Annotated in this window: 45 protein-coding genes and 1 pseudogene (1 of these 46 running past the window's edge); 23 read left to right on the forward strand and 23 right to left on the reverse strand. The window is 68.1% G+C overall.

Annotated elements, in window-relative coordinates:
* Positions 1 to 78 precede the first annotated feature (78 nt).
* Positions 79 to 906, reverse strand: a complete 828-nt coding sequence (locus AC1DXX_RS24720) for a creatininase family protein (protein WP_478136856.1) — start codon at positions 904 to 906, stop codon at positions 79 to 81.
* A gap of 177 nt (positions 907 to 1,083) precedes the next feature.
* Here AC1DXX_RS24720 and AC1DXX_RS24725 point away from each other — a divergent pair, with 177 nt between their 5' ends.
* Complete coding sequence (locus tag AC1DXX_RS24725) at positions 1,084 to 1,881, forward strand: SDR family oxidoreductase (RefSeq protein WP_478136857.1); 798 nt, start codon at positions 1,084 to 1,086, stop codon at positions 1,879 to 1,881.
* On the opposite strand, the gene AC1DXX_RS24730 is transcribed toward AC1DXX_RS24725, so the two are convergent.
* The gene (locus AC1DXX_RS24730) at positions 1,878 to 2,783 is read right to left on the reverse strand and encodes a LysR family transcriptional regulator (RefSeq protein ID WP_478136858.1); all 906 of its coding nucleotides are present in this window, start codon (positions 2,781 to 2,783) and stop codon (positions 1,878 to 1,880) included. The two genes, AC1DXX_RS24725 and AC1DXX_RS24730, sit on opposite strands and share 4 nt — an antisense overlap.
* Positions 2,784 to 2,869: 86 nt before the next feature.
* On the opposite strand from AC1DXX_RS24730, the gene AC1DXX_RS24735 reads away from it, so the two are divergent.
* Together AC1DXX_RS24735 and AC1DXX_RS24740 are read left to right on the forward strand one after the other, a co-directional pair.
* The gene (locus AC1DXX_RS24735; protein WP_478136859.1) at positions 2,870 to 3,880 is read left to right on the forward strand and encodes a zinc-binding alcohol dehydrogenase family protein; all 1,011 of its coding nucleotides are present in this window, start codon (positions 2,870 to 2,872) and stop codon (positions 3,878 to 3,880) included.
* Positions 3,881 to 4,250: 370 nt separating this feature from the next.
* Entirely contained in the window at positions 4,251 to 4,814 is a 564-nt protein-coding gene (locus AC1DXX_RS24740) for a GNAT family N-acetyltransferase (protein WP_478136860.1), read from the forward strand.
* A 16-nt stretch (positions 4,815 to 4,830) separates the two neighbouring features.
* Here the strand turns inward: AC1DXX_RS24740 and AC1DXX_RS24745 are convergent, their stop codons facing one another.
* Positions 4,831 to 6,219: a PQQ-dependent sugar dehydrogenase gene (locus tag AC1DXX_RS24745; RefSeq protein WP_478136861.1), complete on the reverse strand. Its 1,389-nt coding sequence runs from the start codon at positions 6,217 to 6,219 to the stop codon at positions 4,831 to 4,833.
* A gap of 131 nt (positions 6,220 to 6,350) precedes the next feature.
* On the opposite strand from AC1DXX_RS24745, the gene AC1DXX_RS24750 reads away from it, so the two are divergent.
* From AC1DXX_RS24750 to tcuC, 4 genes are all read left to right on the forward strand, one after another.
* The gene (locus tag AC1DXX_RS24750) at positions 6,351 to 7,109 is read left to right on the forward strand and encodes an alanyl-tRNA editing protein (protein ID WP_478136862.1); all 759 of its coding nucleotides are present in this window, start codon (positions 6,351 to 6,353) and stop codon (positions 7,107 to 7,109) included.
* 45 nt (positions 7,110 to 7,154) lie between these two features.
* Positions 7,155 to 9,380 carry a protein-disulfide reductase DsbD family protein gene (locus tag AC1DXX_RS24755; protein ID WP_478136902.1) on the forward strand — a complete coding sequence of 742 codons (2,226 nt, stop codon included), beginning with the start codon at positions 7,155 to 7,157 and terminating at the stop codon, positions 9,378 to 9,380.
* Positions 9,381 to 9,474: 94 nt separating this feature from the next.
* Complete coding sequence (locus AC1DXX_RS24760; protein ID WP_478136863.1) at positions 9,475 to 10,167, forward strand: redoxin domain-containing protein; 693 nt, start codon at positions 9,475 to 9,477, stop codon at positions 10,165 to 10,167.
* Positions 10,168 to 10,279: 112 nt separating this feature from the next.
* The gene (tcuC, locus tag AC1DXX_RS24765) at positions 10,280 to 11,638 is read left to right on the forward strand and encodes a tricarballylate/proton symporter TcuC (protein ID WP_478136864.1); all 1,359 of its coding nucleotides are present in this window, start codon (positions 10,280 to 10,282) and stop codon (positions 11,636 to 11,638) included.
* 86 nt (positions 11,639 to 11,724) lie between these two features.
* Here tcuC and AC1DXX_RS24770 read toward each other — a convergent pair whose 3' ends face one another.
* The gene (locus tag AC1DXX_RS24770) at positions 11,725 to 12,444 is read right to left on the reverse strand and encodes an SDR family oxidoreductase (protein WP_478136865.1); all 720 of its coding nucleotides are present in this window, start codon (positions 12,442 to 12,444) and stop codon (positions 11,725 to 11,727) included.
* A 73-nt stretch (positions 12,445 to 12,517) separates the two neighbouring features.
* Here AC1DXX_RS24770 and AC1DXX_RS24775 point away from each other — a divergent pair, with 73 nt between their 5' ends.
* From AC1DXX_RS24775 to AC1DXX_RS24790, 4 genes are all read left to right on the forward strand, one after another.
* Positions 12,518 to 13,453 (forward strand): LysR family transcriptional regulator, encoded by a 936-nt coding sequence (locus AC1DXX_RS24775; RefSeq protein WP_478136866.1) that lies wholly within the window; start codon positions 12,518 to 12,520, stop codon positions 13,451 to 13,453.
* Positions 13,454 to 13,485: 32 nt separating this feature from the next.
* Entirely contained in the window at positions 13,486 to 14,595 is a 1,110-nt protein-coding gene (gene hemE / locus AC1DXX_RS24780) for a uroporphyrinogen decarboxylase (protein ID WP_478136867.1), read from the forward strand.
* A gap of 461 nt (positions 14,596 to 15,056) precedes the next feature.
* A complete protein-coding gene (locus AC1DXX_RS24785) occupies positions 15,057 to 17,156 on the forward strand; it encodes a primosomal protein N' (RefSeq protein WP_478136868.1) in 2,100 nt (699 codons plus the stop codon).
* 50 nt (positions 17,157 to 17,206) lie between these two features.
* Entirely contained in the window at positions 17,207 to 18,118 is a 912-nt protein-coding gene (locus AC1DXX_RS24790; protein ID WP_478136869.1) for a hypothetical protein, read from the forward strand.
* Here the strand turns inward: AC1DXX_RS24790 and AC1DXX_RS24795 are convergent.
* Positions 18,112 to 18,321, reverse strand: a complete 210-nt coding sequence (locus AC1DXX_RS24795; protein WP_478136870.1) for a hypothetical protein — start codon at positions 18,319 to 18,321, stop codon at positions 18,112 to 18,114. The genes AC1DXX_RS24790 and AC1DXX_RS24795 overlap by 7 nt on opposite strands.
* Before the next feature lie 297 nt (positions 18,322 to 18,618).
* Between AC1DXX_RS24795 and AC1DXX_RS24800 the strand changes: the two genes are divergently transcribed.
* Positions 18,619 to 19,242, forward strand: coding sequence for a hypothetical protein (locus tag AC1DXX_RS24800; protein WP_478136871.1), 624 nt, complete (start codon positions 18,619 to 18,621; stop codon positions 19,240 to 19,242).
* A gap of 15 nt (positions 19,243 to 19,257) precedes the next feature.
* Here AC1DXX_RS24800 and AC1DXX_RS24805 read toward each other — a convergent pair whose 3' ends face one another.
* Positions 19,258 to 20,280: an AEC family transporter gene (locus AC1DXX_RS24805; protein WP_478136872.1), complete on the reverse strand. Its 1,023-nt coding sequence runs from the start codon at positions 20,278 to 20,280 to the stop codon at positions 19,258 to 19,260.
* Positions 20,281 to 20,402: 122 nt separating this feature from the next.
* On the opposite strand from AC1DXX_RS24805, the gene AC1DXX_RS24810 reads away from it, so the two are divergent.
* From AC1DXX_RS24810 to nadE, 4 genes are all read left to right on the forward strand, one after another.
* On the forward strand, positions 20,403 to 22,514 hold the full coding sequence (locus AC1DXX_RS24810) for an ATP-dependent helicase (protein WP_478136873.1): 2,112 nt from the start codon (positions 20,403 to 20,405) through the stop codon (positions 22,512 to 22,514).
* A complete protein-coding gene (locus tag AC1DXX_RS24815) occupies positions 22,511 to 22,963 on the forward strand; it encodes a hypothetical protein (protein ID WP_478136874.1) in 453 nt (150 codons plus the stop codon). Before AC1DXX_RS24810 ends, AC1DXX_RS24815 begins: the two co-directional genes overlap by 4 nt.
* Positions 22,960 to 24,120, forward strand: coding sequence for a phospholipase A (locus tag AC1DXX_RS24820; protein WP_478136875.1), 1,161 nt, complete (start codon positions 22,960 to 22,962; stop codon positions 24,118 to 24,120). The genes AC1DXX_RS24815 and AC1DXX_RS24820 overlap by 4 nt, the downstream gene beginning before the upstream one ends.
* 125 nt (positions 24,121 to 24,245) lie before the next feature.
* Positions 24,246 to 25,100, forward strand: coding sequence for an ammonia-dependent NAD(+) synthetase (nadE, locus tag AC1DXX_RS24825; RefSeq protein WP_478136876.1), 855 nt, complete (start codon positions 24,246 to 24,248; stop codon positions 25,098 to 25,100).
* Positions 25,101 to 25,430: 330 nt separating this feature from the next.
* Here the strand turns inward: nadE and AC1DXX_RS24830 are convergent, their stop codons facing one another.
* From AC1DXX_RS24830 to AC1DXX_RS24900, 15 genes and pseudogenes are all read right to left on the reverse strand, one after another.
* The gene (locus AC1DXX_RS24830) at positions 25,431 to 26,792 is read right to left on the reverse strand and encodes a sigma-54-dependent transcriptional regulator (protein WP_478136877.1); all 1,362 of its coding nucleotides are present in this window, start codon (positions 26,790 to 26,792) and stop codon (positions 25,431 to 25,433) included.
* Positions 26,789 to 28,630, reverse strand: a complete 1,842-nt coding sequence (locus AC1DXX_RS24835) for a sensor histidine kinase (protein WP_478136878.1) — start codon at positions 28,628 to 28,630, stop codon at positions 26,789 to 26,791. The genes AC1DXX_RS24830 and AC1DXX_RS24835 overlap by 4 nt, the downstream gene beginning before the upstream one ends.
* A gap of 172 nt (positions 28,631 to 28,802) precedes the next feature.
* Complete coding sequence (locus AC1DXX_RS24840; protein ID WP_478136879.1) at positions 28,803 to 29,456, reverse strand: DUF6781 family protein; 654 nt, start codon at positions 29,454 to 29,456, stop codon at positions 28,803 to 28,805.
* 10 nt (positions 29,457 to 29,466) lie between these two features.
* The gene (gene phbB, locus AC1DXX_RS24845; protein WP_478136880.1) at positions 29,467 to 30,216 is read right to left on the reverse strand and encodes an acetoacetyl-CoA reductase; all 750 of its coding nucleotides are present in this window, start codon (positions 30,214 to 30,216) and stop codon (positions 29,467 to 29,469) included.
* Positions 30,217 to 30,258: 42 nt separating this feature from the next.
* Positions 30,259 to 31,443, reverse strand: coding sequence for an acetyl-CoA C-acetyltransferase (locus tag AC1DXX_RS24850; protein ID WP_478136881.1), 1,185 nt, complete (start codon positions 31,441 to 31,443; stop codon positions 30,259 to 30,261).
* 46 nt (positions 31,444 to 31,489) lie between these two features.
* Entirely contained in the window at positions 31,490 to 32,959 is a 1,470-nt protein-coding gene (locus AC1DXX_RS24855; RefSeq protein ID WP_478136882.1) for a PHA/PHB synthase family protein, read from the reverse strand.
* A gap of 11 nt (positions 32,960 to 32,970) precedes the next feature.
* Positions 32,971 to 34,305, reverse strand: a complete 1,335-nt coding sequence (locus AC1DXX_RS24860) for an NAD(P)/FAD-dependent oxidoreductase (RefSeq protein ID WP_478136883.1) — start codon at positions 34,303 to 34,305, stop codon at positions 32,971 to 32,973.
* A 33-nt stretch (positions 34,306 to 34,338) separates the two neighbouring features.
* Complete coding sequence (locus AC1DXX_RS24865) at positions 34,339 to 35,685, reverse strand: dicarboxylate/amino acid:cation symporter (protein WP_478136884.1); 1,347 nt, start codon at positions 35,683 to 35,685, stop codon at positions 34,339 to 34,341.
* A gap of 19 nt (positions 35,686 to 35,704) precedes the next feature.
* A complete protein-coding gene (gene lipA / locus AC1DXX_RS24870; protein ID WP_478136885.1) occupies positions 35,705 to 36,652 on the reverse strand; it encodes a lipoyl synthase in 948 nt (315 codons plus the stop codon).
* A gap of 13 nt (positions 36,653 to 36,665) precedes the next feature.
* Positions 36,666 to 38,951 carry an NADP-dependent malic enzyme gene (locus AC1DXX_RS24875; protein ID WP_478136886.1) on the reverse strand — a complete coding sequence of 762 codons (2,286 nt, stop codon included), beginning with the start codon at positions 38,949 to 38,951 and terminating at the stop codon, positions 36,666 to 36,668.
* Between the two features lie 18 nt (positions 38,952 to 38,969).
* Positions 38,970 to 39,764, reverse strand: coding sequence for an alpha/beta fold hydrolase (locus tag AC1DXX_RS24880; RefSeq protein ID WP_478136887.1), 795 nt, complete (start codon positions 39,762 to 39,764; stop codon positions 38,970 to 38,972).
* A gap of 9 nt (positions 39,765 to 39,773) precedes the next feature.
* A pseudogene (lpdA, locus tag AC1DXX_RS24885) lies at positions 39,774 to 41,449 on the reverse strand (dihydrolipoyl dehydrogenase).
* A gap of 13 nt (positions 41,450 to 41,462) precedes the next feature.
* The gene (aceF, locus tag AC1DXX_RS24890) at positions 41,463 to 43,073 is read right to left on the reverse strand and encodes a dihydrolipoyllysine-residue acetyltransferase (protein WP_478136888.1); all 1,611 of its coding nucleotides are present in this window, start codon (positions 43,071 to 43,073) and stop codon (positions 41,463 to 41,465) included.
* A 13-nt stretch (positions 43,074 to 43,086) separates the two neighbouring features.
* Complete coding sequence (gene aceE / locus AC1DXX_RS24895; RefSeq protein ID WP_478136889.1) at positions 43,087 to 45,759, reverse strand: pyruvate dehydrogenase (acetyl-transferring), homodimeric type; 2,673 nt, start codon at positions 45,757 to 45,759, stop codon at positions 43,087 to 43,089.
* A gap of 462 nt (positions 45,760 to 46,221) precedes the next feature.
* Positions 46,222 to 46,428: a hypothetical protein gene (locus AC1DXX_RS24900; RefSeq protein WP_478136890.1), complete on the reverse strand. Its 207-nt coding sequence runs from the start codon at positions 46,426 to 46,428 to the stop codon at positions 46,222 to 46,224.
* A gap of 327 nt (positions 46,429 to 46,755) precedes the next feature.
* Between AC1DXX_RS24900 and AC1DXX_RS24905 the strand changes: the two genes are divergently transcribed.
* Together AC1DXX_RS24905 and AC1DXX_RS24910 are read left to right on the forward strand one after the other, a co-directional pair.
* Positions 46,756 to 47,109, forward strand: a complete 354-nt coding sequence (locus tag AC1DXX_RS24905) for a DUF4148 domain-containing protein (RefSeq protein WP_478136891.1) — start codon at positions 46,756 to 46,758, stop codon at positions 47,107 to 47,109.
* A gap of 106 nt (positions 47,110 to 47,215) precedes the next feature.
* The gene (locus AC1DXX_RS24910) at positions 47,216 to 48,619 is read left to right on the forward strand and encodes an MATE family efflux transporter (protein WP_478136892.1); all 1,404 of its coding nucleotides are present in this window, start codon (positions 47,216 to 47,218) and stop codon (positions 48,617 to 48,619) included.
* Between the two features lie 112 nt (positions 48,620 to 48,731).
* On the opposite strand, the gene AC1DXX_RS24915 is transcribed toward AC1DXX_RS24910, so the two are convergent.
* Entirely contained in the window at positions 48,732 to 50,195 is a 1,464-nt protein-coding gene (locus AC1DXX_RS24915) for an efflux transporter outer membrane subunit (protein WP_478136893.1), read from the reverse strand.
* Between the two features lie 107 nt (positions 50,196 to 50,302).
* Here AC1DXX_RS24915 and AC1DXX_RS24920 point away from each other — a divergent pair, with 107 nt between their 5' ends.
* The 5 genes from AC1DXX_RS24920 (at position 50,303) to AC1DXX_RS24940 (ending at position 57,022) form a co-directional block, all read left to right on the forward strand.
* Entirely contained in the window at positions 50,303 to 50,920 is a 618-nt protein-coding gene (locus tag AC1DXX_RS24920) for a TetR/AcrR family transcriptional regulator (RefSeq protein ID WP_478136894.1), read from the forward strand.
* A gap of 85 nt (positions 50,921 to 51,005) precedes the next feature.
* Entirely contained in the window at positions 51,006 to 52,121 is a 1,116-nt protein-coding gene (locus AC1DXX_RS24925; RefSeq protein ID WP_478136895.1) for an efflux RND transporter periplasmic adaptor subunit, read from the forward strand.
* Positions 52,118 to 55,195 (forward strand): efflux RND transporter permease subunit, encoded by a 3,078-nt coding sequence (locus AC1DXX_RS24930; protein WP_478136896.1) that lies wholly within the window; start codon positions 52,118 to 52,120, stop codon positions 55,193 to 55,195. The genes AC1DXX_RS24925 and AC1DXX_RS24930 overlap by 4 nt, the downstream gene beginning before the upstream one ends.
* Positions 55,196 to 55,235: 40 nt before the next feature.
* A complete protein-coding gene (locus AC1DXX_RS24935; protein WP_478136903.1) occupies positions 55,236 to 56,042 on the forward strand; it encodes an oxidoreductase in 807 nt (268 codons plus the stop codon).
* 65 nt (positions 56,043 to 56,107) lie between these two features.
* Positions 56,108 to 57,022 (forward strand): LysR family transcriptional regulator, encoded by a 915-nt coding sequence (locus AC1DXX_RS24940; protein WP_478136904.1) that lies wholly within the window; start codon positions 56,108 to 56,110, stop codon positions 57,020 to 57,022.
* Positions 57,023 to 57,117: 95 nt separating this feature from the next.
* Here the strand turns inward: AC1DXX_RS24940 and AC1DXX_RS24945 are convergent, their stop codons facing one another.
* Positions 57,118 to 57,671, reverse strand: partial view of a cytochrome c biogenesis protein DipZ gene (locus AC1DXX_RS24945; protein WP_478136897.1) — the 3' end only. The gene runs 1,243 nt beyond the window's last position; only the last 554 of its 1,797 coding nucleotides appear in the window; the start codon falls outside the window, past its right edge; it ends in the stop codon at positions 57,118 to 57,120.

Genomic DNA, 57,671 nt, shown 5'->3' on the forward strand with positions numbered 1-57,671 from the left:
GCCTTAGGCCGCGCCGGGGGACATTCGCGGAGCAGAGCACACCGTCGGCGTGATCGTGCCCCGAACGCTGAAACCGAGCTACGGCAACGGCCCCGTATTGGCCGTGCTCAACGGCAACTCCGACACCTCCCCCAGCAGCAGCGCCAGTTGCCGCGCAGCCGCGTCGATCACCGGCTGCCCCTTCGCCGCCGTGGCCGCGGCCGCATTGCCGGCTGCCCCCTGCGCGTTGTAGTCCTCCATCGCCCAGCCGAGCTTGGCGCTCTTGCCGTTGCCGAGGATCGCGCAGTCGGCCGCGCGCTGCTCCGAGGTCGAGCGAAAGTCCTGCGCCTCGCCCATGCGCACCAGTTGCGGCGTGAGCGCCAGCATCATCGAAGTCTCGATCTCCCCGGCGTGCACGCCGAAGCGGTGCTCCTGCGCACTGAACTGCGCACCGGCGTCGCCCAGCGGCAGGTTGAACCAGCTCACGCTGTAGACGATGAGCCCGTGCGCCGCACGCAGCTCGCGCGCCACGATGTCCATCGCGCCCACATGACCGCCATGCGCATTGAAAAGCACCAGCTTCTTCACGCCCGCACGCGCGACGCCCGCACCGATCTCGTTCCACAGGCGGATCAGGGTCTCGGCCGACAGCGTGAGCGTGCCCGCGAAACGTGCGTGCTCGGGGCTCAGCCCGATCTGCTGGGTCGGCAGGAACAGCACCGGCAGATCGGCCGGCAGCAGCGGCAGCGACGCGGCCACGATGCCATCCGCCAGCACCGTGTCGACGCCCAGCGGCAGATGCGGCCCATGCTGCTCGGTGGCGCCCAGTGGCAGCACCGCGACGGTAGCCGCCGCATCGAGCGCCGCGAAATCGCGCGTGGTGAGCTGGGACCAGAAGCGGGGCAAGGGGACCGGAAGTGCGTTCATTCCACGATCTTAGGCTGGCGCGCGGCGGTTCCCAAGTTGCAGCCTCGATGCTGGAGATGGCGCCACTGCGCCACGCCAGCGCCCCGCGCCGACACAGCCGCGTCCGTGCAGGGGTTTCGCGGCGGTGCTTCAATCGCTGCCGGCCAAGCGCTCCTCAACCCCTCCAAGGACTCTTTCATGGATCTCCAGCTTCAGGACCAGCACGTTCTCATCACCGGCGGCAGCAAGGGCATCGGCCTGGCCTGCGCGCTGGGCTTCCTGCGCGAAGGCGCGCGCGTGAGCCTCGTCTCGCGCGATCTGCAGAATCTGGCGCAGGGCCGCGAGACGCTGATCGAGGCTTTCGCGCAGGCCGAGGGCCGGGTCTCGGTGCACGCCGCCGACCTCAAGGACCCGGCCGGTGCCGTGGCCGCGCTCGATGCGGCCGAGAAGGCCTTCGGCCCGGTCGACGTGCTCGTCAACTCGGCCGGCGCCGCGCGCCGCACCCCGCCCGACGAGCTGGCCCCCACCGCCTGGCACGACGCGATGGACGCCAAGTACTTCACTTACATCCACATGATCGATCCGGTGGTGAAGCGCATGGGCCAGCGCGGCCGCGGCGCGATCGTCAACGTGATCGGCCAGGGCGGCAAGGTGGCGAGCCCGGTGCACATGGCCGGCGGCGCGGCGAACGCGGCGCTGATGCTGGTGAGCGCGGGCATGGCCGCGGCCTATGCGCCGAAGGGCGTGCGCGTGAATGCGGTGAACCCCGGCCTCACGCTGACCGAGCGGCTGCAGGAAGGCATGAAGGCCGATGCGAAGCTGCAAGGCATCGACACCGATGAAGCACTGAAGCGCGCCACCGCACGCCTGCCGCTGGGCCGCATCGCGACGCCGGAGGAAATCGCCAACGCGGTCGTGTTCCTGGCCTCTCCGAAAGCGAGCTACGTCACGGGCGCGATCGTGGCAATGGACGGCGCGGTCACGCCGATGATCTAGCCGGCCGTCAGCGCCTCGAACTTCAGCGCCAGGAAATCCACCAGTGCCCGCACGCGCGCGGGCACGAAGCGCCCGCTCGGCAGCAGCGCGTGCAACGGATAGGGCTCGGTGTCCCAGTCGGCCAGCAGGTGCACCAGCCGGCCCGCGCTGATGTCGTTGCGCACATCGAGCGCTGACTTCAGCGTGATGCCGTGGCCGGCCACCGCCCACTCGCGCGCGAGCGAGGCATCGTCCACGCTGCGGTTGCCGTTCACCCGCACTTCCGTCCACTGCCCGTTCTGCGCGAAGCGCCAGATGCGGTGGCGGCGTCCGGCGCGGTTGAAGGTCAGGCAGTTGTGGTGCACGAGGTCTTGCGGCGTCTTCGGCGCGGGATGGCGGCGCAGGTAGTCGGGCGATGCGGTCAGGAGCGGATTCGTCAGGGCAAAAGGCCGCGCGACCAGCCGGGAATCGGCCAGCGCGCCGTAGCGCAATGCAACGTCGACCTCGTCGCGCATCACGTCCAGCGGGCGGTCGCCGACCGACAGCGACAGTTGCACGCCGGTGTGCAGCGCAAGGAATTCGTCGAACCACGGCAGCAGCGTGCTGCGCGTCAGGTCCGAGGGCGCGGCCACCCGCAGCGTGCCGACCAGCTCGCCCCGGTCGGCCGTGACCAGCGACTCGCCCTCGTCCAGCAGCTCGAAGGCGCGCACAGCGTAGTCGAGCAGCGTCTGGCCCTGCGGCGTGAGGCGCATCGCGCGCGTGGAGCGCTCGAACAGGCGGGCGCCGAGCTGCGTCTCCAGCCGCTTGAGCGTGGCGCTGGCGGCTGCCGGCGTGATGCCCAGCGCATGGGCCGCCGCCGTGAGCGTGCCGCCACGCGCCGTCTGCACCAGCACCTGCAAGTCCGATATATTTTCAATTTTCATTTGAAAGTGTTGCTGCTCGAGGCCATCTTATCAAATATCCGTTGCAATCCTACAGTTCAGGCATCGTTTCAGAAAGGTCCCCTCCCATGAAAGCCATCGGCTACTACCAGCCCCTCCCGATCGACAACGCCGAATCGCTGCAGGACATCGAACTGCCCGCACCCGCGGCCGGCCCGCGCGACCTGCTGGTGCGGGTGAAGGCGGTGTCGGTCAACCCGGTCGACACCAAGATCCGCAAGAACGCCGCCCCCGAGGCCGGCCAGGCCAAGGTGCTGGGCTGGGACGCCGTCGGTACGGTCGAGGCCATCGGCAGCGGCGTGCAGAACTTCAAGGTGGGCGACCGCGTGTACTACGCCGGCTCGATCATCCGCCCCGGTGCCAATTCGGAGCTGCACGCGGTGGACGAGCGCATCGCCGCCATCGCGCCGAAGAGCCTCGACGACGCACAGGCCGCCGCATTGCCGCTGACCACCATCACCGCCTACGAGTTGCTGTTCGACCGCCTCCAGGTGCCGAAGGGCGGCGGCGCGGGCCAGACCCTGCTGATCACCGGCGGCGCCGGCGGCGTGGGCTCGATCCTGATCCAGCTCGCGCGCCAGCTCACGCAGCTGCGGGTGATCGCCACCGCCTCGCGCGCCGAAACGCGCGCCTGGTGCCTGGCCCTCGGCGCGCACGCCGTGATCGACCACTCGAAGCCGCTCGCGGCCGAACTCAAGGCGGCCGGCATCGGCGAGGTCGACATGGTTGCCAGCCTCACGCAGACCGAGCAGCACTACGCGCAGATCATCGAAAGCCTCAAGCCCCAGGGCCAGCTCGCGGTGATCGACGACATGAAGGTGCTCGACGCGATGCCGCTCAAGACCAAGTGCATCTCGCTGCACTGGGAAATGATGTTCGCGCGCTCGCGCTTCGAGACGCCCGACATCGCCGAGCAAGGCGCGCTGCTCGCTGAAGTCGCGGCGCTGGTCGATGCCGGCCGCATCCGCACGACGGCCAATGCGAGCTTCGGGACGATCAACGCCGCGAACCTGAAGAAGGCGCATGCGCTGATCGAAAGCGGCAAGGCGCAGGGCAAGGTGGTGCTGGCGGGGTTCTGAGAGCCTGTTCTGCGCGGCGTGGTGCGCGGGCCATTCGGGGTGCGTGCACAGGCCACCGGGTGCTCCCCTCCGCGAATGTCCCCCGCTTCGCTCCTCCTTTATTTCGCTGCGGGGAGCACCCGGTGCCCTGCGCACGAGGGCACGCTGTGGGTTTGCGGCCGATCAACCAGTGCTCTGAGCGATCACGCCGATGGTGTGCTCTGCGCGGCGAAATAAAGGAGGAGGCCTGCGGCCCTAGGCCGCGCCGGGGGACATTCGCTTCGCTGCGCACACCGTCGGCGTGAGCGCGCCCTGAACAGCAGCGCCTCGGACACTGCACCCCAACGTGGCCTAGATAGATCCCAGACAGGCTTTGAGCACAATCGGTCGCATGACCGACAACAGGCCCGTCCTCATCGAATTCGAAACCCCGCGCCTTCGGCTGCGTCAATGGCGCGAGAGCGATCTCGCGCCCTTCGCCGCGATGGCGGCCAATCCGCAGGTCATGGAGTTCCTCCTGCCCCTGCCCACGCGCGCCGACAGCGATGCGATGGCCGAGCGCATCAAGGGGCGCATCGCCGAGAACGGCTGGGGCCTCTGGGCCGTCGAGCACAAGGCCTCGGGCGAGTTCACCGGCTTCACGGGCCTCAACGTACCTTTGGCCACGCTGCCCTTTTCGCCGTGCGTCGAGATCGGCTGGCGCTTCGCGCGCCAATGGTGGGGCCAGGGGCTCGCGACCGAAGCCGCGCGCGGTGCCCTGCAGGTCGGATTCGAACGACTTGGGCTGGCCGAGATCGTGGCGTTCACCGCGGTCGGCAACCTGCGCTCGGCGGCGGTGATGGAACGCCTCGGCATGCATGAAGACATGGCCGGCGCTTTCGACCACCCGGCCGTGCCCGAAGGCCACGCGCTGCGCCGGCACCGGCTCTTCCGGATCGGCCGCCCGCAACGCTGAAAGCGATTCGTCCCGCTTACTGCGGCTTCGCGCGCGACACGCGCCACACCGCATTGCCCACGTCATCGGCCACCAGCAGCGCCCCGCTCCTGTCGAGCGCCACGCCCACCGGCCGGCCCTGCGCCTTCTCGTCCGCCGTGAGGAAACCGGTCAGTATGTCGACCGGCGGCCCGCTCGGCTTGCCGCCGATGAAGGGCACGAACACCACCTTGTAGCCCGACTTGGGCTTGCGGTTCCACGAGCCGTGCTCGCCGATGAAGACGCCGCTCGCGAACTCGGGCGGCATGCCGCGGGCGTGCGAGAAGACCATGCCGAGCGGCGCGACGTGCGCGCCCAGCGCGTAGTCGGGCGCGATGGCCCTGGCCGCCATCTCGGGGTTCTGCGGCGTCACGCGCGCATCGACGATGCCGCCGTAGTAGCTCCAGGGCCAGCCGTAGAAGGCACCGTCCTTCACCGAGGTGAGGTAGTCGGGCACGAGGTCGCTGCCGATCTCGTCGCGCTCGTTGACCACGGTCCACAGCACGTTGGTGTCGGGGTCCCAGCCCATGCCGTTGGGGTTGCGCAGGCCGCTCGCGAACAGGCGCTTCTCGCCCGTCTTCGCATCGACCTCCCAGATCGCGGCGCGGCCTTCCTCGGCCGCGAGGCCGTTCTCGCCGATGTTGCTGTTGGAGCCGACCGTGACGTAGAGCTTGCTGCCGTCGGCATTGGCGATCACGTTCTTGGTCCAGTGATGGTTGATGCCCGCAGGCAGCGGCGTGACCACCGTGGGATTGACCTTCACCGAGGTCTGGCCTTCGGTGTAGGGCACCTTCACGAGCGCGTCGGCGTTCGCGATGAAGAGCTCGTTGCCCACCAGCGCCATGCCGTAGGGCGACATCAGGCTGGTCATGAAGACCTGCTTCACCTCGGCCACGCCGTCGCCGTCGGCGTCGCGCAGCAGGGTGATGCGGTTGGCGCTGGGCACGCCGGCGCCCGCACGGCCCATGACCTTGCCCATGACCCAGTTGCGGACCTTCGCCACCACGCCGCTGCCGCCGTCGCTGCTGCCGCCGGGCTTGGGCGGCTTGTTGCTCTCGGCCACCAGCACGTCGCCGTTGGGCAGGGTGTAGACCCAGCGCGGATGTTCGAGGCCGCGCGCCAGCGCCGTCACGCGCAGGCCTTCGGCGGGGGTGGGCGTGGAGGCGTCGGTCCAGCCGATGGCGGGCGCCACGTTGACGGTGGGAATCAGGGTCTTGTGGGGCTCGGCCAGTTGCGGGCGGGGGCCGGTCGTGAGCTCGGGGGCCAGCTTCGCAGCCTCGCCGCAGCCGGCCACGAGCAGGGCGGCAGCGATGGCCAGGCCGGAAAAGGCTGCCATTTGCCATGCGGAAGCGCCGATGCGGGTGGGTACTTGCTGCGGTGCTTTCATGCGGAGTCCTTGCGCGGCGGGGCGCCGCATACCGGCCGGATCATCCACAGCGGGCCAGGCCGGGGTTGTCGGCCGTGGGCGCTTTCTGGCGTGGGCGCACCTCAATCGCGCATCGCCGCTACCATCGCCGCATGACCGACGACCTGTTCCGCGCCGACGCCTACCTGCGCGCCTGCGAAGCCCGCATCCTGCGCATCGACGACACCGGCATCGTGCTGGACCGCACCGTGTTCTATCCGCTGGGCGGCGGACAGGCTGGAGACGCCGGCGTGCTGGCGCTGGCCGACGGCCGCGAAGTCGTCATTGCCGACACCCGCAAGGCGAAGAACGAAGAGGGCCAGCCCACCCACGAGTTCGTCCATGTGCCGGCCCCCGGGCAGGCCGACCTGCTGGCCGCGCTGAACCCCGGCGACACCGTCACCGCCCGCCTCGACTGGGAGCGCCGCCACCGGCTGATGCGCTTCCACACCGCCTCCCACCTGCTGTGCCACCTCGTGCCGGTGCCGGTGAATGGCTGCTCGATCACGCCCGACTACGCGCGCATCGACTTCCACATGACCGACCCGCTCGACAAGGAAGCGCTCACCGCCGGCCTCGCCCGCCTGGTGGAAGCCGCCCACCCGCTGACCGTGGGCGCCATCACCGACGAAGAGCTCGACGCCAACCCGGCGCTCGTCAAGAGCATGAGCGTGCAGCCGCCGCGCGGCACGGGCACGGTGCGCACCATCCGCATCGGCGCGGAAGGCGAATCGCAGATCGACTTCCAGCCCTGCGGCGGCACGCATGTTGCAAACACCTCCGAAATCGGGGCCGTGGTCGTCACCAAGATCGAGAAGAAAAGCGCCAACAGCCGGCGCGTGGTGCTGGGCTGGGCCGCCGCCGCGGCCTGAAGAACGGCCGGAACTTCGCCCCGCCCCATGGCTCCGACTGACGGCATGATCTTTTCGCGCACCTTTTTCGCTACGCTTCTGATAGCAACCGCCGCAGCCAGCATGCCGGCTGCGGCTCAATTGGCACCTAAAACCGGGACGGTGGTCACCACGCCCCATGTGCGCGCCGAACTGGTCGCCCACGCGCCCGATGGCGTCACACCCGGCGCCCCGGTCTGGGTCGGGCTGCAGATCACCCACCAGCCCGAGTGGCACACCTACTGGAAGAACGCCGGCGATTCGGGCCTGCCCACCGAGATGACCTGGACGCTGCCGGCCGGCGTCTCGACCGGCGAGATCGCCTGGCCGGTGCCCCGGAAGATCCCGGTCGGCAATCTCGCCAACTACGGCTACGAGAACACCGTGCTGCTGCCGGTGCCGCTCGAGGTGTCGACGCTCTACAAGCCGCCGATGGCGCTCGCGGGCGGCACGCCCGCGATGGACATCAAGCTCAAGGCCTCCTGGCTGGTCTGCCGCAAGGAGTGCATCCCCGAAGAGGGCGAATTCACCCTCGCACTGCCGCTGCAGGGCTCGACCGCGCTGCACAAGGCCGACTTCGACACGGCGCAGGCCGCCCAGCCGCAGCCGCTGGCGAAACCGGGCGCCATCGAGGTTCGTGGCAACAACCTGCAAGTGCGGCTCGAGGGCCTGCCGGCCGCCGTGCAAGGCAAGACGCTGGCCTTCTTCCCCGAAACCCCCGAGGTGATCCGCACCGCGGCCGTTGCCGGCAAGGACTGGACCCAGGCYTGGCAAGGCAACACCTGGACCGCCACGATGCCGCTGGCCGACCAGCGCAGCGCCAGCCCCACGGTGATGCCGGTGGTGGTGGCGCTGGCCGAAGCCGACCGCCAGCCGGGCCAGCCGGTGGCATGGCGCGCGGAAGCGCCGGTCGCGGGCACCTGGCCCGCCGCCGCCACGGCGGCGCGTGCCGAGGTGTCGCCCGCGCTGCAGGCCGCGCTCGCCGCCAACGCAGCGAATGCGGCGAATGCCGCCGCATCGGCGTCGCCCACGGACCTGCCGCCCCAACCCGCCGGCACCTTCGTCGTCGCGTTGCTGACCGCCCTGCTCGGCGGCCTGCTGCTGAACCTCATGCCCTGCGTGTTCCCGATCCTCGCCATCAAGGTGCTGGGCTTCGCGCGGCAGGCGGGCAACGCCAGTGCGCACCGCAAGGCGGGCCTCGCCTACACCGGCGGCGTGATGCTGTCCTTCCTCGCGCTGGGCGGCGGCATGCTCGCGCTGCGCGCGGCCGGCGCCCAGCTCGGCTGGGGCTTCCAGCTGCAGTCGCCGGGCGTGGTGGCGGCACTGGCGGCGCTCTTCACGCTGATCGGCCTCAACCTGGTGGGCGTGTTCGAGTTCGGCCGCGCGGCACCCTCGTCGGTCTGCAGCGCGCAGGCCAAGCATCCGCTGGCCAACGACTTCCTCTCGGGCGTGCTCGCCGTGGTGATCGCCTCGCCCTGCACCGCGCCGTTCATGGGCGTGTCGCTGGGTTTCGCCATCGGCCTGCCGGCCACCCAGGCGCTGCTGCTGTTCGCGGCGCTGGGCCTCGGGCTGGCGCTGCCCTACCTCGTGGCCGGTTTCGTGCCCGCCATCGCGCACCTGCTGCCCAAGCCGGGCCCCTGGATGGGCACGCTGCGCCGCCTGCTCGCCTTCCCGATGTTCGCGACCGTGGCCTGGCTGGTCTGGGTGCTGGGCCAGCAAAGCGGCATCGACGGCGCGGGCACGCTGCTCGCGCTCCTGGTGTGCATGGCCGCGATCGTCTGGGCGTTCACGCTGCGCGGCCGTACGCGGCTCGTGATCGCCAGCGTGCTGATCGCCTTCACCGCGCTGCTGACCGGTGCCATCGGCCGCAATGTGCTGCAGGTCGTGGAGCCCGCCAGGCTGGCCGCCGGCAACCAGCGCTGGCAGCCCTGGTCGGCGCAGCGCGTGACCGAACTCTCGGGCGCCGGCCAGCCGGTGTTCATCGACTTCACCGCCGCCTGGTGCGTGACCTGCCAGTACAACAAGAAGAGCACGCTGGCCGATGCCGACGTACTGGCCGACTTCGACGCCAAGAAGGTCGCGATGCTGCGCGCCGACTGGACCCGCCGCGACCCCGCCATCACCGCTGCGCTCACCCAGCTCGGCCGCAGCGGCGTGCCGGTCTATGTGCTGCAGGCGCCGGGCAAGGCGCCGGTCGTGCTGACCGAAATCCTCAGCAAGGACGAGGTTCGCGCAGCACTGGCCACGCTTTGACCATCGCCGTGACATGGGTTGTCACATGCACTTGAAGAAACCGCTCTAAGCTGCAGCCGTTGTTTGAAATTTTCTTTAGGAGTTCAAGCTGGCCATGTCTCTTTCGCCAACCGCCGACTCGCGTTCCCTTCGTGCCGCGCGCCATGCGCGCGCCGCCCTGAGCCGAGCCTCCCGCCGCGCCGTCGTCGCCGCCGCCGTGGCGCTCGGCGCCACCTTCCTGATGGGCACCCATGCCTTCGCCGCACCGGCCGTGGGCCAGCAGGCGCCCGACTTCATCGCCGTCGACACCACCGGCGCCAAGCACAAGCTGTCCGACTTCGCCGGCAAGTTCGTGGTGCTCGAATGGACCAACCCCGGCTGCCCCTTCGTGCGCAAGCACTACGGCAGCGGCAACATGCCGGCCACGCAGAAGGCCGCCACCGCCAAGGGCGTGGTGTGGCTCGCCATCAATTCCACCGAGCGCGCCGCCAGCGACTACCTGAAGGCCGACGCGCTCGACGCCTGGATGAAGTCGCAATCGGCCGCGCCCACCGCCGTGCTGATGGACGAGGACGGCGTGATCGGCCAGGTCTACGGCGCGCGCACCACGCCGCACATCTTCATCATCGATCCGAAGGGCGTGCTGGTGTATGCGGGCGGCATCGACAGCATCGCGTCGGCACGGGTCGACGACATCAAGACCGCGACCAACTACGTGAACCAGGCGCTCGGCGAGGCCTTCGGCGGCAAGCCGATCACGGCGGCCACGACGCGGCCTTACGGCTGCTCGATCAAGTACAAGGCCTGAAGCCCCCGCCACTCGCCGCGCGAGTGACAGCTACCTGACTCGTGCAGTCAGGCAGCGGTCGGGAAGCCCGACCTACCCTTGGCGCATACACACCGCCTCAGGGGACAACCAGATGAATCCTGCGCCTTCCGCTGCGCAACAAGGCCCAGCCGCCCGCGCCGCCTCGCCCGCCTCACCCGCTTCTTCTTCCTCCTCCTCGAAATTCGCCACCGTCCTGCGCGTGACCGGCGGCAATTTCATGGAGATGTTCGACTTCTTCCTGTTCGGCTTCTACGCCACGCAGATCTCGAAGGCCTTCTTCCCGGCCGGCAACGAGTTTGCCTCGCTGATGCTGACCTTCATGACCTTCGGCGCGGGCTTCCTGATGCGGCCGCTGGGCGCGATCTTTCTCGGCGCGTACGTCGACCGCGTCGGCCGCCGCCAGGGCCTGATCGTCACGCTCGCGCTGATGGCGCTCGGCACGCTGCTGATCGCCTGCGTGCCGGCCTACGCCACCATCGGTCTCGCAGCGCCGCTCCTGGTGCTGATCGGCCGGCTGCTGCAGGGCTTCTCGGCCGGCGTGGAACTGGGCGGCGTGTCGGTCTATCTCTCCGAGATGGCCACGCCGGGCCGCAAGGGCTTCTACGTGAGCTGGCAGTCGGCCAGCCAGCAGGTGGCCATCGTCGTGGCGGCCGCGCTCGGCTACTGGCTCAACGTGACCTTCACCTCGCAGGAGATCGGCGACTTCTACTGGCGCATTCCGTTCTTCGTCGGCTGCCTGATCGTGCCGGTGCTCTTCATCATCCGCCGCTCGCTGCAGGAGACCGAGGAGTTCATGGCGCGCAAGCACCGGCCCGATGCGCGCGAGATCTTCCAGTCGATGGTCGCCAACTGGGGCCTCGTGGTCGCCGGGATGATGCTGGTGTCGATGACCACCGTGTCGTTCTACCTGATCACGGTCTACACGCCCACCTTCGGCAAGTCGGTGCTGCACCTGAGCACCACCGATGCGCTGATCGTCACGTTGTGCGTGGCCATCTCCAACTTCATCTGGCTGCCGATCATGGGCTCGCTGTCGGACCGCGTGGGACGCAAGCCGCTGTTGATCCTGTTCACCGTGCTGACCATCCTCACCGCGTACCCGTCGCTCAAGTGGCTGGTGGGCGCGCCGAGCTTCGCACGCATGCTCGAGGTCGAGCTGTGGCTCTCGTTCCTCTATGCGAGCTACAACGGCGCGATGGTGGTGGCGCTGACCGAGGTGATGCCGGTCAATGTGCGCACCGCCGGCTTCTCGCTGGCCTACAGCCTGGCGACGGCGCTGTTCGGCGGATTCACGCCGGCCATCGCGACCGGGTTGATCGAGATGACCGGCGACAAAGGGGCGCCGGGTCTGTGGATGACGGCCGCTGCAGTGTGCGGACTGATCGCGACGCTGGCGCTCTACCGGCGCAACGTGAGCCCTGCGGATTCGCAGCGCGTGCCGATGGTCTGAGTTTTCTCTGGGGGAGCGGGCCGTTCGGGGTACGTGCACAGGACACCCCAACGCTGCCCCAAATAGGCAGCAGGCAAGGCTCTCAGTCAAACCAGCCGAAGCCCGCCGTCGCACTCGATCACCGTGCCCGTGGTGTAGCCGTTCTCGATCAGGAACTGGATCGCATGCGCCACGTCCTGCGGCTGGCCCACGCGGCCGACGGGCAGGGTCTCGACCTGCTGTCGGAACAGGTCGTCCTTCATCGCGGCGGGCACGCGATTCCACCAGGGCGTGTCCACCAACCCCGGTGACACCGCATTCACCCGGCTCGGCTTCAGTTCACGCGCGAGGCTGCCGACCATCGCTTCGAGCGCGCCGTTGATCGCGGCCAGTCCCGCCGTGCCCGGCAATGTATTGCGCGCCGAGATCGCCGTCACGAAGGTGATGCTGCCGCCTTTGCGCAGCACGCGCGCACCGGCCTGCGCCGCTTCGAGCTGCGGCCAGAACTTGGCCTCGAAGCCGCGCCGGAGCGATTGAAGGTCGAGCTGCGCGAACTCGCCCGCGCCTTCGCCGCCGCTGAGCGTGAGCACGAGGTGATCGATGGGCCCGGTCTTCCCGAAGAAGGCGTCGAGCGCACCGCGGTCGCAGGCATCGAAGGCCGCGCCGCTCACGTTCTGGCCCATGCCGCCGATGGCCTCCTGCAACTTGCCGTTGTCGCGCCCCGTCGCGATGACGCGCGCACCGGCCGCCGCAAGCCGCCGCACGGTCTCGAGCCCCACGCCCGACGAGCCGCCGATCACCACCACTGCCTGTTGTTCCAAAGCCATGTCGAATCCTTTGATTGCCTGAAGAGCCTTCAGGTTAGGGATCGCAGGCCTATCATTCAAATCGTTTGAAACCATGAACAACATCAACGAAAGTGATTTCAGGCGGCTGGACCTGAACCTGCTGCTGGTGTTCCACGCGCTGCTGCACGAACGCAGCGTCACGCGTGCGGCACAGCGCCTTTTCATCGGCCAGCCGGCACTGAGCGGCGCCCTCAAGCGGCTGCGCGCAGCCCTCGGCGACGCGCTGTTCGTACGCACCTCGCACGGCATGACGCCGACGCCGCGCGCACTCGAGCTCGCGCGCGTCATCGAGCCGCTGCTGCTTTCGCTGCAGCAGGCGCTGCACGCGAAGCCGGTGTTCGACCCCGCCAGGGCCGAGCGCGTGTTCCGCATCGGCCTGAGCGATGCGCTCGAAGTCGCGCTGATGCCGCGGCTCATGCAACGGCTCGCGGCCGAGGCGCCGGGCGTGCGGCTGATCGCGCGCGCCGCCGACCGCACCACCGCGCCCGGCATGCTCGACGCGGCCGAGATCGAACTGGCCGTGGGCGTCTTCATCGACTGCGCCGCATGGCACCGCCAGCGCACCCTGTTCGACTGGCACTTCGTCTGCGTCTGCAACCCCGAACTCGTCAAAGTGCGCGGCAAGCGCCTGACGCTCAAGGAGTACCTGCGCCATCCGCACCTGCTCACCTCGTTCAGCGCCGACCTGAGCGGCCTGGTCGACGAACTGCTGCGCGAACAGGGCCTGACGCGCCAGGTCGTGTTCTCCAGCCGCAACTTCGCGACCAGCCCCTTCATCGTGCGGCAGATGCCCGCAATCACCACCGTGCCCACCTTCGCCGCGGCCACCTGGCGCGATGCGCTCGGGCTGGCGGTGAGCCCGCTGCCGTTCGACTCGCCGCGCTACGAGGTGTCGCTCCTGTGGACAGCTGCGTACGACGGCGACCTGGGCCTCCGGTGGCTGGTCTCGCTGATGGGCGAGGTCTTTGGCGGCAAACCCGTCCGCTGATCCTGCGCACGGGCCCCTGCGACAATCGGGCAATGCCTTTCGCCCCATTGCAAAACGACACTTTCCTGCGGGCCTGCTGGCGCCAGGCCACCGACCACACGCCCGTCTGGCTGATGCGCCAGGCCGGCCGCTACCTGCCCGAGTACGTGGCCACGCGCGCCAAGGCCGGCAGCTTCATGGGGCTGGCCACCAACACCGGCTACGCCACCGAGGTCACGCTGCAGCCGCTCGAACGCTACCCGCTCGACGCCGCCATCCTGTTTTCCGACATCCTCACCGTGCCCGACGCCATGGGCCTGGGCCTCTCGTTCGAAGCCGGCGAAGGCCCGCGCTTCGCGCGCCCTGTGCGCGACGAGGCCGCGGTCGCGGCGCTCGAAGTGCCCGACATGGCCAGGCTGCGCTACGTGTTCGACGCCGTGGCCTCGATCCGCAAGGCGCTAGCCGGCCGGGTGCCGCTGATCGGCTTCTCGGGCAGCCCCTGGACGCTGGCCTGCTACATGGTGGAAGGCGCGGGCTCCAGCGACTACCGCCTCGTGAAAAGCATGCTCTACAGCCGCCCCGACCTGATGCACCGCATCCTCGCGGTCAATGCCGACTCGGTGGCCGCCTACCTCAATGCGCAGATCGACGCCGGCGCGCAGGCCGTGATGGTGTTCGACAGCTGGGGCGGCGTGCTGGCCGACGGCGCCTTCCAGGAATTCAGCCTCGCCTACACGGCGCGCGTGCTGGCGGGCCTGAAGCGCACTGGCGCCGACGGCCAGCCCGTGCCGCGCATCGTGTTCACCAAGGGCGGCGGCCTGTGGCTCGACGCCATGCGCGAACTCGATTGCGAAGTGCTGGGTGTCGACTGGACCGTGAACCTCGCCGCCGCGCGCCGCCAGGTCGCCGAAGGCGCCGATGGCAAGGCCAAGGCCCTGCAGGGCAACATCGACCCCAACGTGCTGTTCGCGCCGCCCGCGCAGATCGAGGCCGAGGTGGCGAAGGTGCTGCAAGCCTTCGGCAAGCCCCACACCGACCGCAACGCCCCAGGCCCGACGCACATCTTCAACCTGGGCCACGGCATCAGCCAGTTCACGCCGCCCGACCATGTGGCGGCGCTGGTGCAGGCGGTGCACGCGCAATCGCGCGCCCTGCGCGGTTAAGACTGTTGCATGCGGGCTGGCCGCGCGAACGGGCAAATCGCCCTGGAAAAGCGCCCCGCAGCTGTTTGTCAAGCGCAAAAATGGCCTAGGGGACCCGACTTATGCACAAAACAGGTGTTGCACTGCGCAAAGTTATCCGAGGTACGGCCCTCTTTGCTCCCAAACCAATAGCACGCGTAAGTTGTTGATTTATATAGGATTTGAACTTTGCTTTTTTTTGTTGCAATCCAGTCAGGGCCTTGATTTTCAAGGCTCCCCAGCGTGTCGAGCCCGGTTGTCAACAAAGTTATCCACAGAAACTCTGGATGGCCGTCAAAGCGCTGAAAAATCAACGACTTAAGCGGATTTGCTCAAAGTCGCATTAACAAACCTTGCCAACAAGGACGCCCATCTCCCAAGCCAGCCCAGCCCCTGAACCGGGCGCCGCGACGACGGACAGCCCCGCTGCTGCGCCGGCGGCGATGGCATGGCGCCTCGACATCGCGGTGCAGACGCCCGCGCACGCCGCGCTCGGCGACCTGCTGAGCTACGCCAGCGCGGCGCCGCTGGTGCCCGGCACGCTGGTGCGGGTGCCGCTGGGCCGGCGCGAGGTGCTGGGCGCGGTCTGGAACGAAGCGACCTCGCTGGCCGGCGCCGAGCCCGACATGGCGCTCAAGCCCGTGGGCGCCGCGCTCGACGCGCTGGCTCCGCTCGGCGAGGCCTGGCGCGACCTCGTGGCCTTTGCCGCACGCTACTACCAGCGCTCGCTCGGCGAGATCGCGCTGGCGTCCCTGCCGCCGCAGCTGCGCGACCTGACGACGACCCAGCTGGCGCGCCGGCTCAAGCGCAAGACGACGGCCGGACCCGTGGCCCAGACGGCCGAAGCCGCCGACCTGATTGCACTGAGCCCGGAGCAGACGGCCGTGCTGGCCCGCATCGAGGCCGAAACCGGCACTTTCCTGCTCGTCGGCAGCACCGGCAGCGGCAAGACCGAGGTCTACCTGCGCTGCGTGGCCGAGTTGCTCGCCCGCGACCCCGAGGCGCAGGCGCTGGTGATGGTGCCCGAGATCAACCTCACGCCGCAGCTGGAGGCGCGCTTCAAGGCGCGTTTCGGCGACGAGGCGGTGGTGTCGCTGCACAGCGGCATGACCAACCCGCAGCGCCTTGCGAGCTGGCTCGCGGCGCATGGCGGCGCCGCGCGCATCGTGCTGGGCACGCGCATGGCGGTGTTCGCGTCGATCCCGGGGCTGAAGCTGATCGTGGTCGACGAGGAGCACGACCCGAGCTACAAGCAGCAGGAAGGCGCGCGCTATTCGGCGCGCGACCTCGCCGTGTGGCGCGGCCAGCGCGAAGGCGCGAAGGTGATCCTCGGCTCGGCCACGCCCTCGCTCGAAAGCTGGCACCAGAGCCGCCCCGCCGAGGGCGAGGACCCGGGCGGGCGCTACGTGCGGCTCGCCATGCCGTCCCGCATCGGCGCCGGCGAACTGCCCGCGGTGCGGTTGGTCGACATGAACCTGCAACCGCCGAAGACCGTGCTCTCGGGCGCGCTGCTCGACGCCATCGGCCAGCGCATCGCGCGCGGCGAGCAGAGCATGGTCTTCCTGAACCGCCGCGGCTACGCGCCGGTGCTGGCCTGCGGCGACTGCGGCTGGAAGAGCGAATGCCCGCACTGCAGCGCCTACCGCGTGTTCCACAAGATCGACCGCACGCTGCGCTGCCATCACTGCGGCTTCACCGAACGCGTGCCGCGCGCCTGCCCGGCCTGCGGCAACCCCGACATCGCGCCGGTGGGCCGCGGCACCGAGCGGCTCGAAGAACATCTGGCGGAACTGTTCGCCGCCGTGAAGCGGCCCGACGGCAGCGCCGTGCGCATCGCGCGCATCGACGCCGACAGCACGAAGAAGCAGGGCGCGCTCGAATCGCAGCTCGCGGCCGTGCACTCGGGCGAGGTCGACGTGCTGGTCGGCACGCAGATGATCGCCAAGGGCCACGACTTCCGGCGCATCACGCTGGTGGCCGCGGTGAACCCCGACGGCGCGCTGTTCTCCAGCGACTTCCGCGCGCCCGAGCGCCTGTTCAGCCTGCTGATGCAGTCGGCCGGCCGCGCGGGCCGCGACGCCGCCTACCTCGCGGCGCAAGGCGCCACTGCCGAGATGTGGATCCAGACGCACCATGCGCAGCACCCGCTGTTCATGGCGCTGCGCAGGCACGACTACGCCGCGTTCGCGAAGCAGCAGCTCGACGAGCGCCAGGCCGCCGGCATGCCGCCCTTCGCCTTCCAGGCGCTGCTGCGCGCCGACGCGCGCGAGCAGGCCACGGCGCAGGCCTTCCTGAACATCGCTGCCGATGCGGCCGAGGCCTTGCCGGGCGCCGACATCGTCACGCGCTATCCCGCGGTGCCGCTCGCCATCCAGCGCGTGGCCAATGTGGAGCGCGCGCAGATGCTGGTCGAGAGCCCCTCGCGCGCTGCGCTGCAGCGCCTGCTGGCGAGCTGGCAGCCGCTGCTGCACGAACTGCGCCGCACGCCCGAGGGCAAGGGCGTGATCCGCTGGCTGGTCGACGTCGATCCGCACAGCATCTGAGCCGGTTGTCCTGCAAGGCGGGGAGGCGGGCGGCGCCAAGGTGATCCGGCATGAACGCCTTCATCGCCCACACGGTCCGCCACACGGGCTTCGGTATCCTTCTGCTGGCGGCCTCGATGCTCGCGCCGACGGCCTTGGCACAGCAGCCGCCGGCACCGTCAGACAGCGGCCCGGCCGCCGTGCTGCGCGCAAGGCTGCAGTCGCTGAAGCCGCAACTGGAGCGCAATGCCTTCCGCCGTCCGCTCGCGCTCGATTCGAGCGAAGCCGCGGACCGGCTGAGCGGCGATGTCTATGCGCTGGTGGACCATCCCTTCGCCCGCGTGAGCAGCGCCCTGCGAGAGCCGGCCGCATGGTGCCAGGTGCTGATGCTTCACCTCAACACCAAGCACTGCGCGGTCAAGGGCGGCGGCGCCACGCTCGCGGTGGCCATCGGCCGCAAGTTCGACCGGCCCCTGTCGGACGCGCAGAACATCGCCTTCGCCTACACCCTCGGCAAGGCCGATGCGGACTACCTGAACGTTCGCCTGAGCGCGGACAGCGGCCCGCTCTCCACGCGCGACTACAGCATCGTGCTCGAAGCCGCGCCGGCCGGCGACGGCAGGACGGCGATCCACCTGGGCTATGCCTATGCCTACGGCACCGCGGCGCGGCTGGCAATGAAGGGCTATCTCGCCACGCTCGGCAGCAGCAAGGTCGGCTTCACGCCCAAGGGCCAGGGCGGATACATCGGCGGCGTGCGCGGCGTGGTGGAACGCAACACCATGCGCTACTACCTCGCGATCGACAGCTATCTGGATGCGCCCGGCCCGGAGCAGCTGGAGCCGCGCCTGGCTGCGTGGTTCGACGCGACGGAGCAGTACGCGAAGCAACTCCACGAAATTGAAAAGAGCGACTACCTCGCGATGAAGCGCCGCGAATTTCAGCGGATGCAGCAAGCGGCGCCTGAAGCACGCGCTCAGTGAAAGCCGGTGGGCTCCTTGCCCATGTCGACATAGCGCAGTTCATTGTGCCGGCGCCGCGCAATGCTGCCCGGCCATGCGAACACCACGAGGCTCAATGCAGCGAGTGCGATCGAGGTCGCAGTGCCCAGCGTGCCGACATGCCAGAACCAGCCCACGCCAGCGAGCCAGGCCACCCACAACAGGATGCGAACCAGTATTGCCATTGCGCGCCCCTATTCACACCTTTGACTTGGAACCACTGTAGCAGCGCCACTGCAAACTCAAGTATTCGCCTGAAGAGATAGCGAGCCCTATGACTTACGGCCTGCCCATGACTACCCAGAAATAATCTGAAAAAAGTGTTGACGCCATGTCATGCCGCTGCACAAGCTGTAAACGCGCGAACTCCTCGCGGATTTCGCGTTCCAAGCAAGCCCGCTCGCTCACACGCAAAGGTCGCCGTGAAACCGCCGTCTCTCATTGGTTGGGTTCTGTCATTCGCGTGCGTCGCCGCCCTGATCATGGGCGCACCCACCTCCGCGGCCGAGATCGAACTGCAGGGCAACCGGCTGGTGGTGTCGGGCATGCTCGACGGCTCCGCGATCAAGACCTTCATGGATCACCTGGGCAGCGGCGCGGTGCGCACCGTGGTGTTCGAGGATTCGTTCGGCGGCACCGCCGATGCGGCCGGCGCCTTTGCCGACGCCATCCGCTCGAGCGGCGTGCAGACCGAGATCCGCGGCCAGTGCATGGCCGCCTGCGCCTACGCCTTCCTGGCGGGCAAGACACACCGCTTCGGCTACGGCTTCCAGGTCAACGGCATCCTGCTGCCGGTGGCAACACGGCCCACGGCGGCCGAACTGGCCGTGCGCTGGCGCGGCGACGAGGCCCACAAGACGCTGGCCGACTTCACGCCCACCGCCACCGGCACGGCCACGGCAGCGGCCACGCCGGTGGAGGCCAGCGCCCCGCCCGCCAAGGACAACTGGCAGCCCGACCACGGCGTGCTCTTCACCGCGAGCCCGACGCTCTTCGGACGCATCTACAACGCCTACTACTGCGACGGCACGCAGGGCCGCGACTTCTCGAAGTGCGAGCGCCTGTCCGATGCCGACCCCTACAAGCTCGGCGTGTTGACACCATAGCTCGGCGCAGCCGCTTCAGCGCAGCACACCCACCGCCAGCGGAAAACTGAAGAAGGCCGCCACCGTTGTCCACAGGATGATGCGGGCGATGCGGCCGTTGTCGGCGCCGAAGCGCTCGGCCAGCATCGACACGTTGCTCGCGCTCGGCAGCGCGGCAACCAGCACGATCACCACCAGTGCGGCGGGCGCGAGCGGCAGGCCGAGCGCGATGGCGCCGCTGCCCAGGCCCCAGACCAGCAAGGGGTGCACCAGCAGCTTGGCAAGCACCACCGGCAGCACATCGGCCAGCGGCGCCCTGGGCGCCGGCGTGCGGGCCGTGCTGCCCATGGCTTCGGCGACGGCGGCACTGGCTTCGTGCTCGCGCGCGAGCAGTGCGGAGCGCGCCAGCACGGCCCCGATGGTGAAGAGCGCCACCGGCGATGCCGCATCGGCCAGCATGGCCACGGTGCGCTCGAGGGGCCCCGGCAACTGCCAGCGCGCCGCCGACAGCAGCACACCGAGCAGGATCGACCAGGGCATCGGATTGACGAGGATGCCGCGCAGCGCCTTGCGCGCCGCCTGCGTCGCACCATGCCGCCCCGCGCCGCCGGCACCGTCGAGCCGCGACAGGGCGATGCACAGCGACGAGGTCACGACGAGATCGAATGCGATCGTGATGATCATCGGCCCGGCCGCCTGCGCACCGAGGATCGCCACCAGCAGCGGCACGCCCATGAAGCCCGTGTTCGGAAAGGCCGCCACCAGCGCGCCGAAGGCGGCGTCGTTCCAGCCGATGCGCGCGTTGCGGGTCAGCATGACCACGCCCGCCACCACGATCAGCGCGCTCGCGCCCCAAATGAGTGCAACGCTGCCGTCGAGCAGCTGCGCGATCGGCGTGCCGGCGCCGAAACGCAACAACATGCAAGGCAGCGCGAAATACAGCACGAAGGTATTGAGGCCGGGAATCGCCTCCAGCGGCAGGAGGCGGGCGCGGGCGGCGGCATAGCCGGCCGCGATCAGCGCGAAGAAAGGGAAAGTAACAAGGAATACAGGCAGCACCGACCGATTGTCGTTGCCCCGCCGAGAGCGGGTCCCGCCTAMAACGACAGGGGGGCCGGCCCCGTATCATTGCCCGCTTTGCGCCTGCCGTTCCCCACGGCTTTTCTCGTCTGCCACCCCCCATGTCCCACGGTCTCAATCTCGCGCAACAAGAAGCGGTCAACTACATGCACGGTCCCTGCCTGGTGCTCGCGGGTGCGGGCTCGGGCAAGACACGGGTGATCACGCACAAGATCGGCCGGCTGATCCAGGCCGGCCTGGAGCCCCAGCGCATCGCGGCCATCACCTTCACGAACAAGGCGGCCTCGGAAATGCGCGAGCGCGCCAAAGACCTGATCGGCAGGGACGCGCGCAAGGTGGTGGTCTGCACCTTCCACGCGCTGGGCGTGCGCATGATGCGCGAAGACGGCGCGGTGCTCGGCCTGAAGCCCGCCTTCAGCATCCTCGACAGCGACGACGTGACGAAGATCCTGAAAGACGCCGGCGGCACCACCGACATCGCCACCGCCCGCATCTGGCAGTGGACCATCAGCAAGTGGAAGAACATGGGCCTGAACGCCGAGCAGGCCGCGGCCGCCGCGGTGGACGACAACGAGCGCATCACCGCCGAGGTCATGGCCCACTACCAGGAGCGGCTGCAGGCCTACCAGAGCGTCGACTTCGACGACCTGATCGGCATGCCGCTCAAGCTGCTCTACGAATTTCCCGAAGTGCGCGCCAAGTGGCAGGCCGCGCTCGGCCACATCCTGGTGGACGAATACCAGGACACCAACGCCACCCAGTACGAAGTGCTCAAGGCCCTGGCCGGCGAGCACGGCCGCTTCACCGCGGTGGGTGACGACGACCAGTCGATCTACGGCTGGCGCGGTGCCACGCTGGACAACCTGAAGAAGCTGCCAGTCGACTACCCCACGCTCAAGGTGATCAAGCTGGAGCAGAACTACCGCTCCACCAGCGCCATCCTGCGCGCCGCCAACAACGTGATCGGCCCCAACCCGAAGCTGTTTCCGAAGACGCTGTTCTCCGAACTCGGCGAAGGCGAGCCGGTGCGCATCGTCGACGCCGACACCGAGCTGCACGAGGCCGAACGCGCGGTGGCGCGCATCGTCAGCCTGCGCGCGGGCGATGCCGTTACCCAGGCCACGCAAGGCAAGCAGTACAAGGAGTTCCGCGATTTCGCCATCCTGTACCGCGCCAACCACCAGGCCCGCGTGTTCGAGCAGGCGCTGCGCAAGGCGCAGATTCCGTACAAGGTCTCGGGCGGCCAGAGCTTCTTCGACCGCGCCGAAATCAAGGACCTGTGCGGCTGGTTCCGCCTGTGGGTCAACAACGACGACGACCCGGCGTTCCTGCGCGCCATCACCACGCCCAAGCGCGGCATCGGCCACACCACGCTCGCGAGCCTCGGCACCTTCGCGAGCCAGTACAAGCTGAGCCTGTTCGCGGCGCTCTTCAGTCCCTCGCTGCCGAGCGTGATGCCCAAGCGCACGCTCGAAGGCATCCACGAGTTCGGCCGCTACATCAACGACCTCGAGTACCGCGCGCGCCGCACCATGGGCGCGGAAGACTCGCGCACGTTCATGCTCGACTGGCTCAAGGAAATCGACTACGAGCGCCATCTCTACGAAGGCGAGGACAGCGAAGCGGCGGCGGCGTCGCGCTGGAACAACGTGATGGAGTTCATCGACTGGATGTCGCAGCGCGCCGGCGGCTCGCTCGACGACGCCTCGGGCGCCAACGACAACGAGACCGAGCGCAAGAGCCTGCTCGAAGTGGCGCAGACCATCTCGCTGCTGTCGACCATCAGCGAACGCGAGCAGGACCAGAACGTGGTCACGCTCTCGACACTGCACGCCTCCAAGGGCCTGGAATGGCCGCACGTGATGCTGATCGGCGTGACCGAAGGCCTGCTGCCCTTCAAGCTCGAAGACGACAACGGCCGGCAGAAGATGGTCAGCGACGAAACACTGCAGCGCCTGCAGGAAGAACGCCGCCTGATGTACGTGGGCATCACCCGCGCGCAGCGCAGCCTCGCCGTGAGCTGGACCAAGAAGCGCAAGCAGGGCCGCGACATGGTGCCCTGCGTGCCGAGCCGCTTCATCGCCGAAATGGGCCTCGACAAGGCCACCACCCGGGAAGACCCGCGCGAGAAGCTCAAGGCGCTGCGCGCCGAGTTCGCGCAGAAGGCACAGGACAGCGCGGCCGCGAAAGCGGCGGCTGCGGCGGCGCCGTGAAAACGCTGCTTGCCGTCCTTGCCGCGCTCGCGGTCAGCGGCTGTGCCACGACGCAGGTCGGCACGCCCGATTGCCCCGCCGATGCGCGCGAACTGCCGCTGCAATCGCTCTACGGCCGCTGGGAAGCGCGTTTCGACGGCCTGCCCGCCGCGGCCGCCGTGCAGCTCGGCAAGCACCCCGACTACGCCGGCGTGCGCGGCACCATCACCCGCAACGCGGGCGGCGCCGCGAAGCCTTCGATGGCGCAGCTCGCAGGCGACGTCGACGACGAGGGCGCCCTCTCCATCGACGAATCGCTGGACGGCCGCGCCATCAGCGGCGTCTGGGCCGGCGCGCTGCAGCCCGGCTCCTGCGGCCGCGAATTCAGGGGAACGTGGCGCAATGCCGCAGACGACAGTACCCACCCGTTCGTGCTGAACAAGACGGGTGGAACGGAAGGAAAGCAATGACCCATCGCACACACGCCATCTTCGCGGCCTTCGCCGCCTGCCTCGGCAGCGCCGCGGCACAGGCGCAGGCCGTCGACAAGCCGGCGAGCCCGCTGGCCGATTCCCTGCTCACCTGGCAGCAATGCGCCGCGCTCGGCAACAACAAGGAAGCCCGCCTGGCCTGCTTCGACCGCTGGGCGCAGCAGCAGACGCTGCCCTCGGCGTCGGTACCTGTCGCGCCGCCGGTGCTGGCCAGCACACAGCCGGCACCGCCCGTGGACGGCTCGATCCCCGCCACCCGCGTGATCTCGGTCGCCACCGTCGAAGGCTGCCGCGACCGCCAGTACTCGGTGCTCTCGCGCTTCTGGGAACTGGAGAACGGCACCGACTGCGGCCCCTTCAGCTTCCGCGGCTACCGCCCGCTCAACGTCTCGGCCTCGGCCGCCACCAACAAGCCGCAGGCGCCCACCTCGCCGTCGGCCGGCCACACCGCCGACCCGGTCTCCTACCAGGCCAACGAGATGCGCATCGGCCTGTCGGTGCGCACCAAGCTCGCGCAGGGCATGCTCACGCAGAACGATCCGATCAAGAAGGACTCGCTGTGGTTCGCCTACTCGCAGCAGTCGACCTGGCAGCTGTTCAACGGCTCGATCTCGCGGCCGTTCCGCACCACCGACCACGAGCCCGAGCTGATGTATGTCTACCCGACCGACTTCCAGCTGCCGGGCGGCTGGCGCTGGCGCTACGCGGGCCTCGGCATCGTGCACCAGTCGAACGGCCAGAGCCTGCCGCTGTCGCGCAGCTGGAACCGCGTCTACCTGATGGGCGGCGCCGAACTCGGCGACGAATTCCAGGTCACCGGACGTGTCTGGCAGCGGATCTCGGAAAGCGCGGCCAAGGACGACAACCCCGACATCGCCGACTACATCGGCCGCGCCGAAATCACCGGCCGCTGGAACCTGAACCGCGACAACACCCTCGGCGTCACCGTGCGCAACAACCTGCGCGACAGCGGCCGCGGCTCGGTGAAGCTCGAATGGCTCAAGGCCATCGGCGATCCGATCAAGAGCAACCTGCGCTTCCACACGCAGCTGTTCCACGGCTATGGCGACACGCTGGTGGACTACAACCGCAAGCGCACCGTGCTCAGCATCGGCCTGAGCCTCGTGGATTTCTAGCTCGCCCCCAGGCTGCGCGCACTTCGTGTCGCTTCGCCTTCCCCCTACCGGGGGCAACACCTGAGGCCCGGCGAAGCCGGTTCCTCGGTGTTTCACTGAAGAAAGAATGCAAGGAAGGGTCATCCATGAATCACGAACTGTCCCCTGTCGATGCCGCGCAGCGCGAGATCATCGCGGCGCTGCATGTTGCGCCTGTCTTCGATGCCGCATCGGAGCTCGAACGGCGCACCGACTTTCTCGCGAACTACCTGCGCAGCACCGGCCTCAGGACGCTGGTGCTCGGCATCAGCGGCGGGGTCGATTCGCTGACCGCCGGCTGCCTGGCGCAGCGCGCCGTCGAGAAGCTGCGCGCCCAAGGGTATGACGCCACCTTCATCGCGATGCGCCTGCCCTACGGCGTGCAGAAGGACGAGGACGAAGCGCAGCGCTCGCTCACCGTGATCAAGCCCGACCGCACGATCACCGTCGACATCCGCCCCGCCGCCGACAGCATGCTCGCCGCGCTGAAGGCCGGCGACCTCGCGTTCCGCGACGCGGCGCACGAAGACTTCGTGCTCGGCAACATCAAGGCCCGCCAGCGCATGGTCGCGCAGTTCGCGGTGGCCGGCGCGCACGACGGCATCGTCATCGGCACCGACCATGCGGCCGAGGCGCTGATGGGCTTCTTCACCAAGTTCGGCGACGGCGCGGCCGACATCACGCCGCTCACCGGCCTCAACAAGCGCCGTGTGCGCGCCGTGGCGCAGCTGCTCGGTGCGCCCGACGCGCTGGTCTACAAGGTGCCGACCGCCGACCTCGAATCGCTGGTGCCGGGCAAGCCCGACGAAGACGCCTTCGGCGTGAGCTACGAACAGATCGACGACTTCCTCGAAGGCAAGCCGGTGTCGGCCGCGGCGCGCGCGGTCATCCTGGCCACGCACCGCAAGAGCGGGCACAAGCGCGCGCTGCCGGTCGAGCCGCCGTTCGCGGCGGGCGGCTGACGCTACGCGGGGTCCATTCGGGGTGCGTGCACAGGACACCGGGTGCTCCCCTCCGCGAATGTCCCCCGCTTCGGCTTTCGCCCCTCCTCCTTTGTTTCGCTGCGGGGAGCACCCGGTGCCCTGTGCACGGGGGCACGCTGCCGGTTTGCGGCCGATCAACCAGTGCTCTGAGCGATCACGCCGATGGTGTGCTCTGCGCAGCGAAATAAAGGAGGAGGCATGCGGCCCTAGGCCGCGCCGGGGGACATTCGCGGAGCAGAGCACACCGTCGGCGTGAGCGCGCCCTGAACAGCAGCACCCCGAACAAAGCCCCAACGGATCGCACAACCACTACTTGAACTCGTCCGCAGCGATGCCCAGCTTGCGCAGCTTGTCGTGCAGCGTCTGCCGCGCGATCGCCAGCGCGGCGGCCGTGGCGGGCTGGTCGCCCTGGTGCTTGCGCAGCGCCTCCACGATCACCGCGCGCTCGAAGGATTCGACCTGCTGCGGCAGCGCGCGCGGCAGGGCGGGCAGGCCTTCTCCCGTGCCACGCGCCTGCGTGAGGCGCTCGCCGAGCAGGCCCAGCACGAAGCGGTCGGCCACGTTGCGCAGCTCGCGCACGTTGCCGGGCCAGGCGTAGGCCATCAGGTCGGCCAGCTGGGCGCTGGAGAGCAGCGGCGCCGCGCGCTCGTAGCGGCTCGCGGCCAGCAGCGTGAAGTGCTCGAACAGCAGGGGGATGTCTTCGCGCCGCTCGCGCAGCGGCGGCAGCTCGATGAAGGCCACGCCGAGGCGGTAGTAGAGGTCGGCCCTGAACTTCTGCCGGTCGCTCATTTCCTTCAGGTCGTCCTTGCTCGCGGCCACCACGCGGCAGTCGAAGGGAATGGCCTTGTTGGAGCCGATGCGCTCGATGCTGCGCTCCTGCAGTGCGCGCAGCAGCTTGATCTGCACCGCCATCGGCATGCTCTCGATCTCGTCGAGAAAAAGCGTGCCGCCGTTGGCGTATTCGAACTTGCCCACGCGCACGCGGTTGGCGCTGGTGAAGGCGCCGGCCTCATGCCCGAACAGCTCGCTCTCGGCCAGCGCCTCGGGCAGGCCGCCGCAGTTGAGCGGCACGAAATGCTGGCGGCGGCGCTCGCTGTGGTCATGCAGGCAGCGGGCGACGAGCTCCTTGCCGGTGCCGGTCTCGCCGTAGATCAGCACATCGGCCGAGGTCTCGGCCAGCGTCATCACGGTGCGGCGCACCAGCTGCATCTGCGCCGAGCGGCCGATCAGCACCGACTGGATGCCGTTCCAGTTCTCCAGCGCGTCGCGCAGCGTGCGCACCTGCAGCGAAAGCTGCCGGCGCTCGATGGCATGGCGCACGATGGCCACCAGCCGCTCGGAGCTGAAGGGCTTCTCGATGAAGTCGTAGGCACCCTCGCGCATGGCCTGCACCGCCATCGCGATGTGGCCGTGGCCGGTGACCAGGATCACGGGCAGCTCGGCGTCGGCCTCGTGCAGTTCGCGCAGCCATTCGGTGCCGCTCAGGCCCGGCAGGCGCACGTCGCAGACCACGATGGCCGGCACGCCGAAACTGATCTGCGTGCGCGCGCGTTCGGCGCTCGCGAAGGCTTCGACCTCGAAACCGGCCAGGGTCAGCACCTGGGTCGTGCTGATGCGGACGTCTTCGTCGTCCTCGACCAGCAACACCCGGATGGCAGGGGCTTCGCTCACTTGTTGATCACTCCTGTGGGGGTGGGAATAAGGATGGTTTGGACCGCGGCCGGCAGGTCGGCGACGAAACAGGCGCCGCCGTCCGGCAGGTTGGCGGCACGCAGCGTGCCGTCCATGGCCCGCACCAATTGTGCCGAGATCACGAGCCCGAGGCCGAGGCCGGTGCCCGCCGGCTTGCTGGTGACGAAGGGCTCGAACAGGCGCGGCAGGATGTCGGGCGGAATGCCCGGCCCGGTGTCGCTCACGCGCAGGATCACCCGGCCCTCCTGCGGCCGCGCCTCGAGCCGCAGCGTGCGCCGCGAGGCGGGTGAGGCCTGCATGGCGTCGATGGCGTTGCGCATCAGGTTGACGAGCACGCTGCCCAGCGCGGCCTCCTCGGCCATGACGCTGAGGCTCGCGGGCTGCACATCGACCTCGACGGCGATGCCGTTCTTCTTCGTGGCCTCGGCGACGATGACCTGCGCATCGGCCACGGCCCGTGCCATCGGCACCGCCGCGAGCGGCAGTTCGCTCTTGTGCGCGAAGGTCTTGAGCTGCGAGGTCAGGCGTGCCAGGCGGTCGACCAGGCCGCGGATGCGCTGCAGGTTGCCGCGCACGTCGTCGAAGCGGTTCTTGTCGAGCAGGATGCCGGCGCTCTCCGAGAGCGTGCGCATGGCCGTGAGCGGCTGGTTCAGCTCGTGCACCACGCCGGCCGACATCTGGCCCAGCGCCGCCATCTTGCCGGCATGCACCAGCTCGCCCTGGGCGGCGTGCAGCTGCGCGGTGCGCGCGACCACGGTCGATTCGAGGGTGTCGTGCGCCGCCTGCAGCGCAGCCTGGTTGGCCAGCTTCTGCCGCACGGCCCGGCGGCGCTGCCACAGCGTGACGGCCACCAGCAGCAGCACCGCCATCGCGAGGCTCGCGGTGATGGCCGCATTGCGCGCGCCCACGCGCACCGGCGCCAGGTCGTCGAGCGCCATCAGCTGCCACGGCGCACCGCGCAGCGAACGCGTCGAGGCAAGCTGGTCGACGCCGTCGAGCGCGATGACCTGCACATCGCGCGCCAGCGCCTCCTTCAGCGTCCATTGCAGCGGCTGCAGGCCGGCCTCGCCGTAGGGGCGCGAACGCAGCACCTCGGCCCGCTGCAGGGCGTCGAGCGGCAGCATCGGCCGGAACTTCAGGTCTTCGCGGGTGGCGAGGATCACCACGCCGCGCTGGTCGATCAGCGCCACGTCGCCCGGGAGCTTGCGCCACGCGCGCTCGGCCTCCTCGAGATTGACCTTGACGGCCACCACGCCGCGCGTKGGCTGGTCGCGGCGCAGGGCGTACGAGAGGTAGTAGCCGGGCTTGCGGCTGGTGATGCCGACGCCGTAGAAGCGGCCCCTGCCCTGCCCCAGCGCGTCGATCACATAGGGCCGGAACGACAGGTCCTGGCCGACGGTGGTGCCGGGCCGGTCCCAGTCGGAGGCCGCCAGCGAGGTGCCGGCGGCGTCGAGCACATAGAGCATCTCGGCACCCGCGGTGGCGTTGACGCCGTCGAGGTAGCGGTTGACCGCGTCGCGCAGCGGCGCATCCGAGGGCGTGCCGAGCAGCGCCGGGACGATGGGCGTCATCTCCAGCAGCGCGGGCAGGTACTCGAAGCGGGCCAGGTCGGCATCGAGCCCGGTGGCGAGCATGTCGAGCCGGTGGTCGGCCGCATCGCGCAGCCGTGCCAGGCCGTTCTGCATGGCGAAGTGGTGGCCGGCGAAGGCGGCCGCGGCCACCAGCGCCAGCGCACCGCACCAGCGCGGCAGGCCGCGCCATCGTCTGGGGGTGTGGGAAGGCAAATCGAAGCGCAGTGCCGGCTGCCGTGAAGTCATGAACCCGTTATTGCACAAGGCCGCGCAGGCCGCATCAGTGGCAGCCCGGTGGCGCGGGTCGTGAAGCGTTTCGTTCAGGCCCAGGGTCCGCTCAGGCATGGCGCAGCTCGCCGGTCTTGCCGCGAAAAGCCCGGCAGGTGACCACGGTATCGCCCACGATGGCCGGCGGGGGTCATCGCTTCGCCGCGCCGCCCTGCTTCAGGGCCTCGGACATGCCGATCAGCACGCCGCTCGCCAGCGTCGCGTAGCTGTCGAGCAGCGCCTGCGAAGCGCGCAGGCTCATCGCGCGGCCGTCGCGCAGGTTCTTGTGCGTGTCTTCCATCAACTGCTCGAGCGCCACCGTGGCGCGCGCGCCGGTGTCGGTTTTCTTGCCCTGCATCGCCTGGAAAACGCCGCTCCACGGGCCGTCCATCGGCGCCGCCTTGCGCACGCTGGCGAACAGCGTGTCTTCCATCTTCTCGATGTCGCCGAGCGCCTTCTTGAGCTGTGTCTCGCGCAGGCTCACGCCCTGGTCGACCAGCTGCTGCAGCGCGCGCTGGTTGGCCACCACCGCCTGCTCCAGCGCGCCGTCCATGCCCGCGAAGGCCTTGGCCAGCAGCGCCTCCACGTCGGGCGCGGGCAGCTTGCTGCCTTCTGCACCGGTCGAGGCCGCCTTGGTGACCGCGCCCAGCACCTGCCGGATGTTCGCGAGCGTGAGCTCGCGGCCCTGCAGCGCCTTGAGCGTGGCCTCGTGCACGGTCTTGCGGATGGTCTCGCCCTGCTTGGCCGTGGCGTCGGTGAACTTGTTGATCAGCGCGACCTGATCGATGCCGTTTTTGAGAATCATGGTCGTCCGTTCATTGCATGTGCTGGCCGCCGTTGATGGCGATGTTGGCGCCCGTCACGAAGGCGGCTTCTTCCGAAGCCAGGTAAATGATCAGGCCCGCCACTTCCTCGGGCTTGCCGAGACGGCCCACCGGGATGTGCGGCAGGATCTTGCTGTCGAGCACTTCCTTGGGGATGGCCGTGACCATCTTCGTGCCGATATAGCCAGGCGAGATGGTGTTGACCGTCACGCCCTTCTTGGCCACCTCGAGCGCCAGCGCCTTCGTGAAACCGTGCACGCCGGCCTTGGCGGCCGAGTAGTTGGTCTGTCCGAACGCGCCCTTGGAGCCATTCACCGACGACACGTTGATGATGCGGCCCCAGCCCCGGTCCACCATGCCGTCGGCCACCTGCTTGCTCATGTTGAACAGGCTGTCGAGGTTGGTGCGCAGCACGGCGTTCCAGTTGATCTGGTCCATCTTCTTGAAGGTCATGTCGCGCGTGATGCCGGCGTTGTTGACCAGCACGTCGACCGGGCCCAGCGCCTCCTGCACCTGGCTCACGGCCTTGGCGCAGGAGTCGTAGTCGGCCACGTCGCAGGGCACGGCCAGGATCTGGTAGCCGCGCGACGCCATCTGCGCCACCCACTCGGCATGCGACTTGTTGCCCGGCGAATAGGTCACCGCGAGCTTGTAGCCCGCATCGACCATCTTGGTGGAGATCGTCTCGCCCAGGCCGCCCATGCCGCCGGTGACCAGGACCACTTGTTCTTTGTTGCTCATTTGGCTTGCTCCTCGTTGCTTGGTGAATGAAAGAAATCCGGGTCAGGCGCGTTCGACCGCGAGCGCCACGCCCATGCCGCCGCCGATGCACAGCGACGCGAGGCCCTTGTTGGCGCCTCGGCGGCGCATCTCGTGCAGCAGCGTCACCAGCACACGGCAGCCCGAGGCACCGATGGGATGGCCGATGGCGATGGCGCCGCCGTTCACGTTGATGCGACTCGTGTCCCAGTCCATCTCGCGGTTGACCGCGCAGGCCTGCGCCGCGAAGGCTTCGTTGATTTCCATCAGGTCGAGGTCCTGCGCCTTCCAGCCGGCCTTCTTGAGCGCGAGCTGGGAGGCGGGCACCGGGCCCATGCCCATGAGCGACGGGTCGAGGCCCGCGCTCGCATAGGCGCGGATCACGGCCAGCGGTTGCAGGCCGAGCGCCGCCGCGCGCGAGGCCGACATCACCAGCACCGCGGCCGCGCCGTCGTTCAGGCCCGAGGCATTGCCGGCGGTGACCGACCCGGCCTTGTCGAAAGCGGGGCGCAGGCCGGCGAGCGCATCGGCATTGGTCTTGCGGTTCACGAACTCGTCGGCCGAGAAGACGATCGGGTCGCCCTTCTTCTGCGCGATGCTGAAGGGCAGGATCTCGTCGTCGAAGCGCCCCGCATCCTGCGCGGCGGCCGCCTTCTGCTGCGAGGCGAGTGCGAGCGCGTCCTGCATCTCGCGCGTGATGCCGTACTTCTTCGCCACGTTCTCGGCCGTGGTGCCCATGTGGTACTGGTTGTAGACGTCCCAGAGGCCGTCCACGATCATGGTGTCGACCAGTTTCCAGTCGCCCATGCGCTGGCCGTTGCGCGAGTTCGGCAGCACATGCGGTGCGGCGCTCATGTTCTCCTGGCCGCCGGCCACCACGATCTCGGCGTCGCCGCACTTCACGGCCTGCGCCGCCAGCATCACGGCCTTCAGGCCCGAGCCGCAGACCTTGTTGATGGTGAGGCCGGGCACGCCAATCGGCAGCCCCGCCTTGATGACCGTCTGGCGCGCCGGGTTCTGCCCCGCGCCGGCTGCGAGCACCTGGCCCATGATCACCTCGGACACCGCATCGCCCGGCACGCCGGCCTTCTCGAGCAGGCCCTTCACCACGTGCGCGCCCAGCTCGGGCGCAGCCGTGCCGGCGAGCGCGCCGCCGAACTTGCCGACCGCCGTGCGTTGCGCGGCCACGATCACGATATCGTCTGACATGAGAGTCTCCTTGAGGTTGATGCGAAGGGAATGACGGCGGCCGGACTCAGGCCGCCTTGGCTTTGACATAGCGCCCGGGGGCGGGCTCGATGACGGGAAACTCGGCGCTGCCCGGCACGCGGCGTGCGGCGACCTTCGCGCCGGCATGCGTGGCGAGCCAGTCGCTCCACGCGGGCCACCAGCTGCCGTCGATGCTTTGCGCGTTGTCGAGCCAGGCGCCGGCATCGGTCGCGAGATCGCCGACCCAGTGGTTGCGCTTCTTCTTCGCGGGCGGATTGATCACGCCCGCGATGTGGCCGCTCGCGCCGAGCACGAAGCGCGTCTCGCCACCCAGCAGCCGCGTGCCGGCATAGGCGGTCTTCCAGGGCACGATGTGGTCGTCGCGCGAGGCGTAGACGAAAGCCGGTGCGTCGATGCGCGACAGGTCCACCGGCACGCCGCACTGCACCGTGCCGCCGGGCTCGCGCAGCTTGTTCTCGAGGTAGGTGTTGCGCAGGTACCAGCAATACATCGGACCCGGCAGGTTGGTGTCGTCGCCGTTCCAGAACAGCAGGTCGAAGGCCGATGGCGCCTTGCCCTTGAGGTAGCCGTTGACCACGTAGGGCCAGATCAGGTCGTTGGCGCGCAGCGCGGCAAACACGGTGGCGAGCTCGCGGCCCTTCATGAGGCCGCCGCGGCCGATGGTGGCCTCGCGCGTGGCGACCATGGCCTCGTCGACCATCAGGCCCAGCTCGCCGGTGTCGGAGAAGTCGAGCATCGCGGTCAGCAGTGTGACGCTGGCGGCGGGCCTCTCACCGCGCGCTACGGCTACGGCGAGCGCGCTGCCCAGCAGCGTGCCGCCGATGCAGAAGCCCAGCGTGTTGACCTTGTCGATGCGGGCGATGCTGCGCGCGACGGCCAGCGCCTGCAGCACGCCTTGCTCGACGTAGTCGTCCCAGCCCAGGTGGCCCAGCTCTGCCGACACGTTGCGCCACGACACCAGGAAGACCGTGTGGCCCTCCGCCACCGCATAGGCAACCAGCGAGTTCGCAGGCTGCAGGTCGAGGATGTAGAACTTGTTGATGCAAGGCGGCACGATCACGAGCGGCCGCTTGTGCACCTTGGCCGTGGACGGCGTGTACTGCACGAGCTGCATCAGCGCGTTCTCGAACACCACGCTGCCCGGGCTGGTCGCGACGTTACGGCCGACCTCGAAGGCGTCGTCGTCCGACATCGAGATGCGGCCCTTCGCGGCATCCGCGAGAAAGAGGCGCGCGCCTTCGAGCAGGCTCGCACCGCCGGAGTCGAGCGCGGCCTGCATCGCCTCGGGGTTGGTCGCGAGGCTGTTGGCCGGGTTCATCGCATCGATCACCTGGCGCAATGCGAAGTCCATCTGCGCCTTGGCGCGCGCGTCCAGCGGCGCGATCTCCAGTGCGTTGCGCATCAGCGCGCTGAACTGCGTGTGGCTCTGCGACAGCCCTTGCTGCCAGGCTTGCAACCACGAAGCCGCGTCGAAGGAGGATGAGGGTGTGGTCATGACGTGACTGCTCAATGCAGCTTGACGTGGGGTTCGGTGCGCCGCGTGATGAGGCGGGCGAGCGTGTCGAGCGAGACCTTGACGACGCCGTGCAGCGCCAGCTCGTGCATCTTGTAGAGCGACACGTACATGAGCCGCGCGAAGCGGCCTTCGATCATCAGGCTGCCGCCCACCGGCCCGCCCATCATGTTGCCGACGGTGCTGAACTCGCCGAGCGACACCAGCGAACCGAAGTCGCGGTAGCGATACGGCTCGAGCGCCTTTCCGCCCAAGCGCCGGCGGATCTGCGCCGCGACATGCGAGGCCTGCTGGTGCGCCGCCTGCGCGCGCGGCGGCACCAGCCCGCCCTTGCCGTCGTTGGCCCCGGGCCAGTCGCAGGCCGCGCAGTCGCCGATGGCGAAGATGTGGTCATCGCGCGTGGTCTGCAGCGTGGGCCGCACCGCGAGCTGGTTGCTGCGGTTGGTTTCCAGCCCCGCGATGTCCTTCATGAAGTCGGCAGCCTTCACGCCCGCGGCCCACACCACCAGCTCGGCCGGCAGCGTGCGGCCGTCGGCCAGGCGCACGCCCTCGGGCAGCACCTCGGCCACCTTGGCGGAGGTGTGCACGTCCACGCCCAGCTTGCGCAGCAGCGCCTCGGTGGCGGCCGACATGCGCGGCGGCAGCGCGGGCAGCACGCGGTCGGCGGCCTCGATCACGCTGACCTGGATGTCCTTCTCGGCGTCCACCCGGTCCAGCCCGTAGGCGACCACCTCGCGCGTGGTGCGGTGCAGCTCGGCCGCCAGTTCCACGCCGGTGGCACCCGCGCCGATGATCGCCACGTGCAGCTGCTCGGGCCGCAGCGGCGTGGCCTGCGCATGCGCGCGGATGCAGGCGTTGACCATGCGCTGGTGAAAGCGCTGCGCATCCGCCTTCGACTCGAGCCGCAGCGCATGCTCGCGCACGCCGGGCGTGCCGAAGTCGTTGCTGAGGCTGCCGATGGCGACCACCAGCGTGTCGTAGCCGAAGGCACGCGAGGGCGTGACCAGCCGGCCCTCGTCGTCCATGTAGGGCGCCACCTGCACCTCGCGCCGCTCGCGGTCGATGCCGGTCAGCTCGCCGAGCCGGAAACGGAAGCGGTGCCAGTGCGCCTGCGCGAGGTAGTCGACCTCGTGCGCACTCATGTCCATGCTGCCCGAGGCGATCTCGTGCAGCTTGGGCTTCCACACATGGGTGCGGTGCTTGTCGATCAGCGTGATCTCCGCGCGGCCTCGCTTGCCGAGCGTATCGCCGAGGCGCGTGGCCAGCTCCAGGCCGCCGGCCCCGCCGCCCACGATGACGACGCGGTGCTTCTGCACGGTGCTGTTCATGGTTGGCTGCTCCGTACAGGCATGCGATTCGCTTCAGCGCGGCTGGGCCGCGGGCATCTGGGTCTCGACCCGGTCCAGCACCGCCTCGGGCGCGTCGGCCTCGGCCGGCGTCTCGTTGTCCAGAATGCGCTTCATGCGGACGGTGTCCAGGTCGTTGGTCCACTTGGCGACCACGACCGTGGCCACGCCGTTGCCGATCAGGTTGGTGAGCGCACGCGCTTCCGACATGAAGCGGTCGATGCCCAGGATGAGCGCCAGCCCCGCCACCGGCACATGGCCCACGGCCGAGAGCGTGGCCGCCAGCACGATGAAGCCGCTGCCCGTCACGCCCGCAGCCCCCTTCGAGGTGAGCAGCAGCACGGCCAGCAGCGTGAACTGCTGGGTGATCGTCATGTCGGTGTTGGTCGCCTGCGCGATGAACACCGCCGCCATCGTCAGGTAGATCGAGGTGCCGTCGAGGTTGAACGAGTAGCCCGTGGGCACCACCAGACCGACCACCGACTTCTTCGCGCCCAGGTTCTCCAGCTTGGCCATCATGCGCGGCAGCACCGACTCGGACGACGAGGTGCCCAGCACGATCAGCAGCTCTTCCTTGATGTACTTGATGAACTTCCAGATGCTGAAGCCGTGCACCCGCGCAATGAGCCCCAGCACCACGAAGATGAAGAACAGGCAGGTGGCATAGAAGGTGGCCATCAGCTGGCCGAGCTGCAGCAGCGAGCTCACGCCGTACTTGCCGATGGTGAAGGCCATCGCACCGAAGGCGCCGATGGGCGCGACCTTCATGATGTAGCCCACGATCACGAAGAGCACGTGCGAGCCCTTCTCGATCACGTCGAACACCAGCGTGCCGCGGCCGCCGAACTTGTGCAGCGCGAAGCCGAACATCACGGCGATCAGCAGCACCTGCAGGATCTCGCCCTTGGCGAAGGCGTCGACCACCGTGCTCGGAATGACGTTGAGCAGGAAGTCGGTGGTGCTCTGCATCTTGCCGGGGCCGGTGTAGGCCGCGATGCCCTTGGTGTCGAGCTGGCTCACGTCGACGTTCATGCCCGCGCCGGGCCGCACGATGTTGATGATGACCAGGCCCACCACCAGCGCGATGCTGCTCACGATCTCGAAGTACAGGAGCGCCAGGCCGCCGGTCTTGCCGACCTTCTTCATGTCTTCCATGCCGGCGATGCCGACCACCACCGTGCAGAAGATGATCGGCGCGATGATCATCTTGATGAGCTTGATGAAGCCGTCGCCCAGCGGTTTCATCGATGCGCCGGTGTCGGGATAGAAATGCCCCAGCAGCACCCCGAGCACGATGGCGGTGATGACCTGGAAGTACAGGGATTTGTAGAAAGGCTTGGGTGCGACGGATGGTTGGTCCACGAATATCTCCTAGAAAATTTCAGACGCCGGCGGCATGCGCCTGCCGGTCGGCGTGGTAGCTCGACCGCACGAGCGGTCCGCAAGCCGCATGGGCGAAGCCCATGGCGTGCGCCTGCTGCGCAAGGGTTTCGAACTGCGCGGGGGCAACGTAGCGTTCCACCGGCAGGTTGCCGGGGCGCGGCTGCAGGTACTGGCCGACGGTGAGCATGTCCACGCCGTGGCGGCGCAGGTCGCGCATCACGTCGAGCACTTCGTCGTCGGTCTCGCCCAGGCCCAGCATCAGGCCGGACTTGGTGGGCACCTCGGGGCAGCGCGCGCGGAACGACTGCAGCAGCTGCAGCGAGTGCAGGTAGTCGGCACCGGGGCGCGCCTGGCGGTACAGGCGCGGCACGGTCTCGAGGTTGTGGTTCATCACATCGGGCGGATCGGCCGCGAGGATGTCGAGCGCCACCTCGGCACGGCCACGGAAGTCGGGCACGAGCACCTCGATCTGCGTGCCGGGCGACTGCGCGCGCACCGCGCGGATGCAGGCGGCGAAGTGCGCCGCGCCGCCGTCGCGCAGGTCGTCGCGGTCCACACTCGTGATCACCACGTACTTCAGGCGCAGGCGCGCCACCGTGTCGGCCAGGTGCTGCGCTTCCTGCGGATCGGGCGGCTGCGGGCGGCCGTGCGCCACGTCGCAGAACGGGCAGCGGCGCGTGCACAGGTCGCCCAGCACCATGAAGGTGGCCGTGCCCTTGCCGAAGCATTCGCCGATGTTCGGGCACGAGGCTTCTTCGCACACCGTGTGCAGGCTGGCCTCGCGCAGCGTGCGCTTCACCTCGCGAAAGCTCTCGCTCTGCGAGACGCGCACGCGGATCCAGTCGGGCTTGGGCAGGGCCGGACCTGCCTCGGCCACGCGGATCGGAATCCGTCGCGTCTTGGCGGCGCCGCGCTGCGGGCCGTGAAGCACTGCGGTGTCGTTCATGGCCGCACCGTCGTCAGGCCGCGTTGCGGTGTGAGTTGGCATCGACCACCGCCAGCGCCGTCATGTTGACGATGCGGCGCACCGTGGACGACGGCGTGAGGATGTGCACCGAGCGCGCCGCCCCCAGCAGGATGCCGCCCACCGTGATGCCGCTGCCGGCCGCCATGCGCAGCAGGTTGTACGAGATGTTGGCCGCATCGACGTTGGGCATGATGAGCACGTTGGCTTCGGTCTCCAGCGCCGAGTCCGGGAACTCGTGGTCGAGGATGGTCTTCGACAGCGCCGCGTCGCCGCGCATCTCGCCTTCCACCGCGAGCTGCGGATCGCTCGCCTTGATGAGCGCGAGCGCCTCGCGCATCTTCACGGCCGAGGCCGCGTCCGAGCCGCCGAAGTTCGAGTGCGACAGCAGCGCCACGCTCGGCGTCACGCCGAAGCGGCGCACCTCTTCGGCCGCCAGCAGCGCGATCTCGGCGATCTGCGCGGCGTCGGGGTCGCGGTTGACGTGCGTGTCGCAGATGAAGAGCTGGCGCCCCGGCAGCATCAGCATCTGCATGGCGGCCATGGTCTTCGTGCCGGGGCGCAGGCCGATCACGTCGCGCACATGGCGCAGGTGGTCGCCGTAGCCGCCGAGCGTGCCGCACAGCATGGCGTCGGCATGGCCCTGGCGCACCAGCATCGCCGCGAGCAGCGTGCCGCGGCTGCGCATCTCGGTCTGCGCCACCAGGCGCGAGACGCCGTCGCGGCGCTTGAGCTGGTAGTAGGCCTCGGCCGCATCGCCATGCACGGCCGGGTCGAGCAGGTCGACGGCCTCGCAGTCGGTGCCCAGTGCAAGGCGCAGGCCGTACTGCGCGATGCGCTCGGCGATCACCTCGGGGCGGCCCAGCAGCAGCGGGCGCGCGAGGCCTTCGTCGACCACCACCTGCGCGGCGCGCAGCACGCGCTCGTCCTCGCCCTCGGCGTAGACCACGCGCTTGGGCGACTGCTTGGCCGCGGCGAACAGCGGCTGCATGCTGCTGCCCGACTGGTAGACGAACTGCGACAGGCGCTGGCGGTAGGCCTTCATGTCGGCGATGGGCCGCGTCGCCACGCCGCTGTCGACCGCGGCCTGCGCCACCGCGGGCGCGACGGCCTCGATCAGGCGCGGATCGAAAGGCTTCGGGATCAGGTAGTCGCGGCCGAAGCGCAGGCCGACCGCGCCGTAGGCCTGCGCCACCACCTCGGGGATCTCGGCATGCGCGAGCTCAGCGATGGCGCGCACCGCGGCGAGCTTCATCTCCTCGTTGATCGTGGTCGCGCCCACGTCGAGCGCGCCGCGGAAGATGAACGGAAAACAGAGGACGTTGTTGACCTGGTTCGGATAGTCCGACCGGCCGGTGCCGAGGATGGCGTCGGGGCGCACGGCCAGCGCGTCTTCCGGCAGGATTTCCGGCGTCGGGTTGGCCATGGCGAGGATGATCGGGTCGCGCGCCATCTCCTTCACCATCTCGGGCTTGAGCACGCCGCCGGCCGAGAGGCCCAGGAAGATGTCGGCGCCGGCGATCACGTCGGCCAGCTTGCGCGCCGAGGTGTCTTGCGCGTAGCGGGCCTTGTTCGGGTCCATCTGCTCCTTGCGGCCGGTGTAGACCACGCCCGCGCTGTCGGACACGAAGATGCTGTGCATCGGCAGGCCCAGGCTCACGATCAGGTCGAGGCAGGCCAGTGCCGCCGCGCCGGCGCCCGAGGCCACCAGCTTGACCTCGCGGATGTCCTTCTTCACATGCCGCAGCGCATTGAGGATGGCGGCGGCCGCGACGATGGCGGTGCCGTGCTGGTCGTCGTGGAACACCGGGATCTTCATGCGCTCGCGCAGCTTCTTCTCGATGTAGAAGCACTCGGGCGCCTTGATGTCTTCCAGGTTGATGCCGCCGAAGGTGGGCTCCATGCGCGCGATGGTGTCGATCAGCGCGTCGGGGTCGCTCTCGTCGAGCTCGATGTCGAACACGTCAATGCCGGCGAACTTCTTGAACAGGCAGGCCTTGCCCTCCATCACCGGCTTGCCGGCCAGCGCACCGATGTTGCCCAGGCCCAGCACCGCGGTGCCGTTGGTGATGACGGCCACGAGGTTGGCGCGCGAGGTGAGGTTCATCGCCTCGGCCGGGTCGCGCACGATCTCCATGCAGGCCTCGGCCACGCCGGGCGAATAGGCCAGCGCGAGGTCGCGCTGCGTGGCCATCGGCTTGGTCGGGTTCACCGAGATCTTGCCGGGCGTGGGATGGCGGTGGTAGTCGAGGGCGGCTTCGCGCAGTTTTTCGTCGGACATGGTGTCTCCGTGGGAATGTCAGTAGGGGGCGGCCGCGCCGGCATCGGCCAGCCAGTCGCGCAGTCCGCACAGCAGCGCCGCGGGCTGGTCGGCATGCACCCAGTGCCCGGCATCGGCGATGCGCTCGGCCTCCGCATGCGGGAACAGCGCGCGGATGCCGGCCAGCGACGACGGCCGTACGTAGCCGGACTCCGCGCCGTGGACGAAGAGCGCGGGTCCGTCGTAGCGCGCTTCGCGCAGCGCGTCAGGAAAGCCGCAAAGCTCGCGCATGCACAGCCCGGTGGCGAGCAGGTTCAGCCGCCAGTCGAAGCGGTCGTTCTGCCGGCGCAGGTTCTGCATCAGGAAGTCGACCGGGGCCTCGGCGCTGAGGCTGTCGGCCAGCGCCTGGCGGATCTCGCGGCGGCTGGCCGCGCCGGCCATGTCGAGGCTGCGCATGGCCGACACGTACGACGAGAACTGGTCGGCGTAGCTCTCGGGGGCGATGTCGATCACGGCAATGCCGCCGATGGCCTCCGGGTGCGAGAGCGCGAGGGCCATCGCCGTCTTGCCGCCCATGCTGTGGCCGATCACGAAGGGGCGCTGCAATTGCTCGCGCTCGATCAGCGCGCGCACGTCGCCCGCCATCTCGGTGTACGACATGGACTCGGCCCATGGCGAGGCGCCGTGGTTGCGGGCGTCGGGCAGGTAGACACGGTGGCCCGCGGCCAGCGCCTCTGCAACCTGCGTCCAGTTGCGCCCCGCGCCGAACAGGCCGTGCAGGATCACCACCGGAGGCCCCGATCCCAGGGCCTCGAAAGCCAGTGCGAGCGGCATGGCGGCGGCCTACTTCTTCTTCACCGGGGGCAGGTCGGTGCAATGCCCCTCGAAGACTTCGGCGGCCATGCCGATGGATTCGCCGAGCGTCGGATGCGGGTGGATGGTCTTGCCGATGTCGGCGGGCTCGCAGCCCATCTCGATGGCCAGGCACACCTCGCTGATCAGGTCGCCCGCATGCGTGCCGACGATGCCGCCGCCGACGATGCGGTGCGTGGCCTCGTCGAACAGCAGCTTGGTGAAGCCCTCGTCGCGCCCGTTGGCAATGGCGCGGCCCGATGCGGCCCAGGGGAACACCGCCTTGCCGACCTTCAGGCCTTCGGCCTTGCACTGCTCCTCGGTCTTGCCGGCCCATGCCACCTCGGGGTCGGTGTAGGCCACCGAGGGAATCTGCCGCGCATCGAAGAACGAAGCCTCGCCGTGCGCCACTTCCGCCGCCACATGCGCCTCGTGCACCGCCTTGTGTGCGAGCATGGGCTGGCCCACGATGTCGCCGATGGCGAAGATGTGCGGCACGTTGGTGCGCATCTGCTTGTCGACATTGATGAAGCCGCGGTCGGTGACGGCCACGCCGGCCTTGTCGGCGCCGATCTTCCCGCCGTTGGGACTGCGGCCCACGGCCACGAGCACGAGGTCGTAGACCTGCGGGGCCGAAGGCGCCTTCTCGCCTTCGAAGCTGACCTCGATGCCGGCCTGGGTGGTCTTGGCGCCGACGGTCTTGGTCTTGAGCATCACGTTGTCGAAGCGCGGCGCGTTGAACTTCTCCCACACCTTGACGAGGTCGCGGTCGGCGCCCTGCATCAGGCCGTCGAGCATCTCGACCACGTCGATGCGCGTGCCCAGCGTCGAATACACCGTGGCCATCTCCAGGCCGATGATGCCGCCGCCGATCACCAGCATGCGCTTCGGAATGCCCTTGAGCAGCAGCGCGCCGGTGGAATCGACGACGCGCTCGTCCTCGGGCATGAAGGGCAGTTTCACGGCCTGCGAACCCGCGGCGATGATGGCCTTGGCGAACTTCACCACCTTCTTCGCGCCGCCCTCGCCCGCCACCTCGACGTGATGCGCATCGAGGAAGCTGCCGACGCCGGTGACGACCTCGACCTTGCGCGCCTTCGCCATGCCGGCGAGGCCGCCGGTGAGCTTCTTGATCACGCCGTCCTTGAAGCCGCGCAGCGCGTCGATGTCGACTTCGGGCGCGGCGTACTTGATGCCGTGCCTGGCGAGCAGCTTCACCTCGTCCATCACGCCGGCCGTGTGCAGCAGCGCCTTCGACGGGATGCAGCCCACGTTGAGGCACACGCCGCCGAGCGTGGCGTAGCGTTCCACGAGCACGGTCTTCATGCCGAGGTCGGCGCTGCGGAAAGCGGCCGAGTAGCCGCCGGGGCCGGCGCCGAGCACGAGCACTTCGCATTCCATATCTACTTTGCCGGCGTAGCCGGCCGCTTCACTCCCTCTCCCGCTTGCGGGAGAGGGTTGGGGTGAGGGTGCAGCGGCGCGACCTTCAACTCCTTCACCGTCCCCGCATGACTCGACGGAATCTCCATCGAGGCCTTGTCGGACTCCACCATGATCAGCCCGGTATCGACCGCGATGACCTCGCCGGGCTTGACCAGCAGCTCGATGATCGCGACATCCTTGAAATCACCGATGTCGGGAACCTTGACTTCCACCGTGTGTGCCATTTGGGAGCTTCCTTCAGAACAGCACGCGCCGCAGGTCGGCGAGCACGTTGGCGAAATAGACGTTGAAGCGCGCGGCGGCGGCGCCGTCGATCACGCGGTGGTCCCACGAGAGGGACAGCGGCAGCGTGAGGCGCGAGGTGTAGGTCTTGCCGTCGCTGGAATGCTGCTTCCAGTAGCTCTTGCACACGCCCATGATGGCGACCTCGGGCGCATTGATGATCGGCGTGAAGTAGATGCCGCCGATGCCGCCCAGCGAACTGATGGTGAAGGTGCCGCCCGACATCTGGTCGGGCTTGAGCTTGCCGTCGCGCGCGAGCTTGGCGAGCTCGCCCATCTCTTTCGCGATCTCGGGCACGGTCTTCTTGTCGACGTCGCGGATCACCGGCACCATGAGCCCGTTGGGCGTGTCGGCCGCGAAGCCGATGTGCCAGTAGTTCTTGAGTACCAGGGCGTCGCCGTCGAGGCTGGCGTTGAACTCCGGGAACTTCTTCAGCGCAGCCACGGCCGCCTTCATCATGAAGGGCAGCATGCTGATCTTGACGCCCGACTTCTCCAGCTCCTTGTTCATCTGCACGCGGAAGGGCTCGAGGTCGGTGATGTCGGCCTCGTCGTGCGTCGTCACGTGCGGAATGACGACCCAGTTGCGGTGCAGGTTGGCGGCGCTGATCTTCTTGATGCGCGACAGTTCCTTGCGCTCGGTCGGACCGAACTTGGCGAAGTCGACCTTGGGCCAGGGCAGCAGGTCGATGCCGCCGACGCCACCGCCTGCAGGCGCCGCAGCAGACTTGCCAGCGGCCGGTGCAGCGGCTGCACCGCCACCCTTCGCGAAGGCCTCGACGTCGGCGCGCACGATGCGGCCGTGGTCGCCGGTGCCCTTGATCTTTCCGAGGTCGACGCCGAGTTCGCGTGCGAGCTTGCGCACGGCGGGGCCGGCGTAGGCGAGAGCAAAGCCGGCTTCGATCTCCGCATTGCCGGCAGGCAGCACCGCCGCTGCTGCTGCATCGCTCCCTCTCCCGCTCGCGGGAGAGGGTTGGGGTGAGGGAGCAGCGGTCGCCACAGGCGCATCACTCGTCGCCAGCGACAGGATCACCGACCCTTCGCTGACCTTGTCCCCGATCTTGATGCCGATGGCCGTCACCACGCCCGAGAGCGGCGCGGGCACGTCCATCGTGGCCTTGTCGGATTCGAGCGAGACGATCGGGTCCTCGGCCTTCACCGTGTCGCCGACCTTCACGAAGATCTCGATGACCGGCACGTCCTTGAAGTCGCCGATGTCGGGCACGCGCACCTCGGCCACGCCGGCCGGTGCGCTGGTGGCCGATGGCGCGGCGCTCACGCTGGGCTTGGCGGCTTCGGCGGGTGCGGCCGCGGCAGCACCACCGCCCTCGGCCTTGAAGGTCATGATGACGCTGCCTTCGCTGACCTTGTCGCCCAGCTTCACGGCGATGGACTCGACCACGCCGCCGCGCGGCGCGGGCACGTCCATCGTCGCTTTGTCGGATTCGAGCGAGACCAGCGGGTCTTCGGCCTTCACCGTGTCGCCCGGCTTCACGAAGATCTCGATGACGGGCACATCGCTGAAGTCACCGATGTCGGGAACCTTGATGTCGATTGCGTTGCTCATGTTGGGTACTGCCTCAGACGGTCCAGGGGGCGGCGCGCTCGGCGTCGAGCCCGTACTTCGCGATGGCCTCGGCCACCACGGCGTGCTTGATCGCGCCGTCGTCGGCCAGCGCCTTGAGCGCGGCCACCACCACGTGCCAGCGATCGACCTCGAAGAAGCGGCGCAGCTTGCGGCGGTAGTCGCTGCGGCCGAAGCCGTCGGTGCCGAGCACGGTGTAGCGCCGGCCCGCGGCCTGCACGTACTCGCGCACCTGGTCGGCGTAGTTGCGCATGTAGTCGGTGGCCGCGATGACCGGGCCGTCGTGGCCTTCGAGGCATTGCTCGACGTGGCTCTTGCGCGCCGACTCGGTCGGGTGCAGCCGGCTCCAGCGCTCGGCGGCCATGCCGTCGCGGCGCAGCTCGTTGTAGCTGGTGGCGCTCCAAACGTCGGCGGCGATGCCGAAGTCGCTCTTGAGCAGCTCGGCCGCGAACATCACCTCGCGCAGGATGGTGCCGCTGCCCATGAGCTGCACGCGGTGGCCCTTCTTGGGAGTCTTGCCACCGTCGCTCAATTGATAGAGCCCCTTGAGAATCCCCGCCTCGCTGCCCTCGGGCATGCCGGGGTGGGTGTAGTTCTCGTTCATGAGGGTGATGTAGTAGTACACATCCTCCTGCTCGGCATACATGCGGCGCATGCCATCGCGCACGATGGCCACCACCTCGTAGGCGAAGGTCGGGTCGTACGAGACGCAGTTGGGAATGGTGCCGGCCAGGATGTGGCTGTGGCCGTCTTCGTGCTGCAGGCCTTCGCCGTTGAGCGTGGTGCGTCCCGCGGTGCCGCCCAGGAGGAACCCGCGTGCCCGCATGTCGCCGGCCAGCCAGGCCAGGTCGCCCACGCGCTGCAGGCCGAACATCGAGTAGTAGATGTAGAACGGAATCATCGGCACGTTGTTCGTGCTGTACGAGGTGGCCGCGACGATCCAGCTGGACATCGCGCCGCCCTCGTTGATGCCTTCCTGCAGCACCTGCCCGTCCTTCGACTCGCGGTAGTACATGAGCTGGTCGGCGTCCTGCGGCTTGTAGAGCTGGCCGAGCGAGGACCAGATGCCGAGCTGGCGGAACATGCCCTCCATGCCGAAGGTGCGCGACTCGTCGGGCACGATGGGCACCACGTGCTTGCCGATGGCCTTGTCGCGCACCAGCGTGCCGAGCATCTGCACGAAGGCCATGGTGGTGGAGATCTCGCGCTCGCCGGTGTCCTTGAGCAGGCGCTCGAAGGTGGAAAGCGGCGGAATCTCCAGCGCGGTCGACTTGCGGCGGCGCTGCGGCAGGTAGCCGCCAAGCGCGGCGCGGCGCTCGCGCAGGTACTTCATCTCGGGGCTGTCTTCGGCCAGCCGGATGAACGGCACGTTGGGCAGCTCTTCGTCGGACACCGGGATCTGGAAGCGGTCGCGGAAGCCGCGCAACGCGTCCTGCGTCATCTTCTTGGCCTGGTGCGCGATCATCTGGCCTTCGCCCGATTCGCCCATGCCGTAGCCCTTGACCGTCTTGGGCAGGATCAGCGTGGGCTGCCCCTTGTGCTTGACCGCTGCGGCATACGCGGCGAAGACCTTCTCGGGGTCGTGGCCGCCGCGCGTGAGGCCCCAGATCTCGTCGTCGCTCATGTCGGCGACCAGCGCCTTCGTCTCGTCGTACTTGCCGAAGAAATGCTCGCGCACGTAGGCGCCGCTCTTGCTCTTGAAATCCTGGTACTCGCCGTCGACGCACTCTTCCATGCGCTGCAAGAGCTTGCCGCTCTTGTCCTTGGCGAGCAGCTTGTCCCAGCCGCTGCCCCAGAGCACCTTGATGACGTTCCAGCCTGCCCCACGGAACACGCTCTCCAGCTCCTGCACGATCTTGCCGTTGCCACGCACAGGGCCGTCGAGGCGCTGCAGGTTGCAGTTGATGACGAACACGAGGTTGTCCAGGCTCTCGCGGCCCGCGAGCGAGATGGCGCCGAGCGATTCGGGCTCGTCCATCTCGCCGTCGCCCATGAAGGCCCAGACCTTGCGCGGTGCCGTGTCGGCCAGGCCGCGGCCGTGCAGGTACTTGAGAAAACGCGCTTGATAGATCGCCATCAGCGGGCCCAGGCCCATCGACACCGTGGGGAACTGCCAGAAGTCGGGCATGAGCCAGGGGTGCGGATACGACGGGATGCCGTTGCCCTCGGACTCCTGGCGATAGTTGAGCAGTTGCTGCTCGCTGAGCCGCCCTTCGAGAAAAGCACGTGCGTAGATGCCGGGCGAGCTGTGGCCCTGGATGAAGAGCAGGTCGCCGCCGTGCGTGTCGGTGGCGGCATGCCAGAAATGGCCGAAGCCGATGTCGTAGAGCGTGGCCGCCGACTGGAAGCTCGCGATGTGGCCGCCGAGCTCGGACGAGTCCTTGTTGGCGCGCAGGATGATCGCCATCGCGTTCCAGCGGATGATCGAGCGCAGGCGGTGCTCGATCTCGCGGTTGCCGGTGGACTTTTCTTCCTTCTCGGGCGGGATGGTGTTCTTGTAGGCCGTGTTCAGCGAGCGGGGCACGTACACGCCGTCGCGGCGGCCCTCGTCGACGAGGCGGTTCAACAGAAAGTTCACGCGCTCGCTGCCGCGGTGTTGCTGAACGGCGCCGAGCGCGTCGGTCCACTCGCCAGTTTCCGTGGGGTCAAGGTCACCCATGGTGCTCATCGGTTTGTCTCCTGTGTCGTGGCCATGACTCGCATCGGGCGATGCGGCCGGCCCTTCTACTGAGCAATCGATATGCCACGCGCGGCACGGGGAGCGGATCGCGCTAAGTCGTTGATTTCATGGGGGTTGATGTGGACATGTGCCAGGCCGGCCGCCGACGGTCCGGATGAGCGCCGAAGGGGCCGTCCGAATCACCGGACGAGCAACCAAGGGCAAACCCTGAGTGACGAGGGCCATCGGGGGCGCTTGTGTTCAGGGTGCATGCACAGGCCACCGGGTACTCCCCTCCGCGAATGTCCCCCGCTTCGGCTTCCGCCCCTCCTCCTTTGTTTCGCTGCGGGGAGCACCCGGTGCGCTGTGCACGATGGACGCAGCGCTTGTGCGAGCCGATCAACGACTGCTCTGAGCGATCAGGCCGGCGGCGTGCTCTGCGCAGCGAAATAAAGGAGGAGGCCTGCGGCCCTAGCCCGGTAGCAGAACGTACTGCGCGGCAGCTCGATCACTTCGCCCCCCGTCGGATGGAGCAGGCTTCGGGCCGGTGATGATGGACGAGTTCTCGCTGTCGCTCACGAGGCGCAGGCGCGGCGTTTTTTTGACGAACTCGAGCTCCATCGTGAATTGCCCGACCTTGCGCTCCAAGGCTGCAATCTTCGCTTCGTAGTGAGCCACAACAGCGGCCTCGGCCTCTTCGTCGCTGAGCTCGCCGCGAGGCGCTCCACAACTTCGCGTGCACCGAGGTCTCGTACTGCCGCAAGGCTTTCGAGCTGTGCTGCCTGCGGACGTGCCTTGCCTTGTTCCCAGTGGTAGATCGTCTGCCCGGATACGCCACGGTCACAACAGTTTCCCGCTGCTGCACCGCGGAAGGTTTCGACTACGGAAACATGGCGTGTCCCGATCGCGTGACCGCCAACGTCGGATTCGGCGCAAGACTTGGACCGCGGTTCTCGCGATGAGACCCGCATGCGTCTTGCTCCAACCTCTTTCTCTGGAACTTCCATGAAACTCACGAAAGTCATGAAGATCGTTTCCATCCCGGTCCTGACCTTGTTGGTCGCCGCCGGCGCTCACGCAGAAGCGTACGACGGTGTTCACAACGCCCTCTCCACCAAGACACGCGACGAGGTGAATGCCGAAGCCGTGCGCACTGCCACAGCGCCGGACCAGAACGTGGTTCGCGGCTCTCGCGGCCCCGAGACCATGGCCGTGTCGAAGGAGCGTTCCCTCGTCGAAGCTGAAGCCATCCGCACGGCCTGGATGCCCGACCAGAATGTCGGCTCCGGCTCCCGCGTGAACAGCAAGGTCATCTCGACGATGCCGCACCCGGCCGACGTGCGCGCGAAAGCCAATTAAGCAACGACTGCCTCCCGCTACACGTGCGGTAGAAATACAAATGGTGGCAGCAAGGCCGCGGGCTTTGGCTCGCCACCTGAGGCGCCAGCCCCCGGGTCAAAACCTGATGACAGCTTCCGTCACCGCCGGTGTTGCCGAAGCTGCACAGCCAGCCGCTTTGTCTGCCAAGTCGAGCTCGGGCGGGCTGAACCCCATGCTGCACGCGCCACTACTGCCGCTGCTGATTCGCCTCGCACTGCCCACGGTGGCCGTGATGCTCATGCAGACGGTGCTGAGCGTGGCCGAAACCTACTTCGTGAGCGGGCTGGGAGTCGACGCGATCGCCGCGGCCTCACTGGTCGTGCCTGTCATGCTGCTGATGACCATGGTCTCCAACGGCGGCGTCGGGGGCGGGGTTTCCTCGGCGGTCGCGCGCGCGCTCGGCGCCGACCGGCAAGACGAGGCCGAAAGCCTCGTGTGGCACAGCATCGTGATCGCGATCGTCGCCGGTGGACTGTTCACTGTGGCCGCGATCGCCGTGGGGCCGATACTCTATCGTGGGTTGGGCGGCACGGGCGCGTCCTTGCAGCAGGCGCTTCGGTACTCGAACATTCTCTTCGGCGGCGCGGTCCTGTTCTGGGTTCCGACGTTGCTGCAATCGGCTTTGCGAGGCGCGGGCAACGTCAGGACGCCTGCACTGATCATGCTCGGTGGCGTCTGCGCCGGGCTCATCATTTCTCCGGTCTTGATTCTGGGCTGGCTGGGGCTTCCGCGAATGGGCGTGGCCGGTGCGGGCGTGGCACAGGTGCTGTGCACCGCAGGCTCGCTGGTGGCAATCGTTGCTTCCATGCGATCGACGGGTTCGAAACTTCGCCTTCGCCGGTACCCGCTGCGGCGCGATCACTTCGGCGCCATTCTTGGCGTGGGCTTGCTGTCGACCCTCAACGCTGCGATGTCGACGCTCTCGATCGCAGCGATCACTGCGGCTGCGGGCACCTTCAGCGTGGCGACGATCGCGGGCTACGGTATCGCGTCCCGGCTCGAAATGCTGCTGGTGCCCGTGATGTTCGGTTTCGGCACCGCAGCCATCGCCGTGGTCGGCACCTCCATCGGCGCTGGCGACGTGGCGCGTGCGCGCCGCGCTGCCCTGGTGAATGCTTTGTTCGTCGGTGGTGTGCTCGAAGTGCTGGGCCTTTGCGTGGCGTTCATGCCCAGCCTGTGGATGTCTCACTTCACGAACGACCCCGACGTACTGGCCGTCGCCGGTCACTATCTGCGCGTGATGGGCCCGGCGTACGGTTTCATTGCCATTGCGTTGGCGCTGTACTTCGCGGGGCAGGGGGCGCGGCGCGTTGGCTGGCCGCTCGCAGCGGGTGTTCTCCGCTTCGTGTGCGCGCTGTCCGCAGCGGCGCTGGTGTTCGCGGGGAAGCTCAGTCTCGAATCTGCCTTCCTGCTGGTGGCCGGGGGAGCCATCGTCGGCGCCGCAGTGACGGTGTGGGGCTTCGCCCGGGTGAAGTGGGGAATTTGCTAGATCGCGACTCGATGGTCGCTGTTCTCCCTCGACGTCGAGACTATCCGAACCGCTTTTCCGAGTGCAACGGGCGGTCCTGCTGGACCGCCTTGGTCGCTGGGTCGTCTGAACCTCAACGCGAGCGGCTTGCTACCGCTTCGACGGACTCAGCCTGCCAGCCGCCGCCCAGCGCCTTGAATGCACTGACCGCCGCGCGCGCCGACTCCGTTTGCGCTTGCGCTCTCGCATCGGCCACGCGCAGCAGGCTCTCGTCCGCTTGCAGCACTTCGATCAGGCTGACAACACCGCGCTGATAAGCCGCGAACGAGGCACCTCGCGCACGACCGAGAGATGCCTCTCCTTGCGCGAGCAATGCGGCCTGTTCTTCACGCTTGACCAGGGCGGAGAAGGCGTTCTCCACGTCTTCTGTCGCATGCAGCGCGGCGAGCCGGTAGGCCGCGAGCAACTCCGCGTCCTGCCCCTTGGCGAGTTCGATCTGCGCATCGATGCGCCCGAAGTCGAACAGCCGCCAGCGCAGGCCGAGCAGGGCCGCAGCCTGACTGGCGCCGCCGGTGAACAGGTTGCCGCTGGCCACGGACGTGGCGCTGCCGATCGTTCCTCCCAAGGACAGCTTCGGGTAGTACTCGGCCACGGCCATGCCGATGCGCGCGTTCGATGCCGCAAGACGCCGCTCGGCGACGATCAGGTCGGGCCGACGCCGTAGCAATTCGCCAGGCGATCCGGCGGCGCCGATGCGCGGTGCGACAGGAATGACGCCCGCAGCCGACAGTTCGGCGCGGTGCGCGCCCGGGGCGGCGCCTAGCATCACATCGAGCGCGTTCATGGCCGCAGTCTCGCCCGCTTCCAGGACTGGCACCGACGCACGGACCTGCGCCAGCGCACCTTCGACCTGCCTCAGCTGGAGTTCGGCGGCCAGCCCCTTGCCGTAGAGCAGGTCGATCTTCGATAGCAGGTCCTGCTGTGTGGCGACTTGCCGGCGTGCCACGTCGAGACGGGCCTGCAGTCCGCGCAGCGTGATGTAGATGTCCGCAGTCTGCGCGGCCACGGTCAGGCGCGTGGCGGCTGCGCCGGCCTCCGATGCCTGGTAGTCGGCCAGCGCAGCTTCGCGTCCCCGACGCAGGCCGCCGAAGATGTCCATCTCCCAGCTTGCGCCAAGGTTCGCTTCGTAGGCGTTGCCGTAGCGATCGAAGCCTGGCTGTGAGTTCAGGACTCGGCCCAGCGGCGTCTCCACCGACTGGTAGGCCCGGGCGGCTTGTCCGCTGAGGTTGCCCGAGGGCAACAACGCCGCATCCGCCGCACCGAGCCCCGCCCGGGCCTGCGCCACGCGGGCGGATGCTTGCGCAAGATCGAGGTTCTGCGTCAGTGCGAGTTCGACATAGCGGGCCAGCTGCGCGTCGCCGAACGCGGCCCACCATGCCACCAGCTCGGCATTCGCGGTAGCGGCCCGCCGATCGATGGCCGCCTGGCCGATGTATTGGTCTGGCAAAGTGATAGCGGGCCGGACATAGTCAGGGCCGACCGCGCAACCTGCGAGCAGGCTGAAAAGCAGGGGAATGGCAAGGGTACGTTGAGACATGGCTTCTTCCGGAAGGAGTGACATCGGAACCGCAAACAAAGTGATGTGACTATAGTACAATTTGGTCACTCGTTGTCATCTGTTCGCCGGAGCGGTAAGCTGTCGCCATGAGCAATGCAACTTCTTCTTCCCCTGCCGCGCGGGGGCCGGCCGACCACGACGTGCGCGCGCAGATCCTCGTCGCGGCAACCGAGCACTTCAGCCGGTACGGTTACGAGAAAACCACGGTTTCCGACCTTGCCAAGGCCATCGGCTTCTCCAAGGCGTACATCTACAAGTTCTTCGAGTCCAAGCAGGCGATCGGCGAAATGATCTGCTCGAACTGCCTGCGGGAGATCCAGGTGGACATCCGAGCGGCGATCGACGGGGTCGACAGCCCGCCCGAGAAACTTCGCCGCATGTTCAAGGCCATTGTCGATTCGGGCCTTCGCCTGTTCTTCCAGGACCGCAAGCTCTACGAGATTGCCATCTCGGCGGCCAGCGAACGCTGGCAGTCGGCCATCGCTCACGAAGCGTGCATCCGACAACTGCTCGTCGAGGTGCTGAGACAAGGGCGAGATTCCGGCGACTTCGAGCGCAAAACGCCGATCGACGAGACGGCGGCGGCGATCTACTTGGTCGTTCACCCCTATATCAACCCCCTGATCCTCCGGCAGAGCTTTGATCACACGGACCATGCGCCGGCGCAGTTGTCCGGGCTGGTACTGCGCAGCTTGTCGCCATAGACAAACAAATCTGCTTGTGACCATTGACTAAATTGGTCACTATTATCAAAATCGGGGTCCTGATCGATTCGTCTATGGGACCCTCATGCATCCGCGCCGCTTCGTTACATCCGCACTTTTCTGCGCCTTGCCATTCGCGTTGGTCGCTTGCGACGACAAGGCACCGCCAGACCCGCGCACCCAAGTGCCGTTGGTGCGCGCCGCTACCGTCCAGGCAGCCGCTTCGGCATCGCGCTCTTTCACCGGCACCGTAGCCGCACGTGTGCAAAGCGACCTGGGATTTCGAGTCTCGGGGAAGGTGCTGGAGCGGCTCGTGGACGCCGGGCAAACAGTCAAGCGTGGGCAGTTGCTCATGCGCATCGACCCCGCCGATCTGAAGCTCGCCGCGCGTGCGCAGCTGGAGGCCGTGGCCGCTGCACGAGCGCGCGCGAAGCAGGCGAGCGACGAAGAGCTGCGCTATCGCGACCTGCGCGGCACCGGTGCAATCTCTGCTTCGGCCTACGACCAGATCAAGGCCGCGGCGGATGCCGCCCAAGCCCAGCTCAGTGCGGCCGAAGCGCAGTCCGATGCCGCTCGCAATGCCAACCGCTATTCAGACCTCATTGCTGATTCCGACGGCACGGTGGTCGAAACGCTGGCCGAGCCCGGCCAGGTGGTCAATGCCGGTCAACCGGTGATCCGCGTGGCCCAGTCCGGGCGCAGGGAAGCCGTGGTCCAGTTGCCCGAAACGATGCGCCCTGCCGTTGGCTCCGGCGGGCAGGCCACACTCTTTGGCAAGGAAGGCGTCGCCGTGGCCGTGAAACTCAGGCAGCTCGCTGATGCGGCCGATCGGTTTACGCGAACGTTCGAGGCGCGCTACGTGCTCGAGGGCGAACTGGTCAACGCTCCGCTGGGTGCCACGGTCACAGTCCGCATTTCAGACGGCAGGCCCGCCCAAGCAGGTGGCGTGCAGGTACCCATCGGCGCCTTGTTCGACACAGGCAAAGCGACGGGCGTATGGGTCATCGGCGGCGATCCGTCGACGGTGCGCTGGCAGCCGGTGGTTGTCCAGCTTCTGGACTTCGACCGTGCCCAGGTGGCCGGTCAGCTCAAGCAGGGAGACCAAGTCGTTGCGCTCGGTGCGCACCTGCTGCGCGAAGGCGAGCAGGTGCGTGTCGCGACCTTGGCCGCAACGCCGGCGGTGGGCGGAGCCCGCCCATGAGCGAAGGCCGATTCAATCTGTCGGCGCTGGCCGTCCGCGAACGCGCCATCACGTTGTTCTTGATCTGCCTGATCTCGCTGGCGGGGCTGGTTGCGTTCTTCAAGCTCGGCCGCGCGGAAGATCCCGCCTTCACAGTCAAGGTGATGACCATCATCACGGCCTGGCCTGGCGCCACGGCGCAGGAAATGCAGGACCAGGTCGCCGAGAAACTCGAAAAGCGATTGCAGGAGCTGCGCTACTACGACCGCGCAGAGACCTATACACGGCCCGGCCTGGCGTTCACGACCCTGACATTGCTCGACAGCACTCCGCCGGCGCAGGTGCAGGAACAGTTCTATCAGGCACGCAAGAAGGTCGGCGATGAGGCGGGCAACCTGCCCACTGGTGTGATCGGGCCGATGATCAACGATGAGTACGCGGACGTCACCTTCTCCCTGTTCGCGCTCAAGGCCAAGGGAGAACCTCAGCGCGTGCTGGTGCGCGATGCGGAAGCGCTGCGCCAACGGCTGCTGCACGTGCCGGGCGTGAAGAAGGTCAATATCGCCGGGGAGCAGTCGGAGCGAATCTATGTCGAGTTCGCGCACGACCGGCTGGCAACACTGGGCGTCAGCCCGCAGGACGTGTTCGCCGCGCTCAACAACCAGAATGCGCTGAGTCCTTCTGGGTCGGTGGAATCCAGCGGGCCGCAAGTCTTCATTCGGCTGGACGGCGCATTCGACACGCTACAGAAGATTCGCGACACGCCAGTGATCGCGCAAGGCCGCACCTTGAAACTCTCGGACGTTGCCACGGTCAAGCGCGGCTACGAAGACCCGGCCACTTTCATGATCCGCAACGGCGGCGAGCCTGCCTTGCTGATCGGCGTGGTGATGCGGGAGGGGTGGAACGGGCTCGACCTGGGCAAGGCGCTGGACGTGGAAGCCCGTGCCATCAACGCCGAGCTGCCGCTGGGCCTGAGCCTGACCAAGGTCACGGACCAGTCGGTGAACATCGCCGCTTCGGTCGACGAGTTCATGGTCAAGTTCTTTGCGGCCTTGTTGGTCGTGATGCTGGTGAGCTTCCTGAGCATGGGCTGGCGCGCGGGCCTCGTGGTGGCTGCGGCCGTGCCGCTGACCCTGGCCGTGGTCTTCGTGGTGATGGCCGCGACAGGCAAAAACTTCGACCGCATCACGCTCGGTTCTTTGATCCTGGCACTGGGTCTTCTCGTGGACGACGCGATCATCGCCATCGAAATGATGGTCGTGAAGATCGAGGAGGGCTACAGCCATGTGGCTGCTTCCGCCTACGCCTGGAGCCACACGGCGGCGCCGATGCTCTCGGGCACCTTGGTCACCGCCGTCGGCTTCATGCCCAACGGCTTTGCACCGTCGACCGCGGGTGAGTACACCAGCAACATGTTCTGGATCGTCGGCATCGCGCTCATCGCATCCTGGGTGGTCGCCGTGGTGTTCACTCCCTACCTCGGCGTCAAGCTGCTGCCGAACTTCAAGAAGATCGAGGGCGGCCATGCAGCGATCTACGACACGCCACGCTACAACCGGCTGCGTCGCGTGCTGGCGCGCGTCATCGCACGCAAGTGGCTGGTGGCGGGTGCCGTGGTGGGCCTCTTCGTCGTGTCGATCCTCGGCATGGGCGTGGTCAAGAAGCAGTTCTTTCCGATCTCCGACCGACCCGAAGTGTTGGTCGAAGTGCAGATGCCCTACGGCAGCTCGATCACGCAGACCAGCGACGCCACGGCCAAGGTCGAGGCCTGGCTTTCCACGCAGCCTGAGGCGCAGATCGTCACGTCTTACATAGGACAGGGCGCGCCCCGCTTCTATTTTGCGATGGGGCCCGAACTGCCCGACCCCTCGTTCGCCAAGATCGTGATCCGCACGGCCAGCCAGGAGGAGCGCGAAGCCCTGAAGTACCGGTTGCGTCATGCCATCGCCGACGGCCTCGCGTCCGAGGCGCGGTTGCGCGTGACCCAGCTCGTGTTCGGCCCGTACTCGCCGTTCCCGGTCGCCTACCGTGTCACCGGACCCGATGCAGACGAACTGCGCAGGATCGCGGGCGAGGTTCGCCAGGTCATGGACGCCAGCCCGATGATGCGCACCGTCAGCACCGACTGGGGCACCCGCACGCCTACGCTGCACCTCACCCTGAAACAGGACCGCCTGCAGGCCGTCGGGCTGACCTCCAGCGCCGTGGCGCAGCAACTGCAATTCCTCTTGAGCGGCGTGCCGGTGACCACCGTGCGTGAAGACATCCGCACGGTGCAGGTGGTAGCCCGTTCCGCTGGCGGAACTCGGCTCGATCCCGCGAAGGTCGTGGACTTCACGCTCGCCGGTGCCGGTGRCCAGCGCATTCCGCTGTCGCAGGTCGGTGAGGTCGAGGTCCGCATGGAAGAGCCGGTCATGCGGCGACGCGACCGCATGCCCACGATCACGGTGCAGGGCGACATCGCCGATGGGCTGCAGCCTCCCGATGTGTCGACTGCGATCACGGCGAAGCTGCAGCCCCTGATGCAGAAGCTGCCTGCCGGCTACCACATCGTCCAGGCCGGCTCCATCGAGGAATCGGAGAAGGCGACGAAGGCGATGCTGCCGCTGTTCCCGATCATGCTGGCGTTCACGCTGCTCATCATCATCTTCCAGGTGCGCTCGATCTCCGCCATGGTGATGGTGTTCCTCACGAGCCCGCTCGGGCTGATCGGCGTCGTGCCGACCTTGCTGCTGTTCCAGCAGCCCTTCGGCATCAATGCGCTCGTGGGGCTCATCGCGCTGTCGGGCATCTTGATGCGCAACACGCTGATCCTGCTCGGGCAGATCCACCACAACCAAAAGGAAGGGCTCGACCCGTTCCATGCGGTCGTCGAGGCGACCGTGCAGCGAGCGCGGCCGGTGATCCTGACGGCGCTCGCGGCGATCCTCGCGTTCATTCCGCTGACGCACTCGGTGTTCTGGGGCGCGTTGGCATACACGCTGATCGGCGGCACGTTCGCGGGGACGATCCTGACGCTGGTGTTCCTGCCGGCCATGTACTCCATCTGGTTCAGGATCCGGCCCGGCAACGGTGGCCCGGCCACGCACTGATGGCGCTTTTTCACCATTCATTCAGATCGAAGGAATCACCATGTCGAGTTCATCAGTTGTCGTCGTGACCGGCGCGTCCTCGGGCATCGGACGCGTCGCTGCGGAAATGTTCGTCGCGCGAGGCTGCCGGGTGTTCGGCACCGTGCGCGACCTGCGCAAGGCGCCCGCGCTGCCTGGTGTCGAGTTCGTCGAGATGGACGTTCGGGAAGAAGGCTCGGTTCAGATCGGCATCGAATCCGTCATTGCCAGGGCCATGCGCATCGATGTACTGGTCAACAACGCAGGAATGATGATGATCGGCGCGGTCGAGGAAACCGCGACGGCCGAGGCCGCCGTGCTGTTCGACACCAACGTCTTCGGCATGCTTCGCACGACACGCGCCGTGCTTCCGTACATGCGTGAGAAACGCCGCGGGCGAATCGTCAACGTGAGCTCCGTGCTCGGCGTGCTGCCAGCGCCGTACATGGGACTCTATTCAGCCACCAAGCACGCGGTGGAAGGGCTGTCGGAGTCACTGGACCACGAGGTGCGCCAGTTCGGCATTCGCGCGACGCTGGTGCAGCCGGCGTTCACCCGGACCAACCTCGACGCCAACGCGCCCCGCGCGCAGGCTCCGATCGCGGACTACGACCGCGAGCGTGATCTGGTGGCACTTTCTGTGGCCGAGAGCGTTGGCAGTGCGCCCGAGCCGCACGGTGTGGCAAACACCATCGTCGAGGCGGCACTCGGTCCGTGGCGCATGCGTTGCACGCCGCCAGGGGAGGCGTCTTTGCTGACGAAATTGCGCCGCTTCATGCCTGCGGCGCCGGTGGACGCGAGCCTGCGAAAAAAACTCGGGCTCACCTGAGCGCCTGCCGGCCAGAGGCTCTTTCCGAGCATTCGCTCTGCCCAACCAAAAAGAAGGAGAACATCGTGGACAGCTTGGAGCTCCTGCGCACGTTCAGCGAGGTTGCTTCATCCGGCAGCTTCTCCCGCACGGCCAAACATCTTTCGCTGTCCAGGGGCACCGTCAGCAAGTACATTGCGGCCCTCGAGAGCCGGTTCGGTGTCCGGTTGCTGAACCGGACCAGCCACGCCGTCAGCTTGACGGACGCTGGCGCCTTGCTGCTCGAAAGAAGCAGGCCGATGCTCGAACTGGCCGACGTCACGCGCGCCGAACTCCAGGACCGCGCGCGGGTCCCGAGCGGGCGCCTGCGCATCTCGGCACCGCACGGCGTGGACCTGACGGAACTGCCGGCATTGATCAATGCCTTCCTCGGCCACTACCCGGAGGTGAGCATCAGTCTCGTGCTCACGAACCGCATGGTCGACCTTGCGGAGGAAGGCATCGACATCGCGCTTCGCTTCGGCGCTTCGGCCAACGAGAACCTGATCGTTCGAAAACTGGTGCAGATGAAGCTCAGCGTCTGCGCGGCGCCCATGTACTGGCACAAGCACGGTGCCCCTGTCCATCCCCGCGAGCTTGCGCATCACGTCGCATTGTTCAGCACCGATTTGAATCCGCTGCCGAAGTGGCGCTTCGAGGCCGACGGTCAGCCAGTCGAAGTCGCGGTCCGTGGAAGGCTGGATGCAACGGAAGCCGGCCCGCTGATCCAAGCCGCACTGCTGGGGGCCGGCGTCGTCTATCTGCCGTCGGTCATGCTGGAACCTTACGTCGAGAGCGGGCGACTGGTGCCCGTCTTGCCGGACTTCGTTCGCAGCGACATGTGGCTGTCGGCCGTCTACCTGCAGCGTCGACACAGCACGGCGGTGCACCGTGCGTTCCTCGATTTTCTTGCGAGCCGGTTGAAGCCTGCAGGTTCGCGGACTAGGATCGACGCGCAGTGAACTGAGGACGTGCACCAGGCCGCGCCGGGGGACATTCGCTTCGCTGCGCACACCGTCGGCGTGAGCGCGCCCCGAACAGCAGCGCCCCGACCAGTTCAACCGAAGGTGAACGCGTAAGCCTGCGCCCCACCATCGAGAAACTCGATCTCGAACAGCCGGTCGTTGCCGCTCTTCGTCTGACGCACGAGCTGGTAGAGCTTCTGCGCCTCGATCGTCCCGTAGCCCTGTTCGTCGGTGTCCGCGCCGTGGTCCGCGAGCGGCGGCTTGCCGTCCACCAGCACCCGGAATCGCACCGGCTTGCCATCGGCCGCCGGGCCGAGCACCAGGTGCAGGTCGCGCGCCTGGAAGCGGTAGGCGATGCGGCCGTTCGCACGGTTCGACACCGCACGCTCGGGCTCCACGGTCCAGTCGCCGCTCAGCGCCCACTGGTTCGTGCGCAGCGACGCGGGACGCTGGTAGACATGCGCGCGGCCGCTCACGAGCCCACCCGGCGAGGCGAAACCGTGCGCACGCTCTGCGCCCACATAGGTCTCGCCCGACATCGCGAGTTCGGCACCCGGCGCGGCCTGCGTGCCCTCGCCCCTCGGCGCGACCAGGTCGGCCGGCAGGTTGCGCTGGCCTGCCTCGGCAAGCAATTGCTGGATGACCT

It is taken from the genome of Variovorax sp. P4_B10 (genome assembly GCF_056402375.1).

Coding starts and splice junctions, on each gene's coding strand:
- AC1DXX_RS24720 (WP_478136856.1), bottom strand. CDS start 906: ATGAACGCACTTCCGGTCCCCTTGCCCCGCTTCTGGTCCCAGCTCACC.
- AC1DXX_RS24725 (WP_478136857.1), top strand. CDS start 1,084: ATGGATCTCCAGCTTCAGGACCAGCACGTTCTCATCACCGGCGGCAGC.
- AC1DXX_RS24730 (WP_478136858.1), bottom strand. CDS start 2,783: ATGAAAATTGAAAATATATCGGACTTGCAGGTGCTGGTGCAGACGGCG.
- AC1DXX_RS24735 (WP_478136859.1), top strand. CDS start 2,870: ATGAAAGCCATCGGCTACTACCAGCCCCTCCCGATCGACAACGCCGAA.
- AC1DXX_RS24740 (WP_478136860.1), top strand. CDS start 4,251: ATGACCGACAACAGGCCCGTCCTCATCGAATTCGAAACCCCGCGCCTT.
- AC1DXX_RS24745 (WP_478136861.1), bottom strand. CDS start 6,219: ATGAAAGCACCGCAGCAAGTACCCACCCGCATCGGCGCTTCCGCATGG.
- AC1DXX_RS24750 (WP_478136862.1), top strand. CDS start 6,351: ATGACCGACGACCTGTTCCGCGCCGACGCCTACCTGCGCGCCTGCGAA.
- AC1DXX_RS24760 (WP_478136863.1), top strand. CDS start 9,475: ATGTCTCTTTCGCCAACCGCCGACTCGCGTTCCCTTCGTGCCGCGCGC.
- tcuC (WP_478136864.1), top strand. CDS start 10,280: ATGAATCCTGCGCCTTCCGCTGCGCAACAAGGCCCAGCCGCCCGCGCC.
- AC1DXX_RS24770 (WP_478136865.1), bottom strand. CDS start 12,444: ATGGCTTTGGAACAACAGGCAGTGGTGGTGATCGGCGGCTCGTCGGGC.
- AC1DXX_RS24775 (WP_478136866.1), top strand. CDS start 12,518: ATGAACAACATCAACGAAAGTGATTTCAGGCGGCTGGACCTGAACCTG.
- hemE (WP_478136867.1), top strand. CDS start 13,486: ATGCCTTTCGCCCCATTGCAAAACGACACTTTCCTGCGGGCCTGCTGG.
- AC1DXX_RS24785 (WP_478136868.1), top strand. CDS start 15,057: ATGGCATGGCGCCTCGACATCGCGGTGCAGACGCCCGCGCACGCCGCG.
- AC1DXX_RS24790 (WP_478136869.1), top strand. CDS start 17,207: ATGAACGCCTTCATCGCCCACACGGTCCGCCACACGGGCTTCGGTATC.
- AC1DXX_RS24795 (WP_478136870.1), bottom strand. CDS start 18,321: ATGGCAATACTGGTTCGCATCCTGTTGTGGGTGGCCTGGCTCGCTGGC.
- AC1DXX_RS24800 (WP_478136871.1), top strand. CDS start 18,619: ATGGGCGCACCCACCTCCGCGGCCGAGATCGAACTGCAGGGCAACCGG.
- AC1DXX_RS24810 (WP_478136873.1), top strand. CDS start 20,403: ATGTCCCACGGTCTCAATCTCGCGCAACAAGAAGCGGTCAACTACATG.
- AC1DXX_RS24820 (WP_478136875.1), top strand. CDS start 22,960: ATGACCCATCGCACACACGCCATCTTCGCGGCCTTCGCCGCCTGCCTC.
- nadE (WP_478136876.1), top strand. CDS start 24,246: ATGAATCACGAACTGTCCCCTGTCGATGCCGCGCAGCGCGAGATCATC.
- AC1DXX_RS24840 (WP_478136879.1), bottom strand. CDS start 29,456: ATGATTCTCAAAAACGGCATCGATCAGGTCGCGCTGATCAACAAGTTC.
- phbB (WP_478136880.1), bottom strand. CDS start 30,216: ATGAGCAACAAAGAACAAGTGGTCCTGGTCACCGGCGGCATGGGCGGC.
- AC1DXX_RS24850 (WP_478136881.1), bottom strand. CDS start 31,443: ATGTCAGACGATATCGTGATCGTGGCCGCGCAACGCACGGCGGTCGGC.
- AC1DXX_RS24855 (WP_478136882.1), bottom strand. CDS start 32,959: ATGACCACACCCTCATCCTCCTTCGACGCGGCTTCGTGGTTGCAAGCC.
- AC1DXX_RS24860 (WP_478136883.1), bottom strand. CDS start 34,305: ATGAACAGCACCGTGCAGAAGCACCGCGTCGTCATCGTGGGCGGCGGG.
- lipA (WP_478136885.1), bottom strand. CDS start 36,652: ATGAACGACACCGCAGTGCTTCACGGCCCGCAGCGCGGCGCCGCCAAG.
- AC1DXX_RS24875 (WP_478136886.1), bottom strand. CDS start 38,951: ATGTCCGACGAAAAACTGCGCGAAGCCGCCCTCGACTACCACCGCCAT.
- AC1DXX_RS24880 (WP_478136887.1), bottom strand. CDS start 39,764: ATGCCGCTCGCACTGGCTTTCGAGGCCCTGGGATCGGGGCCTCCGGTG.
- aceF (WP_478136888.1), bottom strand. CDS start 43,073: ATGAGCAACGCAATCGACATCAAGGTTCCCGACATCGGTGACTTCAGC.
- aceE (WP_478136889.1), bottom strand. CDS start 45,759: ATGAGCACCATGGGTGACCTTGACCCCACGGAAACTGGCGAGTGGACC.
- AC1DXX_RS24905 (WP_478136891.1), top strand. CDS start 46,756: ATGAAACTCACGAAAGTCATGAAGATCGTTTCCATCCCGGTCCTGACC.
- AC1DXX_RS24910 (WP_478136892.1), top strand. CDS start 47,216: ATGACAGCTTCCGTCACCGCCGGTGTTGCCGAAGCTGCACAGCCAGCC.
- AC1DXX_RS24915 (WP_478136893.1), bottom strand. CDS start 50,195: ATGTCTCAACGTACCCTTGCCATTCCCCTGCTTTTCAGCCTGCTCGCA.
- AC1DXX_RS24920 (WP_478136894.1), top strand. CDS start 50,303: ATGAGCAATGCAACTTCTTCTTCCCCTGCCGCGCGGGGGCCGGCCGAC.
- AC1DXX_RS24925 (WP_478136895.1), top strand. CDS start 51,006: ATGCATCCGCGCCGCTTCGTTACATCCGCACTTTTCTGCGCCTTGCCA.
- AC1DXX_RS24935 (WP_478136903.1), top strand. CDS start 55,236: ATGTCGAGTTCATCAGTTGTCGTCGTGACCGGCGCGTCCTCGGGCATC.